The sequence below is a fragment of the Paenibacillus fonticola DSM 21315 genome (genome assembly GCF_000381905.1).
GTDB classification, from domain to species: domain Bacteria; phylum Bacillota; class Bacilli; order Paenibacillales; family Paenibacillaceae; genus Fontibacillus; species Fontibacillus fonticola.
Genome location: NZ_KB907272.1, coordinates 1 through 57,671, shown reverse-complemented (window position 1 = coordinate 57,671; position 57,671 = coordinate 1). Strand labels below are relative to the sequence as shown.

Annotated in this window: 46 protein-coding genes and 3 pseudogenes (1 of these 49 running past the window's edge); 7 read left to right on the top strand and 42 right to left on the bottom strand. The window is 48.1% G+C overall.

What is annotated here, in order from left to right; genetic code table 11:
* Both G358_RS0123315 and G358_RS32605 read right to left on the bottom strand, forming a co-directional pair.
* A protein-coding gene (locus G358_RS0123315) for a MarR family winged helix-turn-helix transcriptional regulator (protein WP_019639671.1) crosses the window boundary here: on the bottom strand, positions 1 to 438 show its 5' portion. 105 nt of this gene lie to the left of the window's left edge; 438 of the gene's 543 nt are visible here — the first part of the coding sequence; its start codon is at positions 436 to 438; its stop codon lies beyond the left edge, outside the window.
* 256 nt (positions 439 to 694) lie between these two features.
* Entirely contained in the window at positions 695 to 1,285 is a 591-nt protein-coding gene (locus tag G358_RS32605) for a TetR/AcrR family transcriptional regulator (RefSeq protein ID WP_019639670.1), read from the bottom strand.
* 273 nt (positions 1,286 to 1,558) lie between these two features.
* On the opposite strand from G358_RS32605, the gene G358_RS0123305 reads away from it, so the two are divergent.
* Entirely contained in the window at positions 1,559 to 2,347 is a 789-nt protein-coding gene (locus G358_RS0123305; RefSeq protein WP_019639669.1) for an SDR family oxidoreductase, read from the top strand.
* A gap of 81 nt (positions 2,348 to 2,428) precedes the next feature.
* Here the strand turns inward: G358_RS0123305 and G358_RS0123300 are convergent, their stop codons facing one another.
* Entirely contained in the window at positions 2,429 to 3,658 is a 1,230-nt protein-coding gene (locus tag G358_RS0123300) for a cytochrome P450 (protein WP_019639668.1), read from the bottom strand.
* Between the two features lie 283 nt (positions 3,659 to 3,941).
* Between G358_RS0123300 and G358_RS0123295 the strand changes: the two genes are divergently transcribed.
* Positions 3,942 to 5,735, top strand: a complete 1,794-nt coding sequence (locus G358_RS0123295) for an Ig-like domain-containing protein (RefSeq protein ID WP_019639667.1) — start codon at positions 3,942 to 3,944, stop codon at positions 5,733 to 5,735.
* 42 nt (positions 5,736 to 5,777) lie between these two features.
* Here G358_RS0123295 and G358_RS0123290 read toward each other — a convergent pair whose 3' ends face one another.
* From G358_RS0123290 to G358_RS0123255, 8 genes and pseudogenes are all read right to left on the bottom strand, one after another.
* Complete coding sequence (locus G358_RS0123290; protein ID WP_019639666.1) at positions 5,778 to 7,784, bottom strand: sucrose-specific PTS transporter subunit IIBC; 2,007 nt, start codon at positions 7,782 to 7,784, stop codon at positions 5,778 to 5,780.
* On the bottom strand, positions 7,777 to 8,778 hold the full coding sequence (locus tag G358_RS0123285) for a carbohydrate kinase family protein (RefSeq protein ID WP_026342427.1): 1,002 nt from the start codon (positions 8,776 to 8,778) through the stop codon (positions 7,777 to 7,779). Before G358_RS0123285 ends, G358_RS0123290 begins: the two co-directional genes overlap by 8 nt.
* Before the next feature lie 47 nt (positions 8,779 to 8,825).
* A complete protein-coding gene (locus tag G358_RS0123280) occupies positions 8,826 to 10,295 on the bottom strand; it encodes a glycoside hydrolase family 32 protein (RefSeq protein WP_019639664.1) in 1,470 nt (489 codons plus the stop codon).
* A 167-nt stretch (positions 10,296 to 10,462) separates the two neighbouring features.
* Positions 10,463 to 11,443, bottom strand: a complete 981-nt coding sequence (locus G358_RS0123275) for a LacI family DNA-binding transcriptional regulator (RefSeq protein ID WP_019639663.1) — start codon at positions 11,441 to 11,443, stop codon at positions 10,463 to 10,465.
* A 106-nt stretch (positions 11,444 to 11,549) separates the two neighbouring features.
* The gene (locus G358_RS0123270) at positions 11,550 to 13,139 is read right to left on the bottom strand and encodes an alkaline phosphatase family protein (RefSeq protein ID WP_019639662.1); all 1,590 of its coding nucleotides are present in this window, start codon (positions 13,137 to 13,139) and stop codon (positions 11,550 to 11,552) included.
* A 33-nt stretch (positions 13,140 to 13,172) separates the two neighbouring features.
* Positions 13,173 to 13,880 carry a DUF421 domain-containing protein gene (locus tag G358_RS0123265; protein ID WP_019639661.1) on the bottom strand — a complete coding sequence of 236 codons (708 nt, stop codon included), beginning with the start codon at positions 13,878 to 13,880 and terminating at the stop codon, positions 13,173 to 13,175.
* Positions 13,881 to 14,001: 121 nt separating this feature from the next.
* Positions 14,002 to 15,186, bottom strand: a pseudogene (locus tag G358_RS0123260) (M28 family metallopeptidase); the annotation flags it as partial.
* Positions 15,187 to 15,201: 15 nt separating this feature from the next.
* Positions 15,202 to 15,486: a zinc-binding metallopeptidase family protein gene (locus G358_RS0123255; RefSeq protein WP_019639659.1), complete on the bottom strand. Its 285-nt coding sequence runs from the start codon at positions 15,484 to 15,486 to the stop codon at positions 15,202 to 15,204.
* Positions 15,487 to 15,648: 162 nt separating this feature from the next.
* On the opposite strand from G358_RS0123255, the gene G358_RS0123250 reads away from it, so the two are divergent.
* Positions 15,649 to 16,383: a peptidylprolyl isomerase gene (locus G358_RS0123250; protein WP_019639658.1), complete on the top strand. Its 735-nt coding sequence runs from the start codon at positions 15,649 to 15,651 to the stop codon at positions 16,381 to 16,383.
* Positions 16,384 to 16,451: 68 nt separating this feature from the next.
* Here the strand turns inward: G358_RS0123250 and G358_RS0123245 are convergent, their stop codons facing one another.
* From G358_RS0123245 to G358_RS0123145, 20 genes are all read right to left on the bottom strand, one after another.
* Positions 16,452 to 17,207, bottom strand: coding sequence for a GNAT family N-acetyltransferase (locus G358_RS0123245; protein WP_019639657.1), 756 nt, complete (start codon positions 17,205 to 17,207; stop codon positions 16,452 to 16,454).
* Between the two features lie 136 nt (positions 17,208 to 17,343).
* Positions 17,344 to 18,267 carry a tyrosine-type recombinase/integrase gene (locus tag G358_RS0123240; RefSeq protein WP_026342426.1) on the bottom strand — a complete coding sequence of 308 codons (924 nt, stop codon included), beginning with the start codon at positions 18,265 to 18,267 and terminating at the stop codon, positions 17,344 to 17,346.
* A 236-nt stretch (positions 18,268 to 18,503) separates the two neighbouring features.
* The gene (locus G358_RS0123235) at positions 18,504 to 19,211 is read right to left on the bottom strand and encodes an HAD family hydrolase (protein ID WP_019639655.1); all 708 of its coding nucleotides are present in this window, start codon (positions 19,209 to 19,211) and stop codon (positions 18,504 to 18,506) included.
* A 6-nt stretch (positions 19,212 to 19,217) separates the two neighbouring features.
* Positions 19,218 to 21,218 (bottom strand): transketolase, encoded by a 2,001-nt coding sequence (tkt, locus tag G358_RS0123230; RefSeq protein WP_019639654.1) that lies wholly within the window; start codon positions 21,216 to 21,218, stop codon positions 19,218 to 19,220.
* A gap of 10 nt (positions 21,219 to 21,228) precedes the next feature.
* Complete coding sequence (locus G358_RS0123225; protein ID WP_205621562.1) at positions 21,229 to 22,518, bottom strand: class II D-tagatose-bisphosphate aldolase non-catalytic subunit; 1,290 nt, start codon at positions 22,516 to 22,518, stop codon at positions 21,229 to 21,231.
* 4 nt (positions 22,519 to 22,522) lie between these two features.
* Positions 22,523 to 23,623 (bottom strand): PTS fructose transporter subunit IIC, encoded by a 1,101-nt coding sequence (locus tag G358_RS0123220; protein ID WP_019639652.1) that lies wholly within the window; start codon positions 23,621 to 23,623, stop codon positions 22,523 to 22,525.
* A gap of 15 nt (positions 23,624 to 23,638) precedes the next feature.
* Positions 23,639 to 23,953 (bottom strand): PTS fructose transporter subunit IIB, encoded by a 315-nt coding sequence (locus tag G358_RS0123215; RefSeq protein WP_019639651.1) that lies wholly within the window; start codon positions 23,951 to 23,953, stop codon positions 23,639 to 23,641.
* A 35-nt stretch (positions 23,954 to 23,988) separates the two neighbouring features.
* On the bottom strand, positions 23,989 to 24,459 hold the full coding sequence (locus tag G358_RS0123210) for a PTS sugar transporter subunit IIA (RefSeq protein ID WP_019639650.1): 471 nt from the start codon (positions 24,457 to 24,459) through the stop codon (positions 23,989 to 23,991).
* Positions 24,435 to 26,372 (bottom strand): BglG family transcription antiterminator, encoded by a 1,938-nt coding sequence (locus tag G358_RS0123205; protein ID WP_019639649.1) that lies wholly within the window; start codon positions 26,370 to 26,372, stop codon positions 24,435 to 24,437. Before G358_RS0123205 ends, G358_RS0123210 begins: the two co-directional genes overlap by 25 nt.
* 262 nt (positions 26,373 to 26,634) lie before the next feature.
* The gene (locus G358_RS0123200) at positions 26,635 to 27,525 is read right to left on the bottom strand and encodes a hypothetical protein (protein WP_019639648.1); all 891 of its coding nucleotides are present in this window, start codon (positions 27,523 to 27,525) and stop codon (positions 26,635 to 26,637) included.
* A 283-nt stretch (positions 27,526 to 27,808) separates the two neighbouring features.
* Complete coding sequence (locus G358_RS0123195) at positions 27,809 to 30,436, bottom strand: ABC transporter permease (protein WP_026342423.1); 2,628 nt, start codon at positions 30,434 to 30,436, stop codon at positions 27,809 to 27,811.
* Positions 30,437 to 30,438: 2 nt separating this feature from the next.
* Positions 30,439 to 31,122 (bottom strand): ABC transporter ATP-binding protein, encoded by a 684-nt coding sequence (locus G358_RS0123190; protein ID WP_019639646.1) that lies wholly within the window; start codon positions 31,120 to 31,122, stop codon positions 30,439 to 30,441.
* Between the two features lie 108 nt (positions 31,123 to 31,230).
* Positions 31,231 to 32,232, bottom strand: coding sequence for a sensor histidine kinase (locus tag G358_RS0123185; protein WP_019639645.1), 1,002 nt, complete (start codon positions 32,230 to 32,232; stop codon positions 31,231 to 31,233).
* Position 32,233: 1 nt separating this feature from the next.
* Complete coding sequence (locus G358_RS0123180) at positions 32,234 to 32,917, bottom strand: response regulator transcription factor (RefSeq protein WP_019639644.1); 684 nt, start codon at positions 32,915 to 32,917, stop codon at positions 32,234 to 32,236.
* A 175-nt stretch (positions 32,918 to 33,092) separates the two neighbouring features.
* Complete coding sequence (locus G358_RS0123175; protein ID WP_019639643.1) at positions 33,093 to 33,503, bottom strand: VOC family protein; 411 nt, start codon at positions 33,501 to 33,503, stop codon at positions 33,093 to 33,095.
* Between the two features lie 197 nt (positions 33,504 to 33,700).
* The gene (locus tag G358_RS0123170; protein ID WP_019639642.1) at positions 33,701 to 34,720 is read right to left on the bottom strand and encodes an LLM class flavin-dependent oxidoreductase; all 1,020 of its coding nucleotides are present in this window, start codon (positions 34,718 to 34,720) and stop codon (positions 33,701 to 33,703) included.
* Positions 34,721 to 35,037: 317 nt separating this feature from the next.
* Positions 35,038 to 35,520, bottom strand: a complete 483-nt coding sequence (locus tag G358_RS0123160) for an RrF2 family transcriptional regulator (RefSeq protein ID WP_019639640.1) — start codon at positions 35,518 to 35,520, stop codon at positions 35,038 to 35,040.
* Positions 35,521 to 35,994: 474 nt separating this feature from the next.
* Entirely contained in the window at positions 35,995 to 36,921 is a 927-nt protein-coding gene (locus tag G358_RS30720) for an ABC transporter ATP-binding protein (RefSeq protein ID WP_019639639.1), read from the bottom strand.
* An 18-nt stretch (positions 36,922 to 36,939) separates the two neighbouring features.
* Positions 36,940 to 37,986: a FecCD family ABC transporter permease gene (locus G358_RS0123150; RefSeq protein WP_019639638.1), complete on the bottom strand. Its 1,047-nt coding sequence runs from the start codon at positions 37,984 to 37,986 to the stop codon at positions 36,940 to 36,942.
* Positions 37,983 to 38,966, bottom strand: coding sequence for a FecCD family ABC transporter permease (locus tag G358_RS0123145; protein ID WP_019639637.1), 984 nt, complete (start codon positions 38,964 to 38,966; stop codon positions 37,983 to 37,985). Before G358_RS0123145 ends, G358_RS0123150 begins: the two co-directional genes overlap by 4 nt.
* 216 nt (positions 38,967 to 39,182) lie before the next feature.
* Between G358_RS0123145 and G358_RS0123140 the strand changes: the two genes are divergently transcribed.
* Positions 39,183 to 40,226, top strand: a complete 1,044-nt coding sequence (locus tag G358_RS0123140; RefSeq protein WP_019639636.1) for an ABC transporter substrate-binding protein — start codon at positions 39,183 to 39,185, stop codon at positions 40,224 to 40,226.
* Between the two features lie 159 nt (positions 40,227 to 40,385).
* Positions 40,386 to 40,605, top strand: a pseudogene (locus G358_RS31405) (IS200/IS605 family transposase); the annotation flags it as partial.
* Between the two features lie 265 nt (positions 40,606 to 40,870).
* Here G358_RS31405 and G358_RS0123125 read toward each other — a convergent pair.
* Positions 40,871 to 41,974, bottom strand: coding sequence for a metallophosphoesterase (locus tag G358_RS0123125; protein ID WP_019639635.1), 1,104 nt, complete (start codon positions 41,972 to 41,974; stop codon positions 40,871 to 40,873).
* 59 nt (positions 41,975 to 42,033) lie between these two features.
* Here G358_RS0123125 and G358_RS33535 point away from each other — a divergent pair, with 59 nt between their 5' ends.
* The gene (locus G358_RS33535) at positions 42,034 to 42,189 is read left to right on the top strand and encodes a hypothetical protein (protein WP_169447456.1); all 156 of its coding nucleotides are present in this window, start codon (positions 42,034 to 42,036) and stop codon (positions 42,187 to 42,189) included.
* Positions 42,155 to 42,502, top strand: a complete 348-nt coding sequence (locus tag G358_RS0123120) for a cupin domain-containing protein (RefSeq protein WP_019639634.1) — start codon at positions 42,155 to 42,157, stop codon at positions 42,500 to 42,502. Before G358_RS33535 ends, G358_RS0123120 begins: the two co-directional genes overlap by 35 nt.
* Positions 42,503 to 43,065: 563 nt before the next feature.
* On the opposite strand, the gene G358_RS0123110 is transcribed toward G358_RS0123120, so the two are convergent.
* The 10 genes and pseudogenes from G358_RS0123110 to G358_RS32600 all read right to left on the bottom strand — a co-directional run.
* Positions 43,066 to 43,944, bottom strand: a complete 879-nt coding sequence (locus G358_RS0123110; protein ID WP_019639632.1) for a LutC/YkgG family protein — start codon at positions 43,942 to 43,944, stop codon at positions 43,066 to 43,068.
* The gene (locus G358_RS0123105) at positions 43,941 to 45,455 is read right to left on the bottom strand and encodes a LutB/LldF family L-lactate oxidation iron-sulfur protein (protein ID WP_019639631.1); all 1,515 of its coding nucleotides are present in this window, start codon (positions 45,453 to 45,455) and stop codon (positions 43,941 to 43,943) included. Before G358_RS0123105 ends, G358_RS0123110 begins: the two co-directional genes overlap by 4 nt.
* Positions 45,452 to 46,180 carry a (Fe-S)-binding protein gene (locus G358_RS0123100; protein WP_019639630.1) on the bottom strand — a complete coding sequence of 243 codons (729 nt, stop codon included), beginning with the start codon at positions 46,178 to 46,180 and terminating at the stop codon, positions 45,452 to 45,454. Before G358_RS0123100 ends, G358_RS0123105 begins: the two co-directional genes overlap by 4 nt.
* Before the next feature lie 69 nt (positions 46,181 to 46,249).
* Positions 46,250 to 47,014 carry a DeoR/GlpR family DNA-binding transcription regulator gene (locus G358_RS0123095; RefSeq protein WP_019639629.1) on the bottom strand — a complete coding sequence of 255 codons (765 nt, stop codon included), beginning with the start codon at positions 47,012 to 47,014 and terminating at the stop codon, positions 46,250 to 46,252.
* Between the two features lie 63 nt (positions 47,015 to 47,077).
* Positions 47,078 to 48,298 carry an L-rhamnose isomerase gene (rhaI, locus tag G358_RS0123090; protein WP_019639628.1) on the bottom strand — a complete coding sequence of 407 codons (1,221 nt, stop codon included), beginning with the start codon at positions 48,296 to 48,298 and terminating at the stop codon, positions 47,078 to 47,080.
* A gap of 106 nt (positions 48,299 to 48,404) precedes the next feature.
* Positions 48,405 to 50,474 (bottom strand): bifunctional rhamnulose-1-phosphate aldolase/short-chain dehydrogenase, encoded by a 2,070-nt coding sequence (locus tag G358_RS0123085; protein WP_019639627.1) that lies wholly within the window; start codon positions 50,472 to 50,474, stop codon positions 48,405 to 48,407.
* Positions 50,475 to 50,725: 251 nt separating this feature from the next.
* Positions 50,726 to 52,198, bottom strand: coding sequence for a rhamnulokinase (rhaB, locus tag G358_RS0123080; RefSeq protein WP_019639626.1), 1,473 nt, complete (start codon positions 52,196 to 52,198; stop codon positions 50,726 to 50,728).
* Positions 52,199 to 53,649: 1,451 nt separating this feature from the next.
* Entirely contained in the window at positions 53,650 to 55,374 is a 1,725-nt protein-coding gene (cysI, locus tag G358_RS0123075) for an assimilatory sulfite reductase (NADPH) hemoprotein subunit (protein WP_019639625.1), read from the bottom strand.
* A gap of 41 nt (positions 55,375 to 55,415) precedes the next feature.
* Positions 55,416 to 57,236, bottom strand: a complete 1,821-nt coding sequence (locus tag G358_RS0123070; RefSeq protein WP_019639624.1) for an assimilatory sulfite reductase (NADPH) flavoprotein subunit — start codon at positions 57,234 to 57,236, stop codon at positions 55,416 to 55,418.
* Positions 57,237 to 57,470: 234 nt separating this feature from the next.
* A pseudogene (locus G358_RS32600) lies at positions 57,471 to 57,671 on the bottom strand (group II intron reverse transcriptase/maturase); the annotation flags it as partial.

The window sequence follows — 57,671 nt, the reverse complement described above, 5'->3', positions numbered from 1 at the left end:
GGCGAATCCTTCCAGCCGATCATGCAGGCGCCGGAATAATGAAATTTGAATTTCAAGCTCATCCGTCGTAAATTCGCCGAAGATGGCACCGATCATATATGTACCTGCTGCCCAGTTGCTTTCGACCATCCTCCTTCCCTCCTCGGTAATATGCAGAGACACGGATCTACGATCCGCCTCGCTGCGTCGGCGAATGGCGTAGCCCAGCTTTTCCAGCTTGTCGCAGATCGCTGTGACGGCGCCGGACGTAAAATCCAGCTGTTCCGCCAAATCTCCAAGCCGTTGTTCCCCATCCCGCAAAATGGCGTTCAGGATAAGCATGCCGGGAAGCGATACGCCTTCGATCGCTATTTTGTCTCGCTCCTTCACAAATCGCCTAACAACCCGGCGGAAATGCCAATCCGCTTCCTCCATTCGTGCCCAATCTTTATGATCCATAACGCTCCTTCCCGTTCCAATCCACCATGCCGCTAGAGATATACCGGACGCCCTTTCGAGTCGCCAAATACAGAAAAGGCTCCCGGTTCTTTACCGAAAATTACTCGGTATTGAACACAGGAGCCTTTGGTGGACCAATCGGCTAGTAATTTAATTTAGTTTAAACCTGAACTAATGAATGATTAGATAATGAATAACGATCTATCTGGCATGCAATAAGATTAAACCAATTATTCCTACCTGTCAAGTTAGATATTTAGTTTTTTAGCAATGCATGATGCTTCCCTTCTTTCGTCAGCTTAAGTACAGCTTCGGCCATGAATTCCGGCGAATACGGTAAATCATTCTGCAGCCACCAGCTTGCAACTGAGAAATGAGCCGCAATGCTGTAGCGCCAGTGGATTTCCGCAGGAACTCCGTCAATGGCTTGCTGCACATCCACGACTTGCCCCATCGCCTCTTGGACAATATCGGAGAACAGTTCCATAATATCCAGCTCGTATCCCCTATTCAGAATCACCTTGAAGTAATAGCTCTGTTCTTTCAGATGCCGATAGAAAGCCAGCAGGTAGGCGTAGCTGATCGTATCCGCGCTGCTGTTATCGATGCTGGTAGACAGCACAGATTCTTTCAAGGATTGGAATAAATCATCGATATTTTGTACGAGCAAATCGTATTTATTCTCATAATGCTGATAAAAGGTGGAACGGTTCAGCTTCGCTTTTTTCGTCAAGTGCTGTATCGTAATCTGTCTCCACTCTTTCTCATAAAGAAGCTCAAACAAGGCTTCCTTCAGTTGCTCCTTCGATCGGATGCTTCTCTTGTCGTCCCGATAATCAAACGCCATGGTTTAGCACTCCTTGTTCCTTTGCGTAATGCATCGATCAAGATGCTGCGAACTCTGAATATACTTTTTATATCATTATGTTTGGATTTCTCTTTCATCCTACCGGAATTTACATTAAGAGGTTATTAATGTCAACCTACAGAATGATGGATTCTGTTGGGATATTCTATCACTACCTTAGCTTCTAACAGGCGAGAACGGGATATAATGAATAATAAATTGGAAAATTGTACCTCAGCGTGGCTTAAAAAATAGTTCAAGGAGTGTTGGCCTATGAATTTGAATCTTACAGAAAAAAAAGTACTCGTAGCTGCCTCTAGTAAAGGGATCGGGAAGGCGATCGCAGCATGCTTCGCTAGTGAAGGAGCTCATATTATGCTTTGCTCACGTCGGGAGGATGATTTGAAGGCAACCGCGGAAGAGCTTAGGGGACATTATGATGCGCAAGTTCACTATAAGGTAACAGATCTTTCCGTGAAGCAGGATATTGAGGATTTAGTACTAGCCACTTTCGAGGCTTTCGGAGGCTTGGATATTCTAGTTACAAATTCTGGCGGCCCGCCAAGCGGAAGGTTCGAGGAAATGGGGGACGATGCATGGGAGCAGGCCTTTCATCAAAATTTGATGAGCGTCATCCGGCTTATTCGCTGCTCTCTTCCCTATTTAAAACGCTCGAAGAACGGCCGCATCTTGAATATCACATCAACTTCCGTGAAGCAGCCTATTGAGGGTCTTATCCTGTCCAACACCTACCGTGCAGGTATCGCCGGTTTGGCCAAGACGCTGGCTCATGAACTGGCTCCTCACGGCATTCTAATTAACACGGTAGCGCCTGGAAGAATTGCGACGGATCGCATCTATCAATTGGATAAACATAAAGCAGAATCAATGAATACCCCTATGGAGGAAATTCGTGCCCAGGCAGAGCAAAATATTCCTCTTGGCCGTTATGGCCAGCCGGATGAGCTTGCCAAAATGGTAGTGTTTCTGGCCTCGACGGCTAATTCCTACACGACAGGACAGACAGTGCTTGTTGACGGGGGGATGGTCAAGTCGCTATAGCAGTAATATGAAATAATGATGGCAAAAAGGCTAATCCCTCCAAAGGGTTAGCCTTTTTAAGATTGCATGAATACCTGCTAGTCAAGCATAGTAAGCGACGAGCGGCAGTGACAGCAGGGATTGACCAGCCGCCGAAGGCTGCAGGTGATCCTCTAACTGAAAGCCTGCGACAGGCTCGATTTTGCTAAACCGGTGAACGAATTGCTCGAGCATGATCGCAGCCTCCAATCTGGCCAGCGGAGCGCCCAGACAGAAATGCGGACCATTTCCGAACGTCAAATGCTTCTTGCTATTATGCCGGCGAATATCCAGTTTAAACGGATCATCGAACATCGCTTCATCGTGGTTGGCTGCGCTCATCCAAGTGATGACGACATCTCCCTTCTTCAGCTCGACTCCCAGAAGGTTGTTATCCTGCTTGACCGTCCGGTCCATCTTGCTGATGTGGAAACGGTAACGCAGCATCTCTTCTACCGTATTCGGAATCAGTCCGGCATCCTGCCGCAGTTCGCTATATATCGTATCATCATCATATAAAAAAGAGTAAAATGTATTGGCCATCAAATGGCTTGTCGTCTCGATGCCCGCTGCTAAAATGAACATCGTTGTCCGCACGATTTCATCGTCGGAGAACCGTTCCCCGTCGACCTCCGCCCGGATCAAATCGGAAATGATGTCCCCCTGCAGATGGCCGCGTTTATCCAAAACTAAGGGATATAAGAATGAATAATATTCCTGAGCGGCCTTGCCCTTTAATTCATTCACCCGGTCCACATTCTGCTTGTTGGTCGGCATAAAGAGAATGTCCACCCATTCCTTGAACAGGTTCCGGTGTTCCCACGGCACGCCGAGCAGCTCCGACATGACGATTGTCGGAAGCGGGGATGTCAGACTGTTTACAATATCGACAGACATGTTATCCGGTATCTCGTCAATCAGTTCATCGACGATGCCGCGAATGCGCGGCTCCCATAATTTCAGGCTGCGGGGAGTAAATGCGCTCGCCAGCAGGGCCCGCCGTTTGCGATGCTCAGGGGGATCCACGCCAAGATTGAGCTTCTCAGCGATATGGCCTTCTTTCGTATTCGTTCCCACATCAATGATCGTCCTTGTACGCACGCTGGAGAAGTATTCATGATCGCTGAGCACCCGTTTGACGTCGTCATACCTGAATACATTCCAAGTATTTGTCTCCGGATGATAGCTGACCGGCTCATGCAGCAGCTTCTCTTTATACCATGGATAAGGATTGAATTCATCGGCTTTGCTGCTGAACCTTGTTATCTCTGAGACCGGAATAATTTCTCGCATATCATTTCCTCCTTTTCATATCAACATCATTTTCTAGCTTTACATGAATCAGACAACCCGGCATTTAGTAAAAATTTACATCAAATCCACTCTATGATCAACCGACACATTGTCTCAATCTGTTGAAGAACCTAATACCTTCTACAGAAAACTAGCGGAAGAAGCATGTACTCTTTCCTAGCAATATAAGCACTTTGAAGGATATTCACCTTGACCCAACACCCCTGATAATGGATATGTAAATATATTTTTCCAAATATTCATTGTGAAAGGAGTTTTGCTCGTGGCCAAGGAACTGAATCTGAACAAACTCATGCTGGTTACCCTCGCTATCTTGATGCTTTCGATGGGTTTACCAAATCAAGGGTACACTGCTGCTTTGGAGGAAGAAGCCCACATTGAATGGTCCCACATCTTAGAAGGCAATCACCCGCTTTATAAGAGCGTATCCGGTTATGCTGCAACCGCTACATCGGATGGAGGCTATGTAGCCGTAGGTGACAAGTATTGCGAAACTCCGGAAGAGAACTGCTCTTACGTCGTAAAGCTGAACAGCAGCGGCGAGATCTTATGGGAAAGAGAAATGGTATATTACGACTATGATTATGAGGAGAATACAGCATTCACGGTCATCGAGACTTCCGATGGCAGCATCCTGGTTGGCGGAGAAATTAGAGATGGATCCTATGGCCGACCGCGTTTTGTTCCTTATGTTTTTAGGTTGAGTGCGGATGGAGAGCTATTGTGGCAGAAATATTATTTTCGCATGCCCTACTATCAGCAATCCGCAAGCAGTATTCAAGAAACTTCTGATGGCGATTTTGTAATTACCGGTGGCGGGTGGAATGAATACAGCCCTTCGCCTGCTTATCTCCTTAAAATTGATGCAAATGGGGACGAGCTTTGGTCTAAAACTTATCCCATCGGTTACAGTGGTATGTTCTCCAATATCATATTAACTTCTGATGACGGTGTCATCGTAGCCGGGAGTCGGACACTCGAGGAAAATGATCAAGTAGCACTGCCTTATCTGCTAAAAATAGACCGTAACGGCGAAGTCGTCTGGATGAAAACCTCTGAGACCGATTATGTTACATCCACCATCATTGCTTCTGAAGATGGGAATTATATTCTGACGAGAGCTAACCCGGGCACTCAGTCCTATTACCTACAAATGATTAACGAAGCCGGGGATATACTCTGGAATAAACCGCTGGATTCACCATCCATGGATGAGATAGAGAGGATTATTCGAACCCAACCGGTAGATGATGGCTATGTTCTGTTTGTGCAAAATAAACCATCAAGTATCGAAAACGGAAAATCCAGATACCAAATTATTCTGCTCGACGAGAATGCTGTGCCCACAAAAAAATATCAGTTTGGCGATTTGGATTTGGGCCTTAGTAAAAATAGCATTACTGCTATTAATCAAGAGCTCCTTTTAACGGGAACCGTTAGAATAAACACCGGGCAAGGCTCTAGAAACGAAATGCACTTGCTGAAAATATCTATACCGAACGAAGGCCCATCGGATCCAGAATTGGCCAGACTGGAATTTCAGCAATCAGAGCTTGAGCTATCCGTGGGTCAATCCGCCGCCACTTTCGTTAACGCCGTCTATTCCGACGCTTCCGTAACAGACGTGACGTATTCCTCCATGTACGAATCTTATGACCCGAGCATCGCCAGTGTAGATTCATATGGCAATATTACTGGAAACAGTCTGGGCACAACGTGGATTAAAGCAGCCTACAAAGGATTAGAAACAAGAATTGCTGTCAAAGTCTCAAATGCAAAAGAACCTGGCCGGTTCTACCTGGATTCGGAGGAATACTCCCTTTCGATTGGAACGGAGCTCGATGTGGCGGCCTACTACGTGAATGAATCCGGTCTCCCCTCCAGGGTCACGCAGGATACCGTGTTTAGTATTGATGACCCCTCTATTGCTACGATTGACGAGTACGGAAATATTCGAGGAATCAGTCCGGGAATAACTTATATTACCGCCACCTATAACGGTACAACTTATAGAGCAAGCGTCGGGGTTGTCCGTCCTTATGTACATCATAAATAATACAAAAAAAGACCAACGCATCACAGCGTTGGTCTTTGCCAATTACTTCGTTGTGAACTGAACGTCCATCACGACCTCTTTATTGGCCGTTACTGGGCCTTGGCTTGCCTTAACAGTCAGTCCAGCGACCTGCTCCGTTCCCGAAGGAACAATTACGGGAGTAACCGTGGAAAGTCCGGCCTGTTGAATGGCACCGACATCGAACTCAATGAGCAGTTGGCCTGCTTTTACGGTGTCGCCGGTCTGGACATGAGTCGTAAATCCCTCTCCTTTTAAGGAGACGGTGTTGATTCCGATATGAATCAAGAGCTGCATGCCGCTTTCGCGGGCCAGGATGATTGCATGCTTGCTCTTATTCATAATGTGAGCGACTTCGCCGTCAAACGGGGCGAATAGTTTGCCTTCGGACGGTTCAACCGCAAACCCATCCCCCATATGCTTCTGGGCAAAAGCCGGATCGGGAACGTCTTCCAGCGCCAGCAGTTTTCCTGAAATGGGAGATGGAATATTCAGCACATCTATTGAAGAAGGCGCTGTGATTAGGCTAGGTTCCACAGTCACTTGGCTAGATTCCGCAGTAACCACCTCGGCTAAGCTTGATTCAACCTGTGCACCAGCCTGTTCCGGGGAATTCGCCGCTGCAGAAACTGCTGTCAACTCCGCCGCTGCTTCATCCTTATAACCAAATAGCCACGTCAATATAAATGCGATTGCCATGGCAATCAGGTTGCATAGGATGTACATCGGAAGCTGATCGTTCAGATAAAGAAGCGTTCCCGGTATAACTGTAATCGCCATTCCTGTCGCGGCCAGACCGGACAACGATGCCAGGAAGCCGCCGACGGCCCCGCCGATCAATCCCATGACAAACGGCTTCATGTACCGCAAATTGACGCCGAAGATCGCCGGCTCCGTAATTCCTAAGAAAGCGGATAGCGAGGATGGCAAAGCGAGAGATTTCAGCTTGACGTTTTTGGTTTTCAAGCCTACCGCCAGGCACGCTGCACCCTGGGCAGCCATGGCGCTCGTGACCAATGCGTTAAACGGATTGGAGCCGAACTGCTCCAGCAGCTGTATTTCCAGAAAATTAAAAATATGATGAACACCCGTCACGACAATGATTTGATTGAAGAAACCGATAACTAATCCCGCAATGCCGAAAGGAAGACCCAAAATAAATGTGGTTCCATGCAGCACCCATTCCTCCAAGGAATGGAAAATAGGGCCGACGACGAAAAGTCCCAGAGTTATCATGACGAGCAGTGTGATAAACGGCGTCAAAATCAGATCCAACGCTTCAGGTACGCGTTTTCTCAGCATTTTTTCAAACTTTGCGCCCAGCAGACCCATGAAAAAGGCAGGAAGCACAGAGCCCTGATACCCGACCACCGGTATAAAGCCGAGCATGACTAAGGCTTCAGCTGAACCATTGGCCACGCTGTAAGCATTTGGAAGCGCTGGATTGACCAGCATTAATCCCAGGACAATACCCAGAATCGGGCTGCCTCCGAATACCCGGAATGCAGACCATGCTACAAGCGCGGGCAGGAAGGCAAAGGCAGTATCGGTTAATACTTGGGTAAAGAGCAGGAAGTTTGCTGGAATATCCGCAGCAGTCATCCCAAAGACAGACAGAATCTGCTCTTGCGTAAGCAAACCGCGTAATCCCATGAACAATCCCGTAGCCACGAGCACCGGAATGATCGGCACGAATACGTCGCCGAACGTGCGGATCGATCTTTGAAAGACGTTTCCTTGCTTCTTGCTTTGGCTTTTAATATCTTCTTTTGTTGTGCCTGTAATTCCGAGATTCTCCACCTCTTCAAAGATCCGGTTCACTGTGCCGGTCCCAAAAATAACTTGGAACTGCCCGGAGTTGAAGAAGGCTCCTTTTACCTTATCAATATTCTCTACTCTAGTCTGATCGATCAAATCTTTGTCATGTACCATAATCCGCAGTCTCGTAGCGCAATGCGCAAAGGATGCAATATTATCCTTGCCGCCGACCGCCTCTACGACCTGTTTGGCAATATCCCGATTTTCAGACATTCGTCATCATCCCCTTGTTCGATTGCATTTCAATTAATTTATGCACGTCCGCCTGGCTAGGAAGAGCAGGAATTGCGCCTTTACCCGCAGTTGTCCATGCTCCGCTGGCATTGGCAAACTCCAGTATTTCATCATGATGCACGCGAAGCACCTCTGTGATGTTGTCCTGCGCAGTCCCATTTTCCAGCAGCTTATACAGAAAACCTCCGACAAACGCATCGCCGGCCCCCGTCGTGTCCTGAACTTTGACGTTAAATCCTCGCCCCTTATACTTCTCATCCGCAGAAAGATAAAGCTCCGCTCCCTCTTTCCCTCTGGTATACACAACGGCTTGGACATCTCCTTGAAACAAGGAAGCAATCGCCTCCTTCTTTGACGTTATACCCGTAATGAACTCCAATTCATCTTCAGAAATCTTTATAAGATGGGCGGCGGGAATAAAGTCTTGAATCGTTCTTCGGCACTCCTCCGGACTATGCCACAAAGGAAGCCGGACGTTCGGGTCGAAGCTGATGAGCCCTCCCTGACTTTTTACTGCATGAATCGCTTTCAAATGCGCCTGCTTCATTGGACTTTCCACAAGATCGACCGAGCCGAAATGCAAAATATCATTCGTACCGAAAATACCCGGATCAATTTCGTCTTCGGACAATAGCAAATCAGCCGAGGGGCTGCGATAAAAGGAAAAATCCCTCTCTCCGTCCTCCCGCAGCGATACGAACGCCAAACCCGTGTTGGCCTCGTCTGTTCGTCGAATAAAATCTGTCCTTACTCCCGCATGAGCCAGCTGCTCGATTAAGTAATCCCCAAAAGCGTCCTTTCCCAGCTTGGTCAGCATGGAGGCGTGCCCGCCAAGCTTGGCGACAGAAGCCGCTACGTTGGCTGGCGCGCCTCCTGCCGCTCGTTCAAAGGCCTGTACGTCCTTCAGCGCGCTCCCTTTTTGTAAGGGGATAAAATCAATTAACACTTCTCCGATTGCAAATAACTGTCCCACGTTGTCACCGCCCCCCGTGTTATATTCAAATCCGTTTTGTTTGAGAGCTATATTTTCCATAGCGATGCTCGGCAAGCAGCCGTTCCTCCTTGTGCAAAAAAGCGGATTTGCGTACTTTCCCGACTAGGGAAAATACGGCTCGTAAACACCTCTTCCCCATCGTTGACGAAGATCTCTACGGACGAGGTGTCTACATAAAGCTGGAACTTAATGTTCTCCGCATCCAGATGGCAGCGCCGTACGCTTCCGTATTCCACGGCAACAGGGTAACCGGATAATGATCTGTCCAAAATGACCTTCTTCGAATTCCGATCATACGCCAGCACCGTTTTCTCGTTCTCTCCTGCCCGAAACTCAATGCCGAATCGCGCAGCATCCGTATTGGTAAATTCACAAACCAGTTCATAAGTGGTTCCCTCGAATCCGGTAAAACTCTTTGTCTCATCCTGCAAAACGGCTTCACTCTTGACCCCTTGCTTTCGCAGCTTCTCCAGCTCCCTAACCGGACGCTGAAGGATTTTGCCACCACGGAGCGTCAATTCTCTCGGCAGAGTCAGGCAATTGGCCCACCCGTGATTGTCCGTCGGATAATTGGCATCGGGAAGCCCCATCCAGCCTACAAGGATCCTCCGCCCGTCTGCTGCTGCCGTCGTTTGCTGCGCGTAGAAGTCAAAGCCCCTGTCCAGCTCTTGGAATTCCCCATGCTCAAGCTTGCTTATTGTCAGATCAAGCGGCTGACCGACAATATAACCCGATTGGAATATGTTCTGATAATAATCTCCGTGCGGTTCGATGCCTTGCGGTGAAAACAACAATACACCCTGTCCATCCAGTTCGAAATAATCCGGGCACTCCCACATATATCCAAAATCAGTCAGCTTTGTAGAGATTTCGCCTTCAAAGCTCCATGCTTTCAGATCCTGAGATTTGTACAGCACGGCGCAACCGGTGCCATTGGTTCGCTGCGCTCCCAGAACGCAATAATATTCACCGTTACTGCTCCACACCTTCGGATCCCTGAAGTGATCCGTGTAGCCAGGGGGCACTGAGTCGATCACAGGATGGTCTATTTTCGTAATCATGCCGCTGCTGTCCATGATCGCCAGGTTCTGATAAGGATGCCTGTTCCATTGTTCGTCTCGCGTATTGCCTGTATACATTAAATACAGCTTGCCGTCCTTAACGATCCCGCTTCCGGAATATGCCCCGTGAGAATCATGTGGATAACCAGGCTCAATCCCAATGCCGACATTGTCCCAGTGGGCCAAATCCTTCGATTTCGTATGATACCAATATTTCATGCCATGAAATGTTCCCAAAGGAAACCATTGATAAAATAAATGATACTCGCCTTGATAGAATGTAAAACCGTTAGGATCGTTCAACAGGCCATACGGGGGCTGAATATGATAGGTTTGCCTCCATGGGCAATTGTTAACCAGCTCCTGAAGCTTTTCCAGCTCCCCAGGCACCGCCTGCTCCATTTTTCTGTATTTTTCTTCCCTTGATGCTGTCATCGAATGCCTCCATCTCCCCTCTATTTCCGAGAGTCTGTAGAACCGGTTCCATTTTCGTGTGAAAAAGAGGAACCGGTTCCAAATATGCTATAAAAGATGTCCCATAACTCTAAAGCAAATTGCAGTGAATTATGGAACCGGTTCTGTCTCGAATTATAAACACCGTTTTACCGTTTGTCAACGCTTTCTCGCTCAAGGAGCTCGGTATCCAGCATGGTAACTTGATCCATTTCCTCATCCCTCACGAGCTTGATAATATTGCGCGCTGCAGCTTGTCCTGCTTCTTTGTAAAAATATCGTACCGTAGTCAGCGTAGGATGGATAATTTCCGTTATGTCATAGCCTCCAAAGCCTGTCACCGACAAGTCCGAAGGGATGATGATTTGCCGGAGGTATGCGGCTTTCATGACCCCGAGCGCAATGTTATCCGTGGCGCATACGATGATGGAAGGCGTGCTTTCATCCAGAATCTGCGATGCCGCTGCCATCGCATCCGTCATTCTAAAGCCTGTTTCATAATAGGAGACCGAGCACTCCGTACCTTCCAGGCTCTTTTTAAAGCCCTCTTTTCTCCGGATGCCCACGGAAATATCCTTCTCCGTTACTCCAAGATAGGCCATTTGCCGATGACCCATTTCCAGTACATGCCGTCCTATTTTGTAGCCCGCATGAAAGTCATCATGGATCAGGCTATACAGCTGAGAATGCTCCTGTCCGACCAATAATATCGGAATGTTGATCTCGCCTGCCGCTTTAAGATGCTCCTCATTCACTTGGGCGGCCAGTAAAATGATCCCCGAAACCTTCTGCCGGGCAAAATCATAGATCGCTTCGATTTCCCGTTCCATATCCTGACTCGTATTTGAGATCAGCATTTGAAAATTGGCGCTGCGCAGCTCTTCGTCAATGCCCATCAGCGTTTGGGAAGTAGCAAAAGAATCGAGACGCGGCACTACGGTGCCAATGATATTCGTTCTTCTCGCTTTCAAGCTTTGAGCAAAAGTATTCGGAACATAATGATGCTCCCTAATCACTTTTTCGATGCGCTGCCGCGTAGCTTGACTGACTGAACCGCCGTTTAAATAACGGGATACCGTGCTTTTGGCCACGCCTGCAATTGCTGCAATATCTGAAATTGTTTTAATCATCTAATCATCGTTACTCCCTTTTTCCATTCCCGGTTTATTCTTCATACTTAGTATACTGTCTTTTTCACGCGCCGGGTAGTTATCGGGAGCTGCGCTGATTTGCTGCCTATTGTTTCGTCACAAGCTTCTGCAGGAAAGCCTTTAAATCAACGATCCGCAAATTTTCGGGCCGTTCTTCCGTGCCGCTGATAATCAACGGCACAAGCGACTCTGCATGTCCAAGAGAGCCGTGGCTGCCTCCGCCCTTGTGGGTTGGCGAATGTTGATCAGCCAGCTCATATCCTGGTTTGGCGGCCACGACCAGGAAATCGCCGTCGTGCGAATGCAAAGCTCCGTATAATCTTTGCAGCACATCGGGGTACCGCTCGTAATCCAAGGTTTGCCGCTCGTGATTGATTTTTAGATCCAATGCTTGCGGCTCCCCTTCAATCGTCCATGATTGCTTATAAGTGTCCGTCAGCTCCCCGCCCGTTTTGAACCGGAGCTCTTTGGAGGCGCCGTCACTGACGCATATCCAATCTCCATCTCTCCAGGCAATGATATCGATGCGCGAATCGGCCCTGATAGCCTCGGCAATATCTCTGGCATCCCGAGCCTTCAGGTTGTAGACATATGCCATCGTCTCATTCACGGCCAGAACGATTTCCGTCTCGTCCGTCATGGCCTCCCCCTGGGAGAAGACGTTAAAAGCTTGCAGCAAAGGGAATAATTCGACCACTGGATTTTCATTCGCAGGCAAGATTTCAGTCATGCCGCTATCACCGATAATGACGATGATCGCCTTTTCCAGCGCATTTTCCAATGATCCGAAATTTTGCAATAAGGTCTGGAGCTGATGGTCGGTATCCTTCAGACTCTTTAGATCGGACGGCCCTTTCTTATGAATCTGCTGATCCATATCGGGCAGGTATATATACAAAAAGTCGGGAAGCTTATCTTCCTTGATTAAATAGCTCGCAGTGGAGATCGAAAATTCACTGTTAATGCCCAGACGGTGGATGATGCTGCCGGGAAGATCTTCGATCCCTTCCAGCGGGTTGGTTAGCGAGCCTAATGCCAGGAAGTCCGGACCCTTGACCGAAATCGATTCAGGCATGGACGTTGGTCCATGCATCCAGGCCGGGAGTGATAACGTATGAGAAGCAGGACCGCGATAGATCAGACCGTTGATGCTGCCTGTTTTTTTTCCCGCTCGTGACAAATCTTCATAAATGGTTGGCAGCTCGGGGTTCAGGTGACTGCCGTTCAAATGCATCAAGGCATCCGCCATCACCTGGTTTACACCAATCTTTATGACTTCCGCCGGGCCGGTTCCGTAATTGATAAGCTTATGTTCTCGAACGGAGTACCAGTTCAGCCCAGGCACATGATGACGATCCGGATAAGCCCCCGTGAGGAGGGAACTGTCAATCGTCACGGACATCGTGGGGAAAGAACTGACCATATCCTTGTAATATTGACCTCGCTCGATCAAGAACTGAAATGTGGGAAGCTCCTCTTGCTTCAAACCTCTATCTACCGCTTCGGCCATCAGGGAGTCGACCACGATAACAATTACTTTTTTGGCGCTGGCCCCGGCGTTGGATTTTACTTGGCGCAAGTCCTTCTCTTTCGGAAAAGGCTTCTGTTTCCTGCGGGACGACCAAACCGCCATCACCAGGAAAAGAATGAACAGCACAATAACCGCTATTAACATGGACGGACACCAGCCTTTCGACCTTATAAGGAATCATTTAGCATGTTTTTTCATCACCTGCACGACCGCATTATCGCTGATGGTTGCCAGCAATACATCGGGAATATCCGCACTTGCCCTGGCGATCTGCTCCTCAAGCCAATCGAGGTCTTTACCCATTTCCTGCAGCAGCGTCATTTCGATTTGGCCGTCTACAATAATCGGTCTTGTAATGACGAACGGCTGCGTCTTCAAGTTTAGGTCTGCTGGAGTAGCCGGCTGGAAAGGGGTATCCATAAACACGGAAACAATTCCCCCAGGCTCCCATAACGCAAGGGCTACCTTTTGAATATCCTCAACTTTTTCTTTGCGCAGCTCCGAAAATAAGAAATCCGTAGAAATTCTGGCTTTCGCTAATTGATGGAATTGAATTTGACCGTTTTGAATAAGCGTGATCGGCTCTGGATGCAGAAACCGATTGAACCGAGGCCATTTCAAACTTAGCCAGGTTCCTATGACATATAGCACGGTAAGGATAGCCGTAGTAATGAATGATCCCTTCAATCCGATTTTCTGGTCGGACAGCGGGTGAGCGATAATATTTCCAAGCGTTAAAGCGATAATGAAATCGAGAAGTCTCAATTGAGATATCGAGCGCTGGCCCATAAACTTAGCGATAATGAGCAGGAAGACAAAGCTGACAATACCTCTTAGAATCCATTCTATCGCTGTCATCGATTCCTTACCTTGAAAAAAATCCAACCCCTTCAATCCTTCCCACTATCCAAGTTGTAAAATGCCCTGTGACAAATTACTGAATTATAAATGTAGGGTGTCCCACTCTTCTGAAATAATGCATATTTATCCCAGCTACTATGCGCGGTTAAATTCCGATTTCTTCAATCAATTGACTCCAGGGTACGCTGTGCACCCATTTCAACGCTTGTTGTTTATTTTTGCTTGCCCAATTAAATACGAAGGCTTGCTCCTCTCCTTCGTCTCCTTTATAAACATGATCCCTGCCGCCGTAAATTTGGAGATAGTACGTTTCATCCTTTACAGTAGCTTCAGTCATCAGCACAATAAACTTGCCGGTGTCCACAACATCGTATTCGTGACCTTCGTACTTCTCGGTAGTAATAACCATGTTTGGATCTTCAAATTCAATCGGAGCTTTACTAATTTGAACGGAAACCCCTTCTCCATTTTGTTCTTTGTAGGTTAAGGCAACGCTATTTACTTCATTTATGGTGATATCCGCTTGATAAACAGTATTGATTTGCATATCGGAATTTTCCGTCAACTCGTTCTCAGGCAGATCAGCATTTATAGTTACGGAACTAAATTGATAATTGAGAATCGATTGGGGCAGCTTTAATCCTTTTACGGCTTGCTCCGCCTCTCGGGCTTTTACAAAGCTTTCAAATAGACCAGTAACGACAATATGCTTTTCCTCCGAACCGATAAGCTTGTATTCCCCTAAATGCAGCTGCTGCTGTTCCTCTTGGGCCTCTTCAATCAGCTTGCTCATGACCGCCTGCTCCTGAGGAGTCATTTGTGCAACTTGGCTGGAAGGTGCACCATGCACCAATTCCGGAGAGTCCCCTACTTCTTGGATAAATGCCGACAGCGCTCCAACGTACTGATCGAGCAGGTCATAATCCAATACATCTGGCACATCATGAACGGTATGAATGACCGAGATATTTTCCTGGGATAGTGTAACCGCCGGAAAACCTGCGGCTGCAAACGACAAGTGATCGCTATCTCCATAGGATCCGTCTGTAGTAGAGTCAATACCAAGCTTCATAAAATAATCTTGCAGGCCAGTTACGAGAGAATTGGCTTCATTGCTTACGAGCAGAAGCCTGCCGCCATCAGCAATGCCTAAGCAGTCCAGATTAATGTTGTATACATGATCGTAATCGTCCTCAAGCTGCTTGACAAAGGCTTTACTGCCCAGCATGCCGGATTCTTCCCCGTTAAAAGCAGCGAAAATGACATCACTTTGCATTGCCTTTGCCTCACTTAACATGGACGCAAGCTGCAACAGCGCGCTGACTCCCGAAGCGTTATCTACACTTCATCTATAAATCGTCTTTTCATTCGCTTTCCCACTCCACCCTACATGATCGAAATGCGCTGATAGAACAATCGCATGCCGATGATCTGGAGCCTGGCTGCCCGGAATGAACCCCGCCACATTTGAAACCACAATTTCCCTCTCTTGAATATGCATGCCTATCTCCACGCTCTGAATAGTATCCTGGTGATCCCTTAGCCATTGGCCCGTCTCCAAGCTGATCTGCTTCAGCACTATAGTCACTGCCGCAATAATAATGATTAGTTTATTATAATAACGCTGCAAAAAACTAACCTCCAATTTTTAGAAGTTTAATATATCCATATTATAACAAATATAAGTCTATTCTATATCCATCCGCATGGTCTTGAATTAGCAAACTAGTAATTTGGCCGAAATATCGGTATGATAAGACAAGATTTATTAAAAGGAGTGGATCATGGATCTATGAAAAAGAAGCATCTGGTGTTGACTTTCATTCTGCTTATTTCGGCAACTCTACTTATTAGCGGCTGCGGGGAGAAAAACAAGACAGCAGAACAAGCAGCTGCGGCAAACAACCCACCGGCGGAAAATGCGGCAGAGCAGGCCACCCCGCCAACAGAACAAGAACAGGGACAACAGCAAACTCAAGAGCCCGAAACAAAAAATACGATGAGCTGGGACAACCCTCCAGCGATGCAAATCGACACAAACAAATCCTATGAAGCCGAAATTACGACGACCAAAGGCACGATTACGCTTGAGCTGTTTGCGAAAGACGCTCCCATCACCGTCAACAACTTCGTGTTTTTAGCGGAGCAAGGCTTTTATGATAATGTTATTTTCCATCGCGTGTTGGAAACCTTTGTAATCCAGACTGGGGATCCCGAGGGCACTGGCCAAGGCGGACCAGGATATCGCTTCGAAGATGAGAGCACGGATTATGAATATGAACCGGGCATCGTCGCTATGGCAAATGCAGGCCCTGATACGAATGGAAGCCAATTTTTTATTTGCACAGGCGAAGATAGCAAATCTTTGAACATGCAGCCGTATTACACCATTTTTGGTAAAGTGATAGACGGAATGGATGTCGTTCAGGAAATTGCGGCCACCCCTGTTCAAGCTGGCTCAGACGGTGCAATGAGTTCCCCAATAGAAACGATTCAAATGAAGGAAATAAAGATTACAGTAAAATAACGCCTGCATAAACAATAGACCTCGTTATTATCCGTTTAAGGAGAACGAGGTCTTGCCATATCAGAACATCATAATAATTTATCCAGCAGCTTCGCAAATTTATTCGGACTCATAATTTCGTGAGTAAGGAATTTATCGTTATAGTACATACTAAAGGTCGTCCAGACTGCAGCTGCTTGCTGGGCTTCTTCTCTTGTTTTTAAACGATGAGCGTGAAACGCCACGCTTCTCTCCTCTGCAATTGCTCTAAGTTGTTCCACAATACCAACAGCGTAAGGGCATTGTGCAGTATAAAAAATACTTATTCCCTCTTTAAAATCAATCGTTGTTTCCACAGAGCTTTTAAAAGCAGGCGTAACCGCTTGATCATTCCACTTTAATACAGCCAGCTCGAAATAGGGATCTGCCTCATCTACTATATGAAAACCCATATGCTCAAAATACCGCTTATCACTTAGGTATGGGAGCTTTTTTTGGCCAACAATATGTACGATTCCATCCATGCCGAGAGTCTTGGCATCTTCGATACATTTGGCTAAAAGCTGCTTGCCATGACCACACTCCTTATACCTGCCCGATATCCATAAACAATTAATGTACATATAATTGGGGGCCTTGATAGGTACCCACGCTTTCTCCGCTGGCATATACTCAATAAATACCTTTGCACGCTCATCCAAACGTAAAAATACTAAGCCATCCTCCATCCGCTCGCTTAACCAATTCTTTTTTTCTAACACGGCATGTTCGTATTGTTTTGCGCCAAGTGCGCAGCATATATGCTCATTCGCGATATTGTTTTTCGTGATTTGTATGTACTGCATGGAATGAAGAACCCCCATCATATATTAGTTACACTATTATTTCGGCAACTAAATTTAAAAACCTTTCTCCATAAAAAAGCCTCCATTTCTGAATTTTGAGCGGGAGGTGGACCACTTGATTTACGCCGGCAGATGCTTATCCCATTTTCGGCACCTCGATAGTCGTCATCGCACTGCGCTTTTGCTCGTCGTTGATATGTGTATAAATCATCGTTGTTTCAATCGAGGCGTGGCCCAGCAGCTCCTTGACAACGCGGATATCGACATTGTTATTCAACAGCATCGTGGCGAATGAATGCCTCAGCTTATGACAGGACAATTGAAGATCGCTCAAATGCGGGTGGTCCTGTTTGAACGCATCAAAGACCTGTCTGGCTATTTTCTGAATTTGGCGAATCGACAGCCTGCGGCCCTTCTGGGATACGAAAAATGCCTCCTCCTTCGAGCTGTACGGCTGAATGCGTTCCTCTTCCACTTTGGCGAGGTATTCCACCACGAGCTCAGGCAGTGGGATTTCATTCCATTTTCGCCCTTTCCCCAATATTTCGAGCGTTCCTTTTGTTTTTTTAAAATGAGACAAATTCATCCGGTGTACTTCACCCACCCGCAGCCCGCAATATCCCATCAATAAAAAAATAGCGAGATTTCTATCGCGATATCGGCCCGATACATAACCGAGTACCTTCTCTAGCTCTTTTTCTTCCAAATAGACAGGAATTTTATTTTTCTCCGTTTTTGATTTTTTGACTTCCAAGGCAGGGTTCCGGGCTGCCAGCTCTAAATCGATCAGCGCCGCATAAAACGAACGGATCGCCGATAGCGTGCGATTCCTTGTCTTATCACCAGCGGTTTCCTGCTTAGCTACCAAAAAGCTGACGATATGTAATTTTCCCGCCTGCTGCACGGGCAGCTCATCGAGAGAAAATAAATAATCATATACTTCCCTCATGTATTCTTTCCTCGTAGTTTCGGTATAGCCTGACTGCTTCATCCAAATCGTAAATGCTTGAAGCGGCTCCGTGTACAATTCTTCTAAATCATATTTTGTAGTCAATGCCATCCCTCTTATAATATGTTTATTTTTACCTTTTATAGTCCTTTTGTATGAATGTTTAAACAGACAACTAACAAGCTGCAAGAAAAAGAATCGCTTAAAAATAAAAGTGCGCAAAATACGTGTTTGGCGTACTTATTATAGCACGTACGTTCTCTAATGGGAATGCAGGATTAAATGTTTCATTTGAGGTGACTTTGGTGACAAAATAGAAAAAAAGCCCGCTACAACGGGCTTTTTTTCTATTTGTACCAAATCGAGCTCACTATTTCAGTTATGGAGTGCTGCGCATCAACAATATAGTCGGGCCTGATCTCTGTAGAAAGAGGGGCTAATCCCCGGCGGTTGACCCAAATCGCCTTCCACCCTGCCTGCTTCGCACCGATAACATCGTTGGCATATGAATCGCCTATATAGAATGTCGACTCTGGATGCAGGTTCATTGTAGTTTGAGCGTATTCAAATATCCGCTTATCGGGCTTAGCTATTCCAATTTCACTTGAAATAAACAGGTGCTCAGACAAAATCCACCGTTCTAATCCAAGCTGCTTCACTTTGCTGCGTTGATGTTCCCGCGGGCCGTTCGTAATTACTCCCAAAGGAAGCCCTTTTGCCTTACAGAAGTCCAAAGCTTGAACAACGTCAGGCAGCAGCTGAATTTTGCTTTGAAAAGTTTCGTAATCGTATTGAAAGCTTAGTGCTTCCTCCGTGGTAATCTGAACGTCAAACATTTGAAAAGCCTTGCTTATTCGGTAAACATGCATTTCCCGCTTGCCCATCTTCCCGCTTTCTGTCCGCTCAAATACCTCATCACTGAATTTCCTGCTGTAGAGGTATAAATCTTGCAAAGGAATACTGGCGTAACTGCTAAAATGCTTTTCAAAAGCCTGGGCAAATGGAGACAACTGATCATAAACGGTATCATCTACGTCGAAAATAAAACTGTACATATGCGATTAGGACAGACTATTATACAGCTTTACGATATTTTCAACGGTAAAGCCGTATTCCTGAATAACTCTGTCTGCCGGACCGCTGGCTCCAAAGCGGTTGATGCCCAACGCCTTCCCTTCCCTGCCGATGTATCTTTCCCAGCCGAAGGTAGAAGCCATTTCAATGGAAAGCCGTTTCGTGACCGCAGAGGGTAAAACCGTTTCTTTATATTCCCCGGACTGCTGCTCAAACAATTCAAAGCTCGGCATAGATACGACGGACACATCGGTCCCCGCTTTCCACAGCGATTGCTGTGCGAGCACGGCCAGGTTCACCTCAGAACCAGTAGCGATCAATATTCCATCCGGTACAGCGCTCTTCGCTTTAGAAATGACATAAGCGCCTTTCTTGACATGTTCCCGAGCCAGTTCTTTCGTACCGGGAAGAACTGGCAGACTTTGTCGGCTTAGGACAAGAATAGTTGGCGTATGCCGGCTTGTCATCGCCACTTCCCAGGCCGCAACCGTTTCATTTCCGTCGGCGGGACGAATAATTTGTACATTCGGCATACAGCGCAGGCTGGCTAGCTGTTCGATCGGCTCATGTGTAGGCCCGTCTTCCCCTACCGCCACCGAGTCATGTGTAAGGACATACGTCACAGGGGCTTGCTGAATCGCGGATAGCCGGATCGCAGCCCGCAAGTAGTCGGCGAATACAAAGAAGGTGCCCCCGTACACTTTTGTCCCGCCATGAAGCTGAATACCGTTCATAGCTGCCGCCATCGCAAATTCCCGCACGCCAAACCAAATGTTGCGCCCCTCATAATTTCCCGCCTCAAAGTCGGTTGTGTTCTGAGCTACCGTATAATTGGAAGCAGACAGATCCGCCGAACCGCCCCACAAATAAGGAACCGCCTCGGACAGCGCTTGAATCGTATCGCGGCTAGTCACCCGGCTTGCGGCACCTGTGCCTTCCTCGTATACCGGCAGCCCCGCTGCCCAGTCTTGCGGCAAATTTCCCGAGAACGCCAATTCATACTGCGCGGCAAGCTCAGGATACTTCGCACGATACGCCTCAAAGCGTTCATTCCATTCCTGCTCCGCTTTTTCGCCGGACATAACCATCCTTTCAGCAAAACGATCCCGTACTTCCTTGCTTACGGCAAAGGTGCTGTTCTGATCCATGCCGTAGAAAGACTTCACTTGCCGGACATCAGCTTCGCCAAGCGGTGCGCCATGCACTTTGGAAGTGCCCTGATTTTGAGAGCCGTAGCCGATAACCGTCTTCACCTCGATCAAGGTCGGTTTTTCAGTCTCCTTGCGGGCAGCTTCGATGGCCCGGTCGATGGCTTCCAGATCATTGCCGTCCTCTACTAAAATATACTGCCAGCCGTAGGCTTCATAGCGCTGTCCTACCTGCTCGGTGAACGCTTTTGAAGTAGGGCCATCCAATGAAATGTCATTGGAATCGTACAGAACGATCAGCTTGCCTAGCTTCATATGCCCGGCCATGGAACTGGCTTCCTGAGAAACCCCTTCCATCAGATCCCCATCCCCGCACAGTACATAAGTATAATGATTCACCACATCAAAACGATCTCTGTTGTAGGTAGCTGCCAAATGGGCTTCAGCCATCGCCATCCCTACTCCCATTGCAAGTCCCTGGCCCAGCGGTCCCGTTGTAACTTCCACGCCATCCGTATGTCCCACCTCCGGGTGTCCAGGGGTATTCGAGCCCCACTGCCGGAAATTTTTTAAATCGTCAAGCGAAACGTTATAGCCCGCAAGATGCAATAAACTATATAACATAGCCGATCCGTGGCCAGCTGAAAGAATGAAGCGGTCGCGGTTCGTCCAGCGGGTTGAGGTGGATGGATTCACCTGTAAATGGCGGGTCCACAACACGTAAGCCATAGGGGCCGCCCCCATCGGCAGCCCCGGGTGACCGGAGTTCGCTTGTTCAATCGCGTCAATGCTCAACGTACGAATAGTATGAATAGCTTGCAGATCCGTTTGATCAAACATTCAAATCCTCCTATCGCTCAACCTTAGTAAGAATGCGGCTAGTTACACCTTTAAGGTTATAGCATTCCACATAATCGCGTATCGGGCGTTTAATATGATCGATGACATAACGCTGTCCATGAATATGATGTTTTTCAAGATTTTTGTACAATTTTTCGATTTCAGCTTTCACTTCGTCATCGTTAAACGTATAGTGGCCCGCAATGTCCAAAATTTCCTCAGAAAGCTGCTCATCCTGCATAATTTCCTCTACCGTCAGCTCCGTTTGCTCTCCGACCATCCACTTCCGCCAACGCTCGCTTTTAATCGCATGCAATAGCAGCACTTCACGAGTACGTGATGGATCGTCAATCAGACCGTTATTAGCGAGCTTTGCTTCGACCGTCGACAGATTCAAATAGGCGCGTGTCTCCTCCGTACCGTATTGTGGCGCAACATTGGTCGCTGTAATTTCTGAAGGAATGTGCTCCAGCAGCGTAGCGTCGTCCAAATAGTCTCCGTTATGCTCCTTCAGGCCAACGCCGTACTTTTTCGCCATTTGCGCCAAATCATAAGCATTTCTGAAGTTGAACGTGCCCACCTGTTCCGTCTTGCGCGTCAGCGTGCCTGTTTGTCCGACGATAAACGTCGGCATCGGCAAGCCGCGTTTCTCCAATTCTTCTTTCAGGCGAACAATGAAGGTTTCGTACGTTTCGGTCGAAGTTAATCCGCCGTTTGTTTCTTCAGTTCCGACTTCATAACCGATTTCAGGCAAATTCCGCGCTTTACGCTCGTTCTCGCAAAATTCGATCAATTCCACCGTGCGTTCCAGCACCGTTTCCAGAGGAATCACCTTGCCGACTTCAAACGGATCTTTGGTCGGATCGATCATCAGTAAATCGAAGCCTGCTTCAATATCGGCAACATATGATTTCTTGCCTAATGCCATCGCTTCTTCCAGCGGCAGGTGATCGCTTCGCTCCTTGTCGCGCTGCCAAGGGCCGCCGTGATCACGGCACATATAATAAAAGTTGTCGTAATTGATTTCTTTGGCCACGTCTTGTACCGCTTTAGCAAAAGTAAACTGGTTCCAGCCATTGACATATCCCCCGCCTAGTTCATCCGCATCGACCTGGTTGCGGCTCGCAATGAACATTACCGGGAAGTCGTATTCCTTGGACAGCTCCAGGCTGGCCTGCACACAATTTTTCGACATTGGTCCGATCCCAAGTATAGTCGCGCTTTCGCCAGTGACCTGTAATTCCAGTAATCGCTGAACAACCTTCTTTATTGGCAGTTTCTCCACTCTAACCCACTCCATTTCTTTATTTAGTCACTTCAATAGATGGTTCCGCATTCTTTTTCTGTTGTTTTCCTTTGCCCGTTTCTGCCAGATTCGGCTTCGTAAAGTGCAGGATCAGCACGGAGACAAGCACGCCTACAAACATGGAGATGACATACCAAAGTTTGTTGTTAACTACAGGCAGTATAATCAGTCCACCATGCGGCACCAGCGCCTCAACCGCAGTGAGCATACCCAGTCCGCCGCCGACAGCGCTGCCGATAATTATAGCCGGAAGAACACGTTTAATATCTTTTACAGCAAAAGGTATCGCCCCTTCGGTAATCCCGATCAGCCCCATGAAAAAGGCGGAAATTCCCAAATCCCGATCATCAGCAGCATATTTTTTACGGTCGATGAACGTAGACACCGCCATAGCCAGCGGAGGAATCGCGACGGCAATACGATGCGCGCCGTTCGGTCCATATATTCCCTCTGCCATCAAAGCAAGCGTAAACGCCGTAGCTGTCTTGTTGATGGGCCCGCCCATATCGACGGCCGTCATTGCACCGATAATCAATCCCAGCAAAACAGCGTTTCCACCTTGCAAATCGCCAAGCACGCTGACCAGCCATTGCATTGCCGCACCAATCGGACCGGCAATGACGTAAATATAAAGCAGCCCGATCGTAAGCACCGAAAAGATCGGAACAATCAAAATGGGCATGATTGTCTTAATCGTATTCGGAACTTTCCAGGTCTTGCACCACTTAACGATTAATCCGACCGCCACACCGAGAATCATGGCTCCAAGGAAACCAGTCTTTACGCCGTCTGCTCCAATTGGATTGTTTGCGACGTAACCCAATATCATCGCTGGGGCGATCCCCGGCTTACCAGCTATTGAATACGCGATATAACCAGCCAGAATCGGGATCATCATGGCAAAACCAGCCGACCCCAGATCGAGCAGATTTTGCATAAACGGACTTGTGACTTGCATTCCTTCATCCGTTGCTGTACCGGTGGCCAGTGAGATGGCTAGGAAAACCCCTCCGACTACGACCGCCGGCAGCATGTAAGAGACACCTGTGCTGAATGCCTTCTGAATTTCCTTGAGTACATCTCTCATCTTATTCGCCATTTTCATTGTCCCTCTCTACAGTTTCTCAGCTTTATCCAACACTTCGGAAGGATGCTTTATGGCATCCGCTGGTTCAATTTGCAGCACTTTTCCCATGTCCATTTTTTCTTCAAACCGTTCCTCGCCTTCAATTCTGATCGCCACAGCCAAAATAACTACATCTGCCTCGTCAATAACGTCCTGCTCCAATTCATTTTCGATACCCATACTGCCCTGCGTTTCTACTTGAATATCGTATCCGCGCTTTTGGCATTCCTTCTCCAATGCCTCCTGTGCCATGTAAGTATGTGCTACTCCTGTGGGACAAGCTGTTACAGCTACTACTTTCATTGCTGTTCCTCCTCGATATTTTTTTATTTGAACCATTAATAAATGGAATTCAACAACTGATAGGTTTGCTCAACATCTGTACTTTCCAGCAGTTTTGTTCTAAATTCGTCATCAAGCAGCTTTTTACTCAAGCGTGAAATGAATTTCAAGTGAATATTTTGCTCATTTTCCTTTGGCACGCCAATTAGAAAGACAAGCTTAACTTCCTCCTCATACCCTTCGGTCCATACAAAATCATGTTTTGCCTGCAAAAAACCGATAAAAGGCTGCTTCACTGCATCGCTTTTCCCATGCGGTATAGCGATTTGATAGCCTATCGCTGTCGGGACGTTCGATTCCCGATCAAGCACGGCCTGTAAAAAGGGCTGCTGTTCAGAAATCAAGCCGTTTTGCAGTGCACTCTCAACCAGAACTTGAAGTACAGCATCACGCGTTTCGAGATTTTGCTGCAGAAAGATCATCCTTCTATTAATTACGTCTTTCAATATGATCCACTTCCAATCCACTTTTTGAACTCTTCCTTATCGGACATCATATAAATCTGGTTCAGCATTTCTTTGTTTTCTACGATCCAGTAAATGTCCGAAAGTACATGTTTTATTTTTCTTGTATCTTTTTCAGCAAAACAGATAAAGATGACGGTTCTGACGGAATGCTTGTGCCAAATGATATTTCTTTTATTCCTTACAAAAACGATCATTGTTTCGTTTACATATTTCGGGTTGCCGTGAGGGATGGCTGCACCTGTCGGCAGGTCTGTTCCCCCCATAAGCTCACGGTTTTTCAAACTTTCCATAAAGCTTTCGGTAACGAAATTGCCTGCAACGAGCTTGCTTCCAATGTCATCGATCAATTCGTCTTTCGATTGAAAATTGCCGTCAAAAATTATGAATTCGTCCTTGAGATACCTTCCTAGATCAGGTAAAGGCTTCATTTCATTTTTGCCTTCTTTGGCAAGAACAAATTTGTCGTAGTAGAGGTCGGATATATTTTTCATATCCTGCTCGCTAAGCAGCGGAGACACGACGATCACTTTGCTCTCGGGCAGATCCGTCTCGACGGTAGAAATGATCAGATCAATGTCCTTGAGATCCAGCTTCGCAGCTTCCTTCACCGAAGCGACTTCTATCATGTCAAAGGCGGGCAGCACGTTTTTGATCCGGTTTCCCAATAGCTCAGAGGTTGCAATTCCTCTAGGACAAATCACTAAGATTTTTTTGCCTATTTTCGCTCTCTCGATGGCGGATTGAAAATAAATCGTCAGAAATCCGACTTCCTCTTCATTGAAAATCACACCAAGCTCGTCCTCATATTCGCTCAACACGACCCAAATGACATTGAATATAAGCGGGAACTCGTTTTTGATTTGCCCAATCAGCGGATTGCTCGTATGAATTCTCGCCCGCAAGCGGTAAATCATCGGTGGAAAATGATGAAGAAGCTGTTCCTTCAATTTTTGATCCTTCGTAAAATCGAGATGCAGAGAATCTCCAGCTTTCTTCATAATCCTGTCTACATAAAGGGCGTATTTGCTTTCCGATGGCAAAGGGGCGAATTTATTGGAAATCAGATAGGACGCAAGATATTCCACATCCGTTGCCTTGTATTCGACATTCAATCTCAACGAGATTTTATCCAACATGCCTTCTGCACTTTGTTTAAAGTACGCGCTTTCAAACTGGTCTCCGGACACGGGCCTCTGTTCTCCCAAATGATGTCCTCTCATAAGCCGGTATACTAAAATAATCATCATGCTTAACACATTAAAAACGTAATATTCGGCAATCGCCGTCACATCGTTTTTGACATAACCGTACAGCACTCTCGAACAGACGCTGACGACATCCTTCCCGTAATAAGCTTCCAGAATCATCAACTTCTGCTTGTCATCGCTTTCAAATATCATGTTGCTGTCTTCCAGAACATAGCGGTTAAATTCCATATAGGCTTTTTGCAGATCCTTCTCTTTACCGGCAAGACGCGTGCCTTGAGAATCGCTTAACAGCTGCAAATTGTTGCGGCCAGTTAGCTTTTTTTCTACAAAATCCAAATCATTTTTTATCGAAGTCCGACTGACTAAGAACAACTCCGACAGCCCGTCATACGTAACCGTTTTATGTTCGAACAGCAGCAGTTCCATTATTCTTCTGCGTCTACCCGAAGTTGAATAATCGTTTAATTGCTGCTTCACCTCTACAATAGGGGGAGTCCGCTCGACTTTATTCGCCCGTATGCCAACGCCGGATTTCTTTTCTAGTTCATAGCCTTTACTTGAAAGAAATTGTTCGATCAACTTCAAATCCGAATGGATCGTACGTTCGGAACATTTCAATTCATCGGCATAAAATTTAATTGTTGTATATCCCTTTTGCTTTAAAAGGATGGAGACCAGGCGGAATTGCCTTTGATTAAGTTTCATGAAGACACTTCACCTCCTTTCGTCATTCATCTTTCATCTCGCATCTCTTTTGTCGAATTATGCTGAATTTTGTAATCCTTATCTCTGTCTTTAATTATAGTGATCCCCCTCCCGTTTTAACATCTCAAATCATTTCATGAAGTTGTTGCAGCCTTTTGTTCCGGTGGAGTAGAAGGACTAACAGGCGCTTCCTATGACCGTCCCTGAAATATAAAAACCGCGCAGGACGCGGTTTCCAATCGAATCTAACTTCCAAACTGCTCTATCCACCCAGCCTCTGCTGGAGGATGTTCGCGAGTTCTTCGGCGGTATTCCAAACAATAGGACGAATCTCTTTTATTTTTACAGGATGCATTTCGGCATCGCTGCTTTTCATAGTCCAAATGACCGGGATGTTCAAACCGAGCGCATATCCCGCTGCAAAATACACTTCTAGCGATTGACCGCTTAAATCCGCGACAACCAGCTTACTATCCGCTATTTCTTCTAAAGAATATTTATCGGGGCTTTGCGCTTTCATAGGTGTAAGCAAGCGCGGCAGATAGCCGTATTGTTCGATTTTAGAGAGCAGCATGTGCAGCAGCTCCGTACCGAAAATCTCCTCTGCGGAGATCAGGACGGTGCATGGCTTTAATTTCTTTCCGCCCGTGCTGACGGCTGCTTCACTCCATCCTTTTTCCGTAAGCTGAAAGGCCGTCCCCTCTCGGATCAGCAGCTGCTCGTTTTGAAGCTTGTCGATAATATATACGAGCTCTTGCAAATTTGGCGAATACGTCAGGTTATAACAGCTGGCGAGCGGCTGAATGACAACCGGCTCCCCTGGGCCCATGGAATGTCTATACAAATATTGCAGCAAACGGATTCCTTTATCTTCTATCGTCACAGGAATATTGGGAGAATGGACGATAGCTTCTAAATCGCTGGCGGATAGGGCAACCTTCTCACCGCAATCCGTTTGCTCCCGGATATAAGCCGATACTAAATGGAGCATATCGCGTTTCTTTTGGTGCGGGAACGCACGAATCGTTTGATAACTGTCTGTCAGCAGGCTATAGAACCCGTCAGGCGAACAGGAGCAGCCTATGTAAATATCGTAGTCGCCTTCTGACTTAGTGGGGACCATCTCTTCACAGAACAAACAGTGTTTCTTCATCACAACTTATCACCTCTTATTCATTGCTATCCTTTACCTTACCAAGATTTTTTGGAAAAATAGACAAGTAGATTTTTCCTGTTTTTCTGCAGCGCTAATATGAAGCATCTCGTTATATGACTTGCCGACCCGTATATAGTCACGGGCGGTGATTTAGTGACGGCAATTTAGCGACGATGGCGTAATTAAGGTGATGTCACGATGGTGTGTAGCAAAGGCGATATAAAAAAGAGCCTCCACCAGGTTCCATACCTTTAGGAGACTCCCTCTCTTGCATTAAAATCTATATATTTTCCTGTTTCAGCGCATCAATAATGTTTTCTCTTTTCACTTTGGAGCTGGAATACAGCATAGCTGCGCTTATCATCACAAATACTGATACAATTACATACACGATGCTTGACCACGGTAGCGTGAAGCCATAGTTAAAGCTGTTCATTAATGATTTGTGAATCAGGTACATCACGACGACGCTGAGGGGCAGTCCATACAGCAGCGCCTTGATGCCGTAAAAGATACTCTCGTAGTTGATCATTTTATTGAAGCCTTTAGGCGTCATGCCTACAGATTTTAACATCGCAAATTCCCGTTTGCGCAGCGATATGCTCGTAGAAATCGTATTAAAAATATTCGCAATCGAAATTGCGGTAATTAATATGATGAAGCCATAAATGAAAACAGACATCAACATTAGCATCTGTTGATCCTGCTGCCTGCTTTTATAAACATTAAACACATATATACCGCTCTGTTTCATTTCCTCGATCTGCTGCTGCGTGGCCATCGGATCCGAGCTTTTCAAGAAAAGATACATTCCAAGATCAGCCCTAATCCTCTCTCTATCAGCCAGACGATCCAAAACCGATTCGGAGACGATCAAGATCAACTCACCTACTCCCGGAGGATGCACTCCGGTAGGCAGTATTTTGGTTAAAGCTGCAACTTCGACCTGCTGAGCCCCCATCTTTTCCCCAGTATCTCCGTTCGCCTCTCCCTCCGTATCATATACATCTAAACGGTGACCTACCCTTGTATGGATCGTCTTCGTTTCTACATATTTTCCTGCCGTCATATCCTCGTACTTGGTTGTGTCAATGACAATGGCCTTTAATTGTTTCGTATCTTTGAGCTCCGTGACGTTGGCGCCAATGGCATCGGCATAAGTGGTCAGGCTTTCCCTGTCGAGGGCAATAATTTGCACATAGTAAGGATATTTTCCATTTTGCAGTACGCTTGGATCACGCTTTACCAGCTCCTGTAATTCTTTTCCGAGCATTGACTCCTCAATCCAGGTGTTTGCCCCAATACGCTTATTGACGCTGTACTCCGTCACATCCTGCAAGCTTCCGATCGAGCGGACGAACTGCTCATTCTCCTCTGGCTTCTCTGAACTGAGTGCTACCTCAATATCGTAGTTCAAGCCTTCCTGGGACAGCTCAAGTGATTTTTTTAAATTGGTAGTAAAGAAGGATACAGTTAAAAATAATACGATGCTGATCACTAGTGAAAATATCGTAGCTTGGTAACGGCGCTTATTTCGCTTCAGATTTTTTAAACCGATTTCGGCCTCAATTCCGAAAATCTTCCGAACGAGCTTGGATGTTTTAACGGTTTTACCGGTAAGCTTCACATCGCTCGTCTGCCGAATGGCATCGATCGCCGAAATTTTCGAGGCCTTCCTCGCCGGGAGATACGTCGAAATAAATATCGTCAGCATGGATACGCTGCAGGCTAAGATGATAGAAAACGGAGTTACGATAACCGTTAACTCTTCCGAAATGCCTAGCGCGCCCTGGATCATGGAATTGATGAACCGAAAGGTAATCGCTATTCCCACAAGTCCCGCAACAAAACCTGCGGGGATGCTGATCAGCCCGATCACGGCTCCTTCAAAGAACACAGAGTTCCTCTTCTGTTTTTTCGTTGCGCCTACGCTGGAGAGCATACCTAGATGACGGGCCCGCTCCGAGACGGAAATGGCAAACGCATTGTAGATTAACGAAACCGAACCAATCATAATAATGACCATTATAATCGCGGACAGTGAATAAAGCGTACTGCGCAGTCCATCGTTGTTTGTGATCCCATCATACCGAAGAAGACCATGGTTATATTCGATAAAATCCTTGCTTAGCCCGATTTCTCCTGCCAGCTCTTCGGCATGAGCATATAATTGGTTCGTTACCTTCGTTAAAATGACAGAAGCATTAACCGTATTTGATCCGTTTTTACCGATGATGCTCTCATCTACATAACCTAGGGCCGTATAGCCTGGCGCCCAGGTGGGCTCCCATGAAGGCCGGTCAATAATGCCAACGATGGTGTAGTTCATCGTCGTATGGGGCTGCAAGGTTTCTTCACCGTACTCCTCTGTACGTAAACGGTCGAATTGGGATAAAACCTGGCGGTCTCCCTCCTCATTTTTGCCAACCCGTTCCCCGATCTCCAGCGTGAGCGTGTCTCCAATTTTGTAATCGACCTTTGCATTCGTCAAAATAGCTTCAGATATGACGATTTCATCACTGGCATTTGGAAGCCGCCCTTTGTTCAGCTTAACCGGAAAATGCATAAACCCTTCCATGTTATAATCCCGGATGAACAAATAGGGTTTATTTTCATTTTGACTCTCTTTAAGAGCGGCATAACCGCGGTCCCTCGAAATAATTACCGTCTTGGCTGATTCGTCGGCTTCCACAGCTTCGAGCTGAGCTTTGTTCACACTTTTATAGGCGACATGCCATTCTCCGTCGTTTGCGATCGTATGTCTTTTCATCAAATCCATAAAGGAAACGCCAAGCGTAGCAACGGAGGTGACCATAGCTACGGAAATAATGACCCCGATGATGGTCACAAGCGTCCGCCGTTTGTTTTCCTTCAAATGCCGGAGCGTCAGCTTATTTACGATATTCAAATTCATGGACGAACCACCTCATCGCTGGCGATTCTTCCGTCCTCTATGGCGATAATCCGGTCTGCCTGCAGCGCGATCCGCTCATCATGCGTAATGACGATGAGGGTCTGATTAAACGTTTTATTGAACATTTTTAATAAATCGATAATTTCGCGGCTGTTTATACTGTCCAGGTTCCCGGTCGGCTCATCCGCCAGCATAATAGCGGGATTGCTGATCAGCGCCCTTCCAATCGAGACGCGCTGTTGCTGCCCGCCGGACAGTTGGTTCGGCAAATGATTCAGGCGATCCTGCAAATTTAAAGTTTTCACGAGATCAGAGAACTGCTTCTTATCTACCTGGTGTTCATCCAGCAGCAGCGGCAGCTTCATATTTTCTTCCACCGTCAGCACCGGGATCAGATTGTAGAACTGATAAATCAATCCGATTTGCCGCCGTCTAAAAATAGCCAGCTGCGTCTCGTTCAGACTGTGAATATCCGTATGATCTACGAACACCTTACCGCTTGTCGGACGGTCTACGCCCCCGAGCATGTGCAGAATCGTCGATTTTCCCGAACCCGAAGGTCCGATGATGGCAACGAATTGTCCTTTTTGCACCGAGAAAGAAACGTCATCCAGCGCCTTCACCGCAGTTTCGCCTTTTCCGTACGTTTTAGACAGATGTTCTATTTTTAAAATATCCATAATAAGACCTCCATGTCATGTTGAGATCAGTATATCTGTCCATAATGACTCTCAAGTGACTGTAAAAGTGACGATCTAGTCACTTAAAGGAATAGGCTGCTTCTGCTGTTATACCACTTGCTTGTACAATTTAATGCGGAACTGCGTGCCCTTTTCTGCCACGCTCCTTGCCTCAATATCGCCATTCTGGCTGGTGACGATGCTTTGCGCAAGGGCAAGTCCGATGCCGATGCTGTCTTCGCTTGCATTTTTTCCTTTATAGAAGCGTTTAAAAATATGGGGCAAATCCTCTCTCGGAATTCCATTCCCGTTATCCGCAATGATTATTTCTGTAAACAGCGCGTTCTCTGTAAAAGAAATGGTTATCCTACCTCCTGGCGGCGTATGCTCAACACAGTTTTTTAGTATATTGAGCACAGCCTCGGCCGTCCAATTAAGATCTCCTCTAATATGGACGTTATCGTCACCTTCGATGATGACCGTCTGCTCCTTAATATCTATCGGAATGAGCACGGACTCCAGCGCTTTTTGCACCAATTGCTTCACGGCGACTGGCTCCCGTTTAAATTGAACCGTTCCGGCATCGAGTCTCGAAAACTTCAGCAAGGAGGTAACGAGCCAGCCGATCCGCTCCAGCTGAATACGGATATTGTTTGTGAATTCTTTTCTTTTTTCCATGGGAAGTTCGGGTTCACTCAATAAATCAGCCATAACAGTCATGGAGGTCAATGGGGTTCGGAGCTGATGAGATATGTCGGAGATCGCATTAGTCAGCTTGACTTTGTCCTGCTGCAGAAGAGCGCTTTGTTCGGAAAGCCGGAGCGTCACTTTATAAATCTCGTTCTTCAAAATGCTCAGCTCTCCCTCCTTGTTATCCCGGACATCAAGTGAATAATCGCCGCTGCTGATTTGGCGCAGATACCCGGACAGCTTCTCTATTTCGCGATATCTCCAATTCGTAAACAGGAAGCCGCAACCTGCAAGAAGAGCAGCTGTTATGAAAGTAATTCCGGCCGCTATGAGCGAAATACGCGCAGCTATAACGATACCAGCTATACTGATCGAGGACATAAGGAGCAATACAACCTGGATTTCCCGATTGCGCAGCATACTAATCACCTGCCTTATAGCCCAGCCCGCGTACGGTTTTGATAATTACCGGTTCTTGAGGATTGTCTTCTAATTTTTCACGCAGCCTTTTAATGTACACTGTTAACGTATTATCATTCACGAAGTCACCGGCTACATCCCAAATCCGCTCGAGGAGCTGGTTTCTGGATAGAACCTGTCCGATATGGTTGGCAAAAATAAGGAGCAGACGGTATTCTAAGGCGGTCAATTGAACCTCCGCGCCATTTTTATACACCTTTCCTTCCAAAGTATTCACTAAAATGTCAGCGATTTGTATCGTTTGCCTAGCCTGGCCTTGCACCGGGTATCTTCGCAATACCGATTTAATCCGCGAAAGGAGCTCCCGGATGCGAAAGGGCTTCGTAATGTAGTCGTCAGCTCCCATATCCAGCCCCATCACCACATTCCCTTCATCATCGATTGCCGTCAGGAAAATAACGGGAACATCTCTGCGTGCCTTCGCCATTTTGCACAAATCATACCCGCTCCCATCCGGCAAGGATAAATCGAATAAACAGAGCGATATATCATCGAAATGTTCGGTAATAATCTTGGTTGCGCTCGCTGCATCATAGCAGAGCACCGTTTCAAAATGATCCTGCTGCAGCGAATATTCAATTCCTGAGGCGATCGTTCTATCGTCTTCCACAAGCAATATTTTCATGGGGTGATCATCCTAACTTTATTTTTATCCATAAAACAGACTTAAACCCATCATACATGACAAAGCATTTGAAATGCATCCTTATAAGAAAAAACACCGCCTGACGGCGGTGTTAACTAGGTTAAATTGTATTTGCTCTTCATTAATTCACACTATTAAATATATAGATTCCGCCCTACTCGATCGCAGCCGGTTCCATATATAAAACTTCCCATAAATGGCCATTCGGATCCTCGAAGCTCCAAGTGTACATAAATCCATGATCCACCGGATCATTAAACGGCTTGCCTCCCGCGTCAAGCGCCCGCTGAACGATCTCATCCACCTGCTTCCGGCTGTTCGCGGAAAAAGCGATGATAACTTCTGCATTATCCGTCGTATCCGGTATTTCCTTATTGGTGAATGACTTGAAGTAGTCCTCAGTAAGCAGCATCACAAAATTATGTTCGCTAATGACCATACAGGCTGCATTCTCGTCCGTAAACTGGGCATTAAATTCAAACCCGATCTGTGCAAAAAATTCCTTTGTCTTTGGTAAATCTTTTACCGGCAAATTCACAAAAATATGATTACTTTGTAGAGCCATTTGGATACCACCTTTTCTTGAATTGGTAATAAAGATAGTATGGCCTGACCAAGGTGCTGAAACAAAGACTGGAACACAGAACCTTTGTTCGCATCCATGATATCACATTCAGCAAAAAATGGGAATCCTAAATGATAAAATTTTAAGTTTTTTGCTCTTAAGCCGAGCTTAGTTTACATAACAATTATTACGTTAACTTAACTCTTGAGCCCGGTAATTTCGGCAACGAGCTCATAAGAACGAACGCGTGCTTTATGATCAAACATTGTCGTATTGATAATGAGCTCATCCGCTCCGGTATCATTTACAAACATCTGCAGCTGCTCTCTTACCTCATCCGGGTTGCCGATAATCGACGCCTTAAGCTGCTTCATAACTAATGCCTTCTCATATTCCGTCCAAATGTTCTCCATACTTGCGACAGGCGGCGGAATTTGGCCTGGATGATTGCGGATCAGGCTTAGAAACTGCTGCTGGAATGAGGTAGCGAGATACTGGGCCTCTTCCGTCGTGTCCGCTGCGAACACATTGATCCCTGCCATTGCATACGGCTTATCCAGTACAGCGGAAGGCTGGAATTGCGATTGATACTGCGTTAGTGCTGGAATCGTGTTCTCAGGGGAGAAATGACTCGCAAAGCCAAACGGCAGTCCCAGCTTCGCTGCTAATGCAGAACTGAAGCCGCTGGAGCCAAGCAGCCAGATGGGAATGTCCTGGCCTTCTCCTGGGATGGCCCTTACGCGGTTATGCCGTGAATTCTCATCCAAATAGCTTCGCAGCTGCTCCAGTTGATCCGGAAAATCATGCCCGTTCGCACGCGGATCGCGCCGCAGCGCCAGCATTGTGCTCTGGTCGCTTCCCGGAGCGCGGCCTAAGCCCAAATCAATCCGCCCGGGATACATCGCTTCAAGCGTGCCGAATTGCTCGGCGATGACCAGCGGTGAATGGTTTGGCAGCATGATGCCGCCAGAACCGACCCGGATCGTGCTTGTTCCCCCGGCGATATAGCCGATGACGACCGAGGTGGCCGAGCTGCCGATTCCCGGCATATTGTGATGCTCCGCTAGCCAATATCTCCGGTATCCCCATTTCTCAGCATGCTGGGCCAAATCAAGGCTGTTCTTAAAAGACTGGGCGGGCGAGCCCCCTTTTGTTATCGGGACAAGATCCAATACGGAATATGAAATTTCGTTTAGCTTTTTATGTTGTGCGCTCATATGATTCCCTTCTTTCACATGTAATGAAGCTTTAAGTAGCTTTAAGTGTTTTAAGTGTTTTAAGTGTTTTAAGTGTTTTAAGTATACCCAGAGCTTCGAGTGCTTGCTCCAAGTGGTTCAAATGCCTCAAGTGTGGCAAGAGTGTCAAGTGCTTGCCTCAAGTGCTTCAAACACATCAAATGTTGCAAGAGTGTCTAGTACTTCTATTACTTCTAGTACTTCGAGTGCTTTAAGTGCTTTAAGTGCTTTAAGTGCTTTAAGTGCTTTAAGCGCCTCCAGCGCTTTCCGTAATTCCCTTAGTTTTCGGAGTTTGCGCGTTATACAACCATTTTTTCCTTGACCCAAGATTGTAAACATTCCAGCCTGCTTTTGAAGCGCTCCTCCTGCATCTCCGCGGCCAGGTCGGCGACGGTCTCCCGTTTCAGTACCGATTTCCAGGCCGTCTCCGCTTCCTCCATCAAATCGGTTAACAAGCAGCACTGATCCTCCGCATGTAATTCAAGCATATCATTCAGAGTCCCGCACGAGGAGTACAGCGTCTGCTGCCCTTCTATAGCGAGGTACACGTCATAAATCCGGATATCCTCCAGCTTCTTCTTCAGCCTGAAGCCGCCTTTCACGCCGGAAACGGATGTGATCAGATCTGCGCTGACCAATTTCCTCAACAATTTCTGAAAATAGGTGGCTGAAGCTCCAAGCTGCAGGCTAATCGCTTCCCCCGGCAGCACCGCTTTGTCGGGCAGCAGGCTTAGCAGAAAAATGGCATACACCGATTGTTCAACACCTGTTTTCATATGCATTTATACTTCACACGCCTTTAAGTTATTTCTTCATCAACAAACGCGGACAATCATTGTCGACGTTAGTCGCACTTTTAATAATATACTTTATTTTTTATAGCAAGTAAACCTCTAATCACGGTAAGAAGTACACCCAAGTACGCAATTCGCAGCCAATCCCCCTCCACTTCCACTCCTGCCAATCCAGCCAATTCTTGCTGCCATAACAAGCTTCCTCAACCAGATGTTTGTATTGTTTATGCTTATTCACGTTAAAAAACAAATAACCCCGCCGCTTGGCGAGGTTCATTTAGATGCTATTTAAAAATCATAAAATACTCCGGCATTAAATTTCATCTTAGAATAAGCGTTATACTTCAGCTTATAACTTCAGCTAAAAACAAGCGTTACACTTCAGCTTCAGCTTGAATTTACAGGGTCAAACTTCAACATTATACTGCTAGATTACACCCTAACGCATTGTACTGCTACAGCTTACACTCTAACCGGCGATGCGGCAACCAGCTCCTTGACCGGCTCAACCGTTTCTTCCGTTTTATTGTGTTCTCCAACGGGTTGGCCGTGCAGCGAATTGTTTTGCCGCTTTTGCTGTTGTGCCAGTGCGCGTGAAGCACGCAGTCGGCAGTTATCATGCGGAATGCAGAGCGGCGTGCCATACAGCGGATCGGGAATGATCTCGCATTTGAGCCGGAAGACGTTCTCGATCAGCTGCTCGTCTACGACTTCGTTAGGTGCTCCTTGCGCTTCGATTCGTCCATCGCGAATCGCCACGATATGGTCCGCATACCTGCAGGCAAGATTAATGTCATGAAGTACCATGACAATCGTCCGCTTGTCGCGATCATTCATTTCATAAAGTAAATCAAGCACCTCGATCTGATGCGTCAAATCGAGGTATGTCGTCGGCTCATCAAGCAGAATGATCGGTGTCTCCTGAGCCAGCGTCATCGCAATCCAAGCCCGCTGCCGCTGGCCGCCTGACAAGGAGTCCACCGGCCGCTCGGCCAACTCGCTCATCCCAGTCGCTTCAAGCGCCTGTTGAACGACTTCCTCATCCTCCCGCGACCATTGCTTCAGCCAGCTTTGGTAAGGATATCTTCCCTGCTTGACGAGCTGCAGCACAGTTAACCCCTCCGGAGCTGTCGGACCCTGCGGAAGGATCGCCAGTTTCTTCGCCACCTCTTTTGTCGACATACTGGAAATGTCGCTCCCCGCTAGAATGACTGAGCCCTGCTGCGGCTTCAGGAGCCTTGCCATGGAACGCAGCAGCGTTGATTTGCCGCATCCGTTGCTGCCTATAAACACCGTAATCTTACCCTCTGGTATAGAGAGATCCAAATTTTCGAATATATAGGCGCTTCCATAGGACAATCCAAGATTTTTCACTTCCAGCGTACCCATAATCGCATTCCTCCTGAATTAATAACGGTTTCGGTTGCGGTATAGCAAATACATAAAAAACGGAGCTCCGATGGCAGCGGTCAGCACACCAGCAGGTACGTCATTCGGCAAAAATGCCGTCCGCGCCGCCAGATCGGCTAGCAACAGAATGATCGCCCCAAGCAGAGCACTGACGGGCAGCACGCTGCCAAAAGAAGAACCCACGAGCTTGCGCGCCATATGGGGCGCCATCAAGCCGATGAAACCGATGGCTCCGCCTATCGCGACCGCCGCCCCGGCGAGCGCTACGCTCAATGCAAGAAGGAGTAGACGGTGCTTCTGCACATGCGCCCCGGCACTGCTCGCCACCTCGTCTCCAAGCGCTTGTATGTTGACGTTTCTGGTCTGAAGCCAGGTGAGCGGCAACAGCACCGCTACCCATGGCAGCAGCGTCAGCACATCTTTATCCCAAGACGTCCCGTAAATGCTGCCGGTCATAAAAGTTAACGAACGCTGAGCCAGTTGCAATGGACCGGAAATGACCAACATATAGGAGATCGATTTGATCGCTGCAGAAATCCCGATTCCGATCAGTACAAGCCGCAGCGGGTCAACCCCTTTTTTCCATGCGAGAATGTACAAAAGCCCCGTTATTAGAAATGCTCCTGTAATCGAAGTGAGCGGCATCCAATGAATCGGCACTGTGCCCCCGAACAGAAAAATAAACAACACTGCGCCAAGCGACGCCCCTTCCGTTATCCCTGCGACATCAGGGGAAGCGAGCGGATTGCGGATGATGCTCTGGAGAACCGCCCCGGCGACGGCCAGCGAAGAGCCTACAAGCACGGCAATGATAATCCGCGGCAAACGGAGCTTCATAATGATCACTTCATAGGTGGGCTCGCCTTTGCCCAGCAGCGTTTTGATCACGTTAAGCGGAGTAATGAACTGGCTTCCCGCTCCGGTGCTCACGATCATAGCGGCGAGACAAACAATAAATAGAATAAGGGTAATCCATACAGCCCTTTTCTCGATCAGTACGGAAAATTGGGCGCCCCGAGAACGTAGCGGCTTATATTTACTCATGACGTGCGTCTGCCTTTCCTAGCAATGTAGACAAAGAACGGTACGCCGATCACCGCGGTCATGACCCCGACGGGCACTTCCTTCGGCATAGCGATATAGCGCGATCCCAAATCGGCGGCAACCAGTAAAATAGCGCCAAGCACCGCACAGTACGGCAATATCCAGCGGAAATCCGTACCGATAAAGTAACGGACGATATGCGGAATGATGATCCCTACGAACGCAATCGGTCCGGCTACAGCGACTGAAGCGCCTGCTAACAGAATGACTGCGAGCGCACCGAACAGCTTGATATAGGCTGTGCTCTGACCGAGCCCCTGTGCGACATCATCCCCCATGGCCAGCACGTTCAAATGCCGGGACAGCAAGAGCGAAATGATCATGCCTGCCAGCATATAAGGCCAGACGGCCTGGAGCTGGGCCATTTCGCGACCGGCAACCGAGCCGACGAGCCATACGAGGATCTGATCGAACATCTTGCCGTCCGTCAGCATCAAGCCTTGGGTCAATGAAGCAAAGAACGCCGACATCGATGCACCAGCCAGCGTAATCTTAACTGGCGACATGCCGTCCCTGCCGACACTCCCCAACAGAAAGACGATTCCTCCGCTAATGGCTGCTCCGATCAGCGCTACCCACGTAAAAGCATTCATCCCGGATACCCCTAGCCAGACCGAGGCCAGCATAATAAAAAAAGCAGCTCCCGAGTTTACGCCAAGCGTACTTGGCGATGCGATCGGGTTGCGTGTCATCACCTGCATGACCGCCCCGGCCACTGCCAAGCAGGCGCCAACAGAAGCGGCAATCAGCGCTCTCGGTATCCTCGTTGTACGAATGACCAAATGTTCATTGCTTCCATTAAATTGTGTGAGCGACTCCCATACTGTGCCTAATGGAATATCAGTAACCCCGAATGCGATGCTAGCGATCATTATCGCTCCAAGCGCACCGAGTAATGTGAACAAATATACGACTCTCATAATTTTCCACGCTTCCAACATAATCTGAACGTAAATTTCATATGAACTCTTTATGAATTTTAGATGAAGGAGCTTCCATTGTCAATGAATATGAGAATCATTCTCAAATTTTTATTGACAGCGATTCTGCTCTCGATTATGATTTGATAGTGCCAGTGAATGATAATGATTCTCAGGCTGATCCATTACATATTATAATAGGGGGAAACAAAATTCATGTTCGCACACAAAATAAGTCATAAACTGAGTCATACCTTCAAAATTGCAGCGCTATTTATGGCGCTTTTCCTGGTACTTACCGCTTGTGGAAGCAAAGATTCTGCAGGCGGCGGGAATTCGTCCGCACCAGCGAATAATGCTTCAGCCGACAATGCATCTGCCGGGAATGCTTCTGATGGCAACGATGATCAAGTTCGCATAGTGAAGCATGCCATGGGAGAAACCGAGATCAAAGGCACACCGCAAAAGGTCGTCATCCTGACCAACGAAGGAACTGAAGCCCTTCTCGCTCTTGGTGTTAAGCCTGTAGGTGCCGTAAGATCTTGGACGGGAGATCCGTGGTACGATCATATTAAAGACGAGATGGAAGGCGTAACTGTAGTCGGTGAGGAAAGCCAGCCAAACCTAGAGCTCATTGCCGGGCTGCAGCCAGATTTGATCATTGGTAACAAAATGCGCCAGGAAAAAGTGTATGAGCAGCTCAATGGTATCGCACCGACCGTAATGGCCGAAGATTTGCGCGGCGAATGGAAAATCAATTTCAAGCTGTATGCTGAAGCTCTCGGCAAGTCAGCGGAAGGCGATGAACTAATGGCGGCGTTCGACGCACGCGTCGAAGATTTCAAAACCAAAGCTGGCGGCAAATTGGATGAGACCGTATCCGTAGTTCGTTTCATGGCTGGTAAAACCCGCGTCTATCATACCAACTCGTTCTCCGGCATTATCTTTGATCAGCTTGGCCTGGCCCGGAACGATATGACGAAAAATGCCAAAGATAATTTCGTCGATGAAATTACGAAAGAACGTTTGCCGGAAGCCGATGCGGATCGTCTCTTCTACTTTACGTATGAAACTGGAGACGACAAAGCTAGTGAAACGGAAAAGGAATGGACGAATGATCCACTATGGCAAAACCTCAGTGCCGTCAAAAACGGCCATGCTTATAAAGTAAGCGATGCGATCTGGAACACCGCCGGCGGCATTAAAGCAGCCAACTTGATGCTCGATGAGCTCTATGAAATCTATGAGGTTCAGCAGTAAGCAATAGTAGGTAATACTGTGATAAAACATAATAAATGAGCCTGGGTCGTCTCCCAGGCTTCAAATAAAAGCTGTCGTGTCTCTTCGACGGCTTTTATTTATAGGCTTTAGCCAGTTGAGTGCGTGAAACGCGTAAACAAAAAACGACCCGCTAATGCGGGTGGAGGTGCGTTAATGATCTTTGAGAAGCATGCGCAGTTAAAGTATAAATATGGGAATCGGAAATTCTGGTCAGAAGGATATTTGGACAGTGAGCCTAAATGAAGCAACTGTAGCGAAATACATTCGTGAACAAGAAGCACATGATCAAGCCATAGATAAGCTGAGCGTAAAAGAGTATGTAGATCCGTTCAGCGGCAACAAGAGCAAAAAGAAATAAACCAGTATAACTGGTAAGTGAAAGTGACAAATAACACTGAGCCTGAACAGATTTGTGGTCAGGCTAGCGTCTTTAGGCGCAGTTTGGCAACAGGGGGTTACAGCCCAAGAGCAAACCACCCGTTGGACGGGTGGTCATGATTAATCTCATTTAATGTTAATGTCATAAATTAATTTGACTTCACTTTTAATTCATTTCAAATTCACTTCTAGTTCGCTTCTAATTCTTTATTAATTCGCTTGTAAATCGCTTCTACATCGTGGCCTCACTCTGCAAACGACACCTGTATTTGTACAATTTCTGAGCGGCTGCCAATGCGAATCGGCGGGCCCCAGAAGCCAAAGCCAGAAGTGACGACCGAATGCATGTCCCCCTTCCGCAAATACCCCCAATCGTTCTCGAACAACATCCTGGTAATAAGATGAGCTGGCGCAATCTGACCACGGTGCGTATGGCCCGACAGCACCAGGTCGACCCCTTCCTGCTCGGCGATATCGAGATCATATGGCTGGTGATCAAGCAGAATGAGCGGCTTGGAGGAATCGAGACCTGTGATGAGTTCGTGTAAAGAGTCTCGCTCCCGATCGATCCGGTCTTTGCGTCCGATCAGGGTAAAACTGTCGTCAATCGTAACCGCCTCATCGTACAAAATAGTCATTTTGCTCTTCTCAAGCACCTCAATGAAATGCTCCATCTCCCCGGTATATGTGTCATGATTGCCGAGTGTCGCGTACACACCATAAGGCGCTGAAATCCCCTTTAAAATATCACCTATTCCCTTTTGCTCAAAAGGCCGGAGATCATCGTCGACAATGTCTCCCGGAAACAGCACGATGTCCGGCTTCAAAGCATTAATGCGCTCGACCAGACGTTTGGCGTGCTGCTTGCCCGACAGCTGTCCGAAGTGCATATCGGCCGCCATGACGATATTCATCTGCGGCGCGGACGAGTTCGGCTTGTTGATTTGGATCGAATACTGTCGTACAACGGGACTGTAAGCGTTAAACGTACCGTAAGCTACAGATACGATAAGCGTTACAAGGATAACGACTCCGGCAGCTTTCTGGGCACGTGGCCGAGACAGCTTGGTGAGCCGCAGCAGCCATAAGCTGACATGCACCACTGGCAGGACGATCAACAGCAGGCAAAATACCGCCATCCAGTAAGCGCCCATAATTTGAAATGCGACAAACCCCTCTCCGATTCGGCCTAACAGAAAAGAACTAGACAGAACCAAAGCGATAACCACATAGACGTATTTAAACCAAGCAGGCACGCTATCTTTCATCCAGCTCCAGCAGCTGCGGCAAACATAATAGACAAGTAATCCATACAGAACGACAATAACTGCTGCGATTAAAATAAACATCGTACTCTCCCTTCACTCCTATCGCTATTATAGCGCATAAGCTGGGAGTTGAATAATAGATGAAATTTGTTCAAAAGAGTACGAAGCCCATAGGAGATGCGGATGAAATCGTTTATAATGGGGCCAGATTGCAGCATCGCTGGATACATTTAATCGGGGCTGCCAAAAGGGGGAGTATTAATGATTATAAGGAATTATCTGGAGGCAGAGTCTAAGTCAGGGCGCAGCCATAGCGGTCAAGGTGAAGTACAAAGCGTGAAGCTGTTTCATGAAAGCGATTTCGAATCATCGTTGAAATTTCTTTATTATATGGTCATGCCGCCTGGTACCTCCATAGGCTATCATCAGCATGGGGAAAATGAGGAACTCTACATCATCCTTGAAGGCAGCGGACAAATGACCGTTAACGGGGAGATTCGGGACGTAAAGGCGGGTGACGTGATCCTCAATAAGCGGAATTGGAGCCATGGCCTGGAGAATACAGCAGCAGAACCGCTGCGGCTCCTCGTCTATGAGGCGGACTTATAGCGGCATATATGGCTGAATCGGGATATGAAGTGAAGATAAAGGCTGTAGCTTTACGGACACAGGGGAGCGCTATTTGTAAAATAATGAAGGATCTTGAAAACCAACGGACCTACGTTCCGCTATTGCTCCTAAAAGCTAGTTTATTGCAGTCCATTCGGTCGAATAACGGAACCAGGGTCCGTAAGCATAGCGAAAGAGGGCCTATTTCAACAAATAGCGGATCTCCTGTCCATTAGCGGTGACCAGTCCACGAATTCTACCAATTCCAACAATCTCATCATTCTCATCATTCTCATTCTCATCAATTCCAACAATCTCATCATCATCATTCTCATCAATTCCAACAATCTCATCATCATCATTCTCATCATTCCCATCAATTCACTCTCACTCTCAGCAATTCCACTTCCCCCTCTGAAAATCAAGAGGCTGCCAGAAAGCCAGTAAAAACTGACTTTCTGGCAGCCCCATATACAGCGGCAATATAGTTGGAATATAGCGAGTCTATTTTCATCAAACAGCCGGTTATGCCTCTCGCTTAGCTGGCAAGTCGGCCGGCTGGTTCAGCCGACAATAATGGCATAGACTATACCTGGTCCATGGACGCCAATCGTCAGATCATTCTCAATATCTGATGAGCGGCTCGGACCGGATATGAAATGAATGCCTGCTGGCAGTTGACCTGCGCCGAGTTCATCGAACTGCAGCAAAACCTCTCCAAGCCGCGTCTTTAGCCGGGAAACCGGGATAACGATAATAAGGACGGTAGGGAGCAGACTGACCGAGCGGCCCTTGTGCGGGGAAGACATCACCGCAACCGATCCGGTATAAGCTACAGCGTGATCCGCCATAACAATCCCGATATCCGCCTCAGCTGACCGGGCCTTCCAATATTGGGGCTGCGAGTATGGAGTCTCTGGGTGAGGATCCAAATGAGCCCCCGCATGCTGTGACTCATTACCCTGAACCTTCTCGTGTGGAGACTCCGCAATATCCAGCTCCGTAGTATCCAAAGCGTCAACTGGTGCCCCGGTGCTTGTTGATTGATCAGTTGTATTCCAAACGGATATATTCGCGTCCGGAAGCCGGGATTCCAGGTCGAATGCGGTCAGCTCCTCCTCGTCCTGCCTAACGATGTATTTGGCTTCAAGCTCCTGGGCTTTAGCCGTGATGAAAGCCGCTGCCTCCTCCATCGTTGCGCTGTGCGTAACATGGCCGCCAACTTGGATGAAGTTTTGCGTAAATTGCTTAATGCGCTCCTCCTCGTCCCATTCGAAGGAATTCCAAAATTCCGGCGCGCCCCGGAACGGCTGTGCTGGCGGCTCTGTAAGCCGCGAACGGTTCAGTCTGGCGGCGATTCGATTCATGAACTGCTCCTGCCTGGCACGTGATTGTGCTTCCATCGTACTGAGCCACTCGTCCTGCCGATGGGAATCGTTCAACTTGAATCTCCTCCCCTCTTCTTCCTTTGTTGCATGATGCCTTCCATACGCTCGCGGATACCTGGATCCATTTCCTTCACTGCGCTTTGAGCGGCAATTTCGCCAGCCTCCCAGCGTTGGCGGAACGTTCGCTTGGCAATCGCTGGCAGCGTGCGGTAGCTGTTCCAGCCCTTCAGCGGGCCGAGCTTTGTCGTAATTTCCCCGTTGCGGACGACGACCTTTTGCCCAACCTGTGCAGCCCGGATCGCCGCGGAAAATCGTTTGGAATTGGCCATAATCGCGGCAAATCCTTTCATCCCTGCCGCTTCCAGCTTATCCCCACGGCCTTGCTCCACCTTGCGCCTGCGCAGGAAAACGAGCATATCATGCAGCGGAATTTTCACGGGACAGGCTTCATAGCAGGCCCCGCACAGGCTGGATGCGCTGGCTATATCATTCCATTCCTCCACATTGCCATTGAGCGCGGGGGTGAGCACGGCGCCGATCGGGCCGCTATACGTTCCGCCATAGGCATGGCCGCCAATGTGACGGTAAACGGGACAGGCGTTCAAGCAAGCGCCGCAGCGAATGCAGTTGAGCAGCTCCTGGAACTCGGGGTCTCCAAGCTGCAGGGAGCGCCCGTTGTCGACGATAATAATATGCATTTCATCCGGCCCATCCATATCCTGCTCCCGGCGCGGTCCCGTAATGCCTGACATATACATCGTCAGCTTCTGTCCAGTCGCCGATCTCGGAAGCAATGTGGCCATAACCTCCAGGTCCTCCCAGGAAGGAATGATCCGCTCCATGCCCATGAAGGTAATTTGCGTTTTCGGCACTGTCGAGACCATCCGCGCATTCCCTTCATTTTCGAACAGCACCATCGAACCTGTTTCGGCGATCGCAAAATTGCACCCGGTAATGCCGATGTCTGCTTCGAGGAACTTTTCGCGCAGTTTTTTTCGTACAAATCCGGCAAGCACAGTAGTATCGGGAGCGAGCGGCTCGCCCGCTTCTTTGGATAACAGCTCGGCGATCTGGTAACGATTTTTATGAATCGCCGGAATGACGATATGGGATGGGCCTTCCCCCGCCAGTTGAATAATGTATTCTCCCAGATCCGTCTCAACCGCTTCAATGCCGGCCTGGGCGAATGCCTCATTTAGATGCAGCTCTTCAGTCACCATCGATTTGGATTTTACAGCCGACTTCGCTTGCTTGCGCGCGGCAATTTTCAGTGAAATATCGACAGCCTCGGCGCTATTGTCGGCAAAATGAATATGCACTCCGTTTGCCCGGGCATTCTCAACAAACAAATTCAAGTAATAATCGAGGTGAGCAATCGTATGCAATCTGATTTCGCGGGCGCGATCCCGCCAGGCTTCCCAATGAGGCAGCTCCTCGGAAGCGCTGCGTTTCCCGTTACGGAGCCGTTCGGTCGTAAAACGGACCGCTTTGCGCAGAAACTCATCATTCAAAGCCAGTTCAGCTCTGGTCTTCACATCGGTCGCCATCGGACTAGTCATACTCATCTCAAATTCATCCCTTCATAGAGCAGCTCTGCTAAATGCATCACCTTGACAGGTTCATTGCGATACCGCAAATGACCGGCTATATTCATGAGACACGCCAAATCCAGGCCTACGAGCACCTCGGCTTCACTTTCTATAACATGGTCCGCTTTCTCGGCCACCATCGCACCGGATATATCTGACATCTTAATGGCAAAAGTACCGCCAAACCCGCAGCAGTCCTCGGCAAAAGGCAGCGGAACAAACTGTAACCCCTTTACGTTGCGAAGCAGCTCCAACGGTTCATCCTTTATGCCGAGCAGCCTGCTGCCATGACAGGAAGGATGGTAGGTCACCTTACAGGGAAAATTGGCCCCAACGTCGGTAACCCCTAGTACCTGAACGAGAAATTGCGTAAATTCATACGTTTTCTGTTCCAACCGCTGCGCCTTCTCCAGCCACTCCGGCTCCTCCTTAAACAACTCGCTATAATGATGAATCATATAAGTACAAGACCCGGACGGAGATACTACAAAATCACTGTCGTCAAATGAGCGGAGCAATGTCCGGGCAGCAGTCCGTGTCTCCTCCCAATAACCGCTGTTATAGGAAGGCTGCCCGCAGCAGGTTTGCGTTTTAGGAAAATCGACCTCAACCCCATATTGGTTCAGGATGCGGACAATCGCCTCTCCAACCTGCGGGTACATTACATCGCTTACGCAAGTAATAAATATGGATACTTTCATGGCAAACCTCTCTTCCTGGAGCCATCTGAATATCGAGCGGGCCTATACTACGGCTTAAACTACTACAGCTTAAACAACCGTTACGGAAATCGATTTATCCGCTAAGGCCACCCTTGTCTCTTCTGTAATTCTCTGATCGGTAATGATCGTATCGACCTGTTCCAGACTCATCACATGGGTAAAGCCCTGCTGCCCAAATTTGCTGGCATCTGCCAGCAGGATGACCTGATCGGCAATCGTGACCATCTTCTGCTTGACGCGGGCCTGCAGCTCATTGGATTCGCTAACTCCCCGATCGAGATGAACGCCTTTGCAGGACAGGAACATTTTATCGACATAGTATGCTTCGAGCGACCGTTCAGCGAGCGGGCCGACAAAAGACAAAGAGCGATTTGCCAGCAGTCCGCCCGTTGAGATCACTTCAATTTTCTTTTTATTGCAAAGCTCGGTAGCAACACGGATTGAGTTCGTGAGCACGGTAAGCGGGATATCAGGCAGCTTGGACGCCATGTACCATGCCGTGGTGCTGGCATCGAGCAGAATGCGTTCTTTCGGCTGGATAAGCCTTACGGCTTCTTCCGCGATGCGCTGTTTCTCTTCGGCATGCATAACCTCGCGCTCCGCATAAGGAATTTCCGGCACATCTCCCTTTTGCTTCACGCTGACCGCACCGCCGTGCGAGCGGCGCAAACGGCCTGCCTCCTCCAGGCGATCCAGATCCCGGCGGATCGTCTCCTCGGTTACACGGCACAATTCACTCAGCTCGGATACACGCATACTGCCTTTTTCATCGATCATTTGCACTATTTTTTCATAACGTTCAGCTACCAGCATCTCACACTTCACTCCATCTTCTCATTGTGCTACTTATTCCCTATCCTGCACTAGACCTGCCAGTTACCAGCTGGCACCGCCTTTACCCCGGGACAAAATCTCGGTTCCATATCCGGAGGCGAGATATGCCTTCATTGGATCCTGCGGCAGCCCCTGCTCTTCGCGGACCGCATGCAGCAACGGCGCAACATCGAATTCAAAAGCGCGGCGAACCGCATCCTCCGCCCCCAGCACATCGCCGCGATCAGCCGCTTCCGCCACTTCTGCGTGATTGATCAACAGCGCTTTGGCGTATTGGGTCTGCACATTTAACACAGAACGGATCATCGCCGGAATTTTCTGTTCAATGTTGTGCGACTGGTCAATCATAAAGGCGATCTTATCCACGCTGCCGCGAATTTCTTCGTCTGCATCATCAGCTGCCAGAACAATTTGATAGAAAATAAGAAATAATTCATAAGGATTCATTGAACCGACGATCAAATCATCGTCCGCATATTTATAACTGTTAAAATGGAAGCCGCCAAGCCGCCCTTCATCTATCAAATAAGCGACGATATGCTCGATGTTAGCGCCTGGCAAATGATGTCCTGTATCGACCAGCACGTCGGCCTGAGGGCCCAGCTTTTGCGCGTAGTTGTAGGCCATGCCCCAATCGGCAATATCTGTATGATAAAAAGCGGGCTCAAACGCTTTGTATTCAATCAGCATGCGCATATCCGGCGTCAGCGCCCGGTACATTTCGGACAACGCTTCAAGCATCCACCGCTTGCGCTTGCGGAGATCTCCCTGCCCGGGGTAGTTTGTGCCGTCCGCAAACCAGAGGCTCAAATCGCGGGAGCCTGTTTCCTTGGCGATATCGACACATTCCAGCAAATGGCTGATCGCTTTCCGGCGTATGGCCGGATCGCTGTTCGTCACGCTGCCCAGCATGTAATCCTCATCCTGGAACAGATTCGGGTTGACCGCGCCAATGGTCAGCCCCAGGCTCTCTGCGTGGCTTCTCAGCTTTCCGTAATCATCGACGTGATCCCATGGGATGTGAATCGCTACCGAAGGACACAGTCCGGTCAAACGGTTGACGACGGCGGCATCCTCTAATTTCTCGAACGGGTTGCGCGGGACGCCCGTCTTCTGGAACACTTTGAATCGTGTCCCAGAATCACCGTAGCCCCATGAAGGCGTTTCGATTTTTAGCTGCTTCAGCTTCTGCTTCACGTTCTCCAAATCGATGCCTCTCGACTTTTGCTGCTCTTCAAACAACATATACGCTTTATCCGTCATAGACAAGCCCTCCCTTATAGTTGAATAGGTTATTCCCTGCTATATAAATTCAATTACCATAAATTCAATTACCATAAGTTCAATTATCATAAGTTCAATTCGCGTGTTAGCGTGTAAAAGCAGCTGGAACACCGCCGTCAATAGTTAGCATGCAGCCGGTCGTTTTCTCTGCTTTGGAGGAAGCGAAGAAAGCGATGCCTTCGGCCACGTCATGCGGATAAATGTTGACGAGCAACGTCGTGCGCTTCCGGTAATGCTCCTCAAGCTGATCCGGCTCGATGCCGTAAGCTGCAGCGCGTTCATTACGCCAGTTCGAGTTCCAAATCGCCGAGCCCTGCAAAATCGCATCTGGCAAAATCGTGTTCACGCGAATGCCGAATTCCCCGCCTTCCGCGGCAATGCAGCGGGCCAAATGCGCTTCCAGCGCTTTTACCGAGCTGTAGGCGGCCGCATTTTTACCTGCGTAAATGGAGTTCTTCGAGCCGACAAACACCATGCTGCCGCCGAACGCCTGCTCCTTCATCAGCTTGAACGCTTCCCTCGCCACGAGGAAATAACCGGTGCCCAGCACATTGATGTTCAAATTCCATTCCTGGAGCGAGGTTTCGTCAAAAGGGCTTGAAGTAGCCAGACCCGCATTGTTAACGATAATGTCGACACCGCCATAATGCAGGGCCGCCTGTTCATAAGCCTCGCGCACCATTTCCTCGTTGGTCACGTCCATTTTCACGGCTAAAGCGATCCCCTCACCGTATTTGGCGTTCAATTCATCGGCAACCTGCTGTGCGCCTTCCACATTCAAATCCGCCAGCACCACATGCGCTCCTTCAGTTACGAGCCGGCGTGCTGTTGCGCTGCCGATGCCGCCTGCACCGCCCGTAATGAAAGCGACCTTGCGGGAAAACTCTGCTTCAGCAGGAGCCAAAGACAGCTTATACAGCTCCAGCGGCCAGTATTCGACGTTATACGATTCGTTCTCGCTAAGGGAGACGAATTGACCGAGCGCCGTAGCCCCGCGCATAACCGCAATCGCCCGGTGATACAAGGCTGCGCTTACTTTGGAGTTGCTCCAGCTCTTACCGGTATTGATCATGCCGATGCCCGGAATCAAAATGACGCGCGGAGCCGCTTCAAACATAACGTCGCCTTCGTTTTTATTCCGCTCGAAGTAAGCCTTGTACTGCTCTTTGTAATTGGCAATGCCATCGATCAGTTTTTCCCGCAGCCCCTCAATGTCGTTTACATCCGGCGTCCAATCGATGAAGAGCGGAACGACCTTCGTATGTACGAGGTGATCCGGGCAGGCCGCGCCGATTTGCGACAGTTCTGCGGAATCCTTGCCGCCGGCAAAGGCCAGCACATCGTCTCCATCGTCATAGGTAAGAATCATTTTCTTTCCATCACTTACCGCGCCGCGAATCGAAGGCATTAATTTACCGACGATGCTTTCCCGTTCTTTGCTTGGGAGCGGCTGATGGATCATGCCGCCGAACAAGGCTGCCTCATTAACTCGAGCCTCGATATAGCGTTCGGCTTCGTTGATGATTTCGATCGTCTTGGCGTAGCACGCATCGGACGTATCTCCCCAGGTGACCAGCCCGTGCTTCTCCATAAGCACCAGCTCTGCTTTTGGATTATTCAGTACGCCCTCGGCAATCATTTTGGATAATGTAAATCCAGGCCGGATATACGGTACCCAGACGAAGCGGTCCCCGAATATTTCCTTTGCAATTTCCTGGCCGTTATCAGCACAGCACAGACTGATGATCGCGTCGGGATGCGTGTGATCCACATGATTGAATGGCAGGAAAGCATGCAGCAGCGTCTCGATGGATGCGCGCGGATGCTTCGCATCGATCATGCAATTCGCTAAATAAGCGACCATATCCTCGTCAGACATTTCATCGCGCTCAAACAACGGCTGAATATCTTCCATCCGCAGCCCGGTGAAATTGCCCTGCTTCATCGTCGCGAGATCAGATCCGCTTCCTTTTACATACATGACTTCAACATCGCGGCCTCTAAAATCTTGAATGACTGTTTTACTAGAGGTGTTGCCCCCGCCCCAGTTGCACACGCGGCGATCCGAGCCGATCAGGTTAGAGCGGTAGACCAGTTGATCAAGACCTCCTTGAAATTTGGATGCTTTAGATGAGTCCCATAAATTTTGTACCATGTCGCAAACCTCCGAATGATTTTTTGAATTTTTGAAAAGATTACCTTGACTAATTACTTTAATATTAAAAACTTAATGTTTTTAGCATTTATATCATTAATAAAATGGCCTGTTGTTAACTTGTCCTGTCCTCGCCCGTTGTCTGGTTTAGTTCTTCAATTGTTTAAATCTTCAATTCTTCAATTTTATTTTAATGGTTTATTTTCAAATGTTTGTTCATTTGTTTGTTTTGTGTGGTTATTTATTTGTTTTCATCTCTTTGATTTTATTTGTTTTGTTTTGATTTGCTCCCAGCGTGCGAAGATTTCGTGCTGCTCTTGTATTGGATCAGGCGAGAATTTCTTAACTTTAAAGGAACTGGCGACCAAACGGCGAGCGTCATGCAACTGTGGAACCTCACCCATGCTGATCATTTGCACGATGATGTTGCCCAAGGCAGTTGCCTCTGCAGGCCCGGCCATCACTTCAACCCCGGCGATATCGGCGGTCAGTTTACAGAGCAGTTCATTGTTCGCTCCGCCGCCTACAATGTAAATCGCCTCCAGCGTCTCGTTTGTCAGCTCCTGTAATTCATGAATGCTGTCTCTATAAGTTAGTGCCAGACTGTCAAATATACAGCGCGCCAATTGCCCAATCGTTTGCGGAGCCTCCCCTGTTGTTTCAAAGCAGCTATTTTGAATTTCCCGGATCATGCTGTCCGGGTTCAGGAATCGGTTGTCATTGCAAGGAACCAGGTGGCGAAAAGGCTCCTCCTCTAAGGCCAGGGCAGCCAATTCAGCGTAATTGTGGCTATTTTGCGCCTCCCTCCTTACCTCCTGAATCATCCAGAGTCCCATAATATTTTTGAGAAAGCGGAAGGTTCCGTAGGCGCCCCATTCATTCGTGTAATTGGCCTCCATCGCAGCCGGCGTATTTAGCGGGGAAGACCGTTCTACGCCCAGCAACGACCAAGTTCCGCTGCTAATGTATGCCCACGGTTTGTCCTGTGCGGCAGGTACGCCTACGACTGCCGATGCTGTGTCGTGTGTCGGTACAACGATCAGCTCGCAGGCCGGCAGGTCATATCGCTTCTGCAGTTCAGGTGAAATCATTCCCAGCCTTTCTCCCGGTGCAGCAAGCCTGGCGAACTGATCGCGCCTCAGCTTAAGCAGCGCAAGCAAATCGGCGTCAAACTCTTTTGTGTCCAGGTTTAAGAGCTGCATAGTCGAAGCGTTTGTCATCTCATTCATGATTTTGCCGGTCAAGCGGTAATAAAGATAATCCGGCACGAGAACGATCTGTCCTGCCCTAGACAGCTGATCGCTGTCATGCACGTATAGCTGGTACAGCGTGTTGAAAGGCTGCTCTTGAATCCCTGTTTTACTGTAAACAGCGGATCTGCTTATCGCTTGGTGCAGCTGGTCAGCCGCTTGCGCTGTCCTCCCATCCCGGTAAGCATACACATCATGAATGCGCTTTCCATCATCGTCAAGAAGGACGTAATCAACTCCCCAAGTATCAATCCCTAATGTGCAGCTATCCACCCCCTCTTGCTTGGCTTGTTGTAATCCCTTGATAATTTCAGCGAATAAATAATCTACGTCCCAGTAATGGTGCCCGCCCTTCTCGGCAAACGAATTGTCAAAACGATGAATTTCTTGCAGCTCAATTTGTTCATTGTGCAGCGTCCCTTTTACAAGCCGCCCGCTAGAAGCGCCGATATCAACGGCAATGTAGTTATTCATCCTAACCAATCTCCTTAAAAAGTGAGGTATAACATTATCCTATTTCCAAAATACCATAAAAGTCAACAAAAAGACATATATATTTCTTGTTTTATCTCCGTTTGTGTTTATTTTATCATTGTTTTTTTTGCTTTTATGTTTGTTAGCCCTTATTCCAGCAGCCATAGAAGTAACTTACGCAGACTGTTTTTCAGCAAAAGACGAATAGGCTGTCCAGAAACTCAGTAAAAACTGACTTTTTAAACAGCCCTTCGAGCTTAGGAGGATAGTTGGGGTTAGCGGATTGGTGGGAGGGGTAGGAGTGAGTTGATGAGGGTGGTGAAAGTGACTAGAGTGATGGCTGGCTGTTGAGAGCAGTGAGAGTGACTAGAGTAATGAGTGGCTGTTGAGAGCAGTGAGGTCACTAGAGTAATGAGTGGCTGTTGAGAGCAGTGAGAGTGGCTAGAGTAATGAGTGGCTGTTGAGAGCAGTGAGGTGACTAGAGTAATGAGTGGCTGTTGAGAGCAGTGAGAGTGACCAGAGTAATGAGTGGCTGTTGAGAGCAGTGAGAGTGACTAGAGTGATGGCTGGCTGTTGAGAGCAGTGAGAGTGACTAGAGTAATGAGTGGCTGTTGAGAGCAGTGAGGTGACTAGAGTAATGAGTGGCTATTGAGAGCAGTGAGAGTGACTAGAGTGATGGCTGGCTGTTGAGAGCAGTGAGAGTGACTAGAGTAATGAGTGGCTGTTGAGAGCAGTGAGGTGACTAGAGTAATGAGTGGCTATTGAGAGCAGTGAGAGTGACTAGAGTGATGGCTGGCTGTTGAGAGCAGTGAGAGTGGCGTGAGACTGATAAGACTGCCGATACTGGTGACATTAGCTGAACTCGTGGAACTGGTCAACCGCTAACGGACAGCAGATCCGCTATTTGTTGAAATAAGCCTGTTTCGCTATGCGTACGGACCCTGGTTCCGTTATTCGAGCAAACGGACTGCAAAAAACAGGTTTTTGGGATCAATAGCGGAACAGAGGTCCGTTAGTCTCCAAATTCCTCGTTATTTCACAAATAGCGTCGCCTGTGTCCGTAAAGGTCAGGACAGCATATATCCCCAGTCTCTATCCAGTCGCCCTCTTAGCTATCCAAGCCAATCAGCCAGCCATCCAAGCCAACCAGCTTGCCAGTCAGCCTTCCAAGCCTTCCAAGCCATCCAAGTCATCCAAGCCACCCAGGCCATCTAAGCAACACAGCCGGCAAGCAACTGCTTCACACTAACTCCTCATACCAGCAAAAGAACCCCTCATGCCAACAAAAACAGAAGTGTAAAAAAAGTCAGGCGGAAAAACGGCAGCGCCCCAAAAGTCAGAGTACAAAATCTAACTTTAAGGGGCACTGCTAATGCGGTGTTTTCCGTCTAACTTTAATCTTAGGGCTTATTGGACAGCCCCTCGTTTGTCATATAATTAAAATAAATGAATCAGGAATGAAAGTTTTGACCGTCCGTCACTTCTGCCACATAGCCGGCGCGGATGACGTAGTCGCCAAAATGCTCGCCTTCTTGCCGATCCTTGGCATACTGCTTAATAATCGGCTGCAGGGAATCCAAAATTTCATCTTCCCCGATGTTTTCTTTGTACAGCTTATTCAGCCGGTTTCCAGAAAAGCCGCCGCCAAGATACAAGTTGTACTTCCCGGGCGCCTTGCCGATGAAAGCAATTTCTGCCAGCATCGGTCTGGCGCAGCCGTTCGGGCAGCCGGTCATTCGGATGACAATATCGTCATCCTGCAAGCCTGACTCCTCCAGCATAGGCTCAATCTTACTGAGCAAAGATGGCAGGTAGCGCTCCGACTCCGCCATAGCGAGACCGCAGGTCGGGAAAGCAACGCAAGCCATGGAGTTTCTGCGCAGCGCAGAATAGTGCAGGCCGTCCGTCAGGCCGTATTCTTGAATAAGGCCTTCGATTTTCTTTTTCTTTTGACTGCTCACATTGGCAATGATCAGGTTCTGATTCGGGGTCAGACGGAAATCTCCAGTATGCACTTGGGCAATTTCCCGCAATCCTGTCATCAGCTTATAGTCTTCCTCGTCCTTGATGCGGCCATTCTGGATAAAGAGCGTAAAATGCCATTTGTTGTTGCTTCCCTTTACCCAGCCGTAACGGTCGCCGTTATGCTCGAAATGGTATGGTCTTGCTTCCTGCAAACTCCAGCCAAGACGATCCGTCAGCTCTTGAACGAACCAATCGAGTCCGCGGTCATCGATCGTATATTTGAAGCGGGCATGTTTCCGGACGGAACGATCCCCGTAATCCCGCTGGATCATCACTGTTTTCTCCGCGACATCGATCATCTGCTCCGGTAAGCAGAAGCCGATCACTTTAGAGATTTGCGGATATGTTTTCACATCTCCGTGCGTCATCCCCATACCGCCGCCTACCGTAACGTTAAAGCCTTTCAGCTCTCCGTTTTCTACAATCGCAATGAACCCTAAATCCTGCGAAAAAACATCCACATCGTTCGATGGCGGAACAGCCAACCCGATTTTAAATTTACGCGGTAAATAAACGCGCCCATAAATCGGCTCTTGCTCGGCCTGGCTGTCCTTGCTGTCGATTACCTTTTCCCCGTCTAGCCATATTTCATGATACGCATTGGTTTGCGGATCGAGATGACTGCTTATTTTGCTCGCCCAGTTGTAGACCTCGGAATGAATTTCCGATTGGTATGGATTCGGGTTGCACATGACGTTGCGGTTTACGTCGCCGCAAGCGGCCAGCGTGCTTAACAGCGCCTCATTGACTTCCTTAATCGTATTTTTCAGGTTCCATTTAATAACCCCATGCAGTTGGAATGATTGTCGTGTCGTCAGCCGAATTGTTCCGTTCGCATACTTCTGGGACACACTGTCCATCATCAGCCATTGCTTCGGAGTGACGACGCCGCCTGCGGCTCGGACCCGCAGCATAAACTGATAAGCTGGCTCCAGCTTCTGTTTATTCCGCTCGTTCCGCAAATCCCGGTCATCCTGCATATAGCTGCCATGGAATTTCATCAGCCGGTTATCATCCTCGGGAATGGAGGCTGTGATTGGATCTTCCAGCGTCTCCACAAGGCTTCCGCGCAAATAATTACTTCTTATTTTGATATCTTCAACATCGCTGTGCGGCGCACTGTTCGGCGAAATCAAATTGTTATCTGACATTTTCGCAATTCTCCTCTCGTAATCTTTGGGATCATCCGCTCTTAATACACATCCCGCTGATAACGTTTCTCCTGTTGCATCTGGGTTAAGTACTCTGCAGCCTGCTCGGGGCTAAGACCGCCCTCTTGTTCAAGAATCGTGGCCAAAGCCGCATGAACGTCATGCGCCATTTTCTTCTCGTCGCCGCATACGTACACTACAGCTCCCTGCTGCAGCCACTCGTACACCTCCCGGCTCTTCTCCAGCATCCGGTGCTGAACGTACACTTTCTTGTCGGTGTCGCGCGAGAACGCCACATCCATTCGTGTCAGGACGCCCTCCTTAAGCCAGCGCTGCCATTCCACTTGATACAGGAAATCCGTCAAGAAATGCTGATCTCCATAGAACAGCCACGATTTCCCCTCTGCTTCCGTCTCTTCCCGCTCACTCAGGAAAGCTCTGAATGGAGCTACCCCCGTACCTGGACCAATCATAATAATTGGCGTATCGGGATTATCCGGAAGCTTGAAGCTAGGGTTATGCTGAATATATACCGGCAGCGTAGCGCCTGACTCCACCCGCTCTGCAAGCTGGACGGAGCATACGCCATAACGATTCCGTCCATGAGCTTCATAGCGTACGGAACGGACGGTAATATGCACCTCATCCGGGGACGCTTTGGAACTGCTGGCGATCGAATACAGCCGGGAAGGAATTTTACGCAATATGGACACGAACTGGCTTGCCGGTACCCCTGTAAATGGATAATCCGTCACCAGGTCCAATAAATCACGTTCCGCTAAATACGAGCGCAGTTCCTGCTCACGTCCGGCTTCAAGCAGCCCTTTAAGCTCATCGCTAGAGCTTAGCTTTGCTGCCTGTTCCAGCAGCGGCTTAGTCAGGACGGTAATTTCATAATAACGAAGCAGTGCGTCTCTCAATGAGCGCTGCTCACCGTTCTTGTTCACGACAACGTTCTCTTCTCCGTTCCAGCCCATCGCTGCAATCAGTTCATCGACCAGAAGCGGATGATTCTCCGGATAGATCCCAATACTGTCTCCCGGTTCATACTGCAAATTCGAGCCTTCCAATGACAGCTCGATATGACGGGTTTCCCGATCCGAACCGCGACCGTTCAAATTCAAGTTCTCCAGCACCTCGGCTTGAAACGGATTTGTACGGGAGTACTCCGACTCCGCTCCGCTCACCGTTGGCACACTGGCTCCGCCCGCTGGGGCGCTAACTGAAGACAATTTCCCCAGCGACTCGATAACATTTCCGAACCATTCCGCAGCCGGTTCGTCAAAATCAACGTCACAGTCCACTCTAGCGGTTAAGCGTTCCCCGCCGAGCTCCTCCAGGCGCTTGTCGAAATCTTTGCCTGTCTGGCAGAAAAATTCATAGGATGTGTCGCCCAGTGCAAGTACAGAGAAACGCAATCCCTCCAGTTTAGGTGCTCTCTTGCTATGAAGGAATTCATAGAACGAAATCGCGCTATCCGGCGGATCTCCTTCTCCATGCGTGCTTACGACAATAAGCAGATTTTCAATTTTCTTCAAATTGTTCGGCTTGAAATCGCCCATCGAGACGACAGTGGCTTGAAAACTTTGATCTTCGAGCCTCTTAGCTAGCTTCGTGGCCAGCCCGTGGCTGTTCCCGGTCTGCGATCCATAAAGAACAGTTACTTCCTTGGAAATAACCGGCTCAGCCGCGGCGACCGCATTCAACAGCGCATTTCCGGCCGTCGCTGCACCTGCACCTTGCAGAGCCGTCAAATAGCCGCTAAGCCAAATCCGTTGCGTTTCTGATAACGTAGGAAGAAGACGATTGAGCAGTTCAGCCTGCTCCTGATTAAAAGGACTGTTACTTACTTGAAGTTCCAACTCATACCCACCTCACGCAGCATACATAGAATTCAAATCAATTCCTAGTAATACTATCTAATTTATCATTTAATAAAATTTATCATAGCGTGAGCAGACGGTCAATTAGATTGATCTTATATCGTCGATTAGTAATACTGATAAAGCGGGTTTTGATCGAGTAGGAGGGGGCGACTAACCCCCGTCCTCTCACACCACCGTACATGCGGGTCCGCATACGGCGGTTCCAAAAGGTTAACAAAGTTCCAGATAACGAGAAAGTAAACTTTTCAGCCCTTTCGTTTCCCAGTAGGAAGTCGGGAGGGCGTTATTTGTGTTTCTGGACATTTCCCAAGCACCGCGGCGGGAGTTTCCCATGACATAGCAGGCCCACTCCGGGACTCCAAGGGCCCTCAGTTCACGGATTCGGGTACGTACCCGTTTCCACTGTTTCCA

Excerpts from the sequence above, each read along its gene's own strand:
- G358_RS0123270 (WP_019639662.1), bottom strand. The coding sequence starts at position 13,139 with ATGTTAATAGCGGTTATTGTGCTGTTCATTCTTTTCCTGGTGATGGCG.
- G358_RS0123125 (WP_019639635.1), bottom strand. The coding sequence starts at position 41,974 with ATGTTTATTTTAATCGCAGCAGTTATTGTCGTTCTGTATGGATTACTT.
- G358_RS0123305 (WP_019639669.1), top strand. The coding sequence starts at position 1,559 with ATGAATTTGAATCTTACAGAAAAAAAAGTACTCGTAGCTGCCTCTAGT.
- G358_RS0123145 (WP_019639637.1), bottom strand. The coding sequence starts at position 38,966 with ATGAGAGTCGTATATTTGTTCACATTACTCGGTGCGCTTGGAGCGATA.
- G358_RS0123280 (WP_019639664.1), bottom strand. The coding sequence starts at position 10,295 with ATGACAGCATCAAGGGAAGAAAAATACAGAAAAATGGAGCAGGCGGTG.
- cysI (WP_019639625.1), bottom strand. The coding sequence starts at position 55,374 with ATGTCAGATAACAATTTGATTTCGCCGAACAGTGCGCCGCACAGCGAT.
- G358_RS0123190 (WP_019639646.1), bottom strand. The coding sequence starts at position 31,122 with ATGGATATTTTAAAAATAGAACATCTGTCTAAAACGTACGGAAAAGGC.
- G358_RS0123245 (WP_019639657.1), bottom strand. The coding sequence starts at position 17,207 with ATGCAGTACATACAAATCACGAAAAACAATATCGCGAATGAGCATATA.
- G358_RS0123185 (WP_019639645.1), bottom strand. The coding sequence starts at position 32,232 with ATGCTGCGCAATCGGGAAATCCAGGTTGTATTGCTCCTTATGTCCTCG.
- G358_RS0123180 (WP_019639644.1), bottom strand. The coding sequence starts at position 32,917 with ATGAAAATATTGCTTGTGGAAGACGATAGAACGATCGCCTCAGGAATT.
- G358_RS0123095 (WP_019639629.1), bottom strand. The coding sequence starts at position 47,014 with ATGCTGGTAGCTGAACGTTATGAAAAAATAGTGCAAATGATCGATGAA.
- G358_RS0123170 (WP_019639642.1), bottom strand. The coding sequence starts at position 34,720 with ATGAGCGCACAACATAAAAAGCTAAACGAAATTTCATATTCCGTATTG.
- G358_RS33535 (WP_169447456.1), top strand. The coding sequence starts at position 42,034 with ATGAAATTTGTTCAAAAGAGTACGAAGCCCATAGGAGATGCGGATGAA.
- G358_RS0123240 (WP_026342426.1), bottom strand. The coding sequence starts at position 18,267 with ATGGCATTGACTACAAAATATGATTTAGAAGAATTGTACACGGAGCCG.
- G358_RS0123275 (WP_019639663.1), bottom strand. The coding sequence starts at position 11,443 with ATGATTAAAACAATTTCAGATATTGCAGCAATTGCAGGCGTGGCCAAA.
- G358_RS0123205 (WP_019639649.1), bottom strand. The coding sequence starts at position 26,372 with ATGAAACTTAATCAAAGGCAATTCCGCCTGGTCTCCATCCTTTTAAAG.
- G358_RS0123215 (WP_019639651.1), bottom strand. The coding sequence starts at position 23,953 with ATGAAAGTAGTAGCTGTAACAGCTTGTCCCACAGGAGTAGCACATACT.
- tkt (WP_019639654.1), bottom strand. The coding sequence starts at position 21,218 with ATGTTTGATCAAACGGATCTGCAAGCTATTCATACTATTCGTACGTTG.
- G358_RS0123225 (WP_205621562.1), bottom strand. The coding sequence starts at position 22,518 with ATGGAGTGGGTTAGAGTGGAGAAACTGCCAATAAAGAAGGTTGTTCAG.
- rhaI (WP_019639628.1), bottom strand. The coding sequence starts at position 48,298 with ATGACGGATAAAGCGTATATGTTGTTTGAAGAGCAGCAAAAGTCGAGA.
- G358_RS30720 (WP_019639639.1), bottom strand. The coding sequence starts at position 36,921 with ATGGGTACGCTGGAAGTGAAAAATCTTGGATTGTCCTATGGAAGCGCC.
- G358_RS0123235 (WP_019639655.1), bottom strand. The coding sequence starts at position 19,211 with ATGTACAGTTTTATTTTCGACGTAGATGATACCGTTTATGATCAGTTG.
- G358_RS0123105 (WP_019639631.1), bottom strand. The coding sequence starts at position 45,455 with ATGAGTATGACTAGTCCGATGGCGACCGATGTGAAGACCAGAGCTGAA.
- G358_RS0123300 (WP_019639668.1), bottom strand. The coding sequence starts at position 3,658 with ATGCGAGAAATTATTCCGGTCTCAGAGATAACAAGGTTCAGCAGCAAA.
- G358_RS0123100 (WP_019639630.1), bottom strand. The coding sequence starts at position 46,180 with ATGAAAGTATCCATATTTATTACTTGCGTAAGCGATGTAATGTACCCG.
- G358_RS0123160 (WP_019639640.1), bottom strand. The coding sequence starts at position 35,520 with ATGCATATGAAAACAGGTGTTGAACAATCGGTGTATGCCATTTTTCTG.
- G358_RS0123200 (WP_019639648.1), bottom strand. The coding sequence starts at position 27,525 with ATGAAGAAACACTGTTTGTTCTGTGAAGAGATGGTCCCCACTAAGTCA.
- rhaB (WP_019639626.1), bottom strand. The coding sequence starts at position 52,198 with ATGAATAACTACATTGCCGTTGATATCGGCGCTTCTAGCGGGCGGCTT.
- G358_RS0123120 (WP_019639634.1), top strand. The coding sequence starts at position 42,155 with ATGATTATAAGGAATTATCTGGAGGCAGAGTCTAAGTCAGGGCGCAGC.
- G358_RS0123150 (WP_019639638.1), bottom strand. The coding sequence starts at position 37,986 with ATGAGTAAATATAAGCCGCTACGTTCTCGGGGCGCCCAATTTTCCGTA.
- G358_RS0123085 (WP_019639627.1), bottom strand. The coding sequence starts at position 50,474 with ATGGTACAAAATTTATGGGACTCATCTAAAGCATCCAAATTTCAAGGA.
- G358_RS0123175 (WP_019639643.1), bottom strand. The coding sequence starts at position 33,503 with ATGGCTCTACAAAGTAATCATATTTTTGTGAATTTGCCGGTAAAAGAT.
- G358_RS0123140 (WP_019639636.1), top strand. The coding sequence starts at position 39,183 with ATGTTCGCACACAAAATAAGTCATAAACTGAGTCATACCTTCAAAATT.
- G358_RS0123290 (WP_019639666.1), bottom strand. The coding sequence starts at position 7,784 with ATGTCTGAAAATCGGGATATTGCCAAACAGGTCGTAGAGGCGGTCGGC.
- G358_RS32605 (WP_019639670.1), bottom strand. The coding sequence starts at position 1,285 with ATGGCGTTTGATTATCGGGACGACAAGAGAAGCATCCGATCGAAGGAG.
- G358_RS0123220 (WP_019639652.1), bottom strand. The coding sequence starts at position 23,623 with ATGGCGAATAAGATGAGAGATGTACTCAAGGAAATTCAGAAGGCATTC.
- G358_RS0123250 (WP_019639658.1), top strand. The coding sequence starts at position 15,649 with ATGAAAAAGAAGCATCTGGTGTTGACTTTCATTCTGCTTATTTCGGCA.